Source organism: Microbacterium sp. gxy059 (assembly GCF_050958665.1).
Lineage (GTDB): Bacteria > Actinomycetota > Actinomycetes > Actinomycetales > Microbacteriaceae > Microbacterium.
In genome coordinates this window covers 1-41,311 of the sequence record NZ_JAMXWT010000029.1, presented here as the reverse complement: position 1 = coordinate 41,311, position 41,311 = coordinate 1, and the positions used below count along the sequence as shown (strand labels likewise).

General features: G+C 71.3%; 37 protein-coding genes. 18 read left to right on the top strand and 19 right to left on the bottom strand.

Features of this window, described 5'->3' with window-relative positions:
- Window positions 1-31 precede the first annotated feature (31 nt).
- From purH to NHL53_RS13600, 6 genes are all read right to left on the bottom strand, one after another.
- The gene (purH, locus tag NHL53_RS13625; protein WP_433777428.1) at window positions 32-1,639 is read right to left on the bottom strand and encodes a bifunctional phosphoribosylaminoimidazolecarboxamide formyltransferase/IMP cyclohydrolase; all 1,608 of its coding nucleotides are present in this window, start codon (window positions 1,637-1,639) and stop codon (window positions 32-34) included.
- 43 nt (window positions 1,640-1,682) lie between these two features.
- Window positions 1,683-2,267 carry a phosphoribosylglycinamide formyltransferase gene (gene purN, locus NHL53_RS13620; protein ID WP_433777427.1) on the bottom strand — a complete coding sequence of 195 codons (585 nt, stop codon included), beginning with the start codon at window positions 2,265-2,267 and terminating at the stop codon, window positions 1,683-1,685.
- A 4-nt stretch (window positions 2,268-2,271) separates the two neighbouring features.
- Window positions 2,272-3,537, bottom strand: coding sequence for a cell division protein PerM (locus NHL53_RS13615; protein ID WP_433777426.1), 1,266 nt, complete (start codon window positions 3,535-3,537; stop codon window positions 2,272-2,274).
- Window positions 3,538-3,647: 110 nt separating this feature from the next.
- On the bottom strand, window positions 3,648-4,550 hold the full coding sequence (gene sucD, locus NHL53_RS13610; RefSeq protein ID WP_433777425.1) for a succinate--CoA ligase subunit alpha: 903 nt from the start codon (window positions 4,548-4,550) through the stop codon (window positions 3,648-3,650).
- A 28-nt stretch (window positions 4,551-4,578) separates the two neighbouring features.
- Complete coding sequence (gene sucC, locus NHL53_RS13605; protein WP_433777424.1) at window positions 4,579-5,745, bottom strand: ADP-forming succinate--CoA ligase subunit beta; 1,167 nt, start codon at window positions 5,743-5,745, stop codon at window positions 4,579-4,581.
- A 180-nt stretch (window positions 5,746-5,925) separates the two neighbouring features.
- A complete protein-coding gene (locus NHL53_RS13600) occupies window positions 5,926-6,090 on the bottom strand; it encodes a hypothetical protein (RefSeq protein WP_433777423.1) in 165 nt (54 codons plus the stop codon).
- Between the two features lie 107 nt (window positions 6,091-6,197).
- Between NHL53_RS13600 and NHL53_RS13595 the strand changes: the two genes are divergently transcribed.
- A complete protein-coding gene (locus tag NHL53_RS13595; RefSeq protein ID WP_433777422.1) occupies window positions 6,198-7,430 on the top strand; it encodes an acyl-CoA dehydrogenase family protein in 1,233 nt (410 codons plus the stop codon).
- A 63-nt stretch (window positions 7,431-7,493) separates the two neighbouring features.
- Here NHL53_RS13595 and NHL53_RS13590 read toward each other — a convergent pair whose 3' ends face one another.
- A complete protein-coding gene (locus NHL53_RS13590; protein WP_433777421.1) occupies window positions 7,494-8,696 on the bottom strand; it encodes an SseB family protein in 1,203 nt (400 codons plus the stop codon).
- Window positions 8,697-8,780: 84 nt separating this feature from the next.
- On the opposite strand from NHL53_RS13590, the gene NHL53_RS13585 reads away from it, so the two are divergent.
- The gene (locus NHL53_RS13585; protein WP_433777420.1) at window positions 8,781-9,950 is read left to right on the top strand and encodes a CynX/NimT family MFS transporter; all 1,170 of its coding nucleotides are present in this window, start codon (window positions 8,781-8,783) and stop codon (window positions 9,948-9,950) included.
- 6 nt (window positions 9,951-9,956) lie between these two features.
- On the opposite strand, the gene NHL53_RS13580 is transcribed toward NHL53_RS13585, so the two are convergent.
- Window positions 9,957-12,344 (bottom strand): ATP-dependent helicase, encoded by a 2,388-nt coding sequence (locus NHL53_RS13580; protein ID WP_433777419.1) that lies wholly within the window; start codon window positions 12,342-12,344, stop codon window positions 9,957-9,959.
- 205 nt (window positions 12,345-12,549) lie between these two features.
- Here NHL53_RS13580 and NHL53_RS13575 point away from each other — a divergent pair, with 205 nt between their 5' ends.
- Complete coding sequence (locus tag NHL53_RS13575) at window positions 12,550-13,275, top strand: GntR family transcriptional regulator (protein ID WP_433777418.1); 726 nt, start codon at window positions 12,550-12,552, stop codon at window positions 13,273-13,275.
- Here the strand turns inward: NHL53_RS13575 and NHL53_RS13570 are convergent.
- On the bottom strand, window positions 13,221-14,222 hold the full coding sequence (locus tag NHL53_RS13570; protein ID WP_433777417.1) for a glycerophosphodiester phosphodiesterase family protein: 1,002 nt from the start codon (window positions 14,220-14,222) through the stop codon (window positions 13,221-13,223). The two genes, NHL53_RS13575 and NHL53_RS13570, sit on opposite strands and share 55 nt — an antisense overlap.
- 135 nt (window positions 14,223-14,357) lie before the next feature.
- Here NHL53_RS13570 and NHL53_RS13565 point away from each other — a divergent pair, with 135 nt between their 5' ends.
- The gene (locus NHL53_RS13565; RefSeq protein WP_433777431.1) at window positions 14,358-15,263 is read left to right on the top strand and encodes a Bax inhibitor-1/YccA family protein; all 906 of its coding nucleotides are present in this window, start codon (window positions 14,358-14,360) and stop codon (window positions 15,261-15,263) included.
- A 66-nt stretch (window positions 15,264-15,329) separates the two neighbouring features.
- On the opposite strand, the gene NHL53_RS13560 is transcribed toward NHL53_RS13565, so the two are convergent.
- On the bottom strand, window positions 15,330-16,628 hold the full coding sequence (locus NHL53_RS13560; protein WP_433777416.1) for an alpha/beta fold hydrolase: 1,299 nt from the start codon (window positions 16,626-16,628) through the stop codon (window positions 15,330-15,332).
- Window positions 16,629-16,720: 92 nt separating this feature from the next.
- On the opposite strand from NHL53_RS13560, the gene NHL53_RS13555 reads away from it, so the two are divergent.
- From NHL53_RS13555 to NHL53_RS13545, 3 genes are all read left to right on the top strand, one after another.
- Complete coding sequence (locus NHL53_RS13555) at window positions 16,721-18,091, top strand: uracil-xanthine permease family protein (RefSeq protein ID WP_433777414.1); 1,371 nt, start codon at window positions 16,721-16,723, stop codon at window positions 18,089-18,091.
- The gene (locus tag NHL53_RS13550; RefSeq protein WP_433777413.1) at window positions 18,088-18,669 is read left to right on the top strand and encodes a phosphoribosyltransferase family protein; all 582 of its coding nucleotides are present in this window, start codon (window positions 18,088-18,090) and stop codon (window positions 18,667-18,669) included. The genes NHL53_RS13555 and NHL53_RS13550 overlap by 4 nt, the downstream gene beginning before the upstream one ends.
- A gap of 66 nt (window positions 18,670-18,735) precedes the next feature.
- The gene (locus NHL53_RS13545) at window positions 18,736-19,065 is read left to right on the top strand and encodes a helix-turn-helix domain-containing protein (RefSeq protein WP_433777412.1); all 330 of its coding nucleotides are present in this window, start codon (window positions 18,736-18,738) and stop codon (window positions 19,063-19,065) included.
- Here NHL53_RS13545 and NHL53_RS13540 read toward each other — a convergent pair.
- Together NHL53_RS13540 and NHL53_RS13535 are read right to left on the bottom strand one after the other, a co-directional pair.
- Complete coding sequence (locus NHL53_RS13540; protein ID WP_433777410.1) at window positions 19,049-19,657, bottom strand: ClpP family protease; 609 nt, start codon at window positions 19,655-19,657, stop codon at window positions 19,049-19,051. The two genes, NHL53_RS13545 and NHL53_RS13540, sit on opposite strands and share 17 nt — an antisense overlap.
- Window positions 19,654-20,277 (bottom strand): ClpP family protease, encoded by a 624-nt coding sequence (locus NHL53_RS13535; RefSeq protein ID WP_433777409.1) that lies wholly within the window; start codon window positions 20,275-20,277, stop codon window positions 19,654-19,656. The genes NHL53_RS13540 and NHL53_RS13535 overlap by 4 nt, the downstream gene beginning before the upstream one ends.
- 143 nt (window positions 20,278-20,420) lie before the next feature.
- Here NHL53_RS13535 and NHL53_RS13530 point away from each other — a divergent pair, with 143 nt between their 5' ends.
- Both NHL53_RS13530 and NHL53_RS13525 read left to right on the top strand, forming a co-directional pair.
- A complete protein-coding gene (locus tag NHL53_RS13530) occupies window positions 20,421-20,576 on the top strand; it encodes a hypothetical protein (protein WP_433777408.1) in 156 nt (51 codons plus the stop codon).
- 33 nt (window positions 20,577-20,609) lie between these two features.
- A complete protein-coding gene (locus tag NHL53_RS13525) occupies window positions 20,610-21,341 on the top strand; it encodes a phosphotransferase (RefSeq protein ID WP_433777407.1) in 732 nt (243 codons plus the stop codon).
- A gap of 122 nt (window positions 21,342-21,463) precedes the next feature.
- Here NHL53_RS13525 and NHL53_RS13520 read toward each other — a convergent pair whose 3' ends face one another.
- Window positions 21,464-24,586 (bottom strand): glucodextranase DOMON-like domain-containing protein, encoded by a 3,123-nt coding sequence (locus NHL53_RS13520; RefSeq protein ID WP_433777405.1) that lies wholly within the window; start codon window positions 24,584-24,586, stop codon window positions 21,464-21,466.
- Between the two features lie 163 nt (window positions 24,587-24,749).
- Between NHL53_RS13520 and NHL53_RS13515 the strand changes: the two genes are divergently transcribed.
- Window positions 24,750-25,913: an ROK family transcriptional regulator gene (locus NHL53_RS13515; protein ID WP_433777404.1), complete on the top strand. Its 1,164-nt coding sequence runs from the start codon at window positions 24,750-24,752 to the stop codon at window positions 25,911-25,913.
- A 205-nt stretch (window positions 25,914-26,118) separates the two neighbouring features.
- On the opposite strand, the gene guaA is transcribed toward NHL53_RS13515, so the two are convergent.
- Genes guaA through guaB form a run of 5 tightly spaced genes read right to left on the bottom strand, consistent with a single transcriptional unit; the run spans window position 26,119 to window position 31,762 of the window.
- Window positions 26,119-27,696: a glutamine-hydrolyzing GMP synthase gene (gene guaA, locus NHL53_RS13510; protein ID WP_433777402.1), complete on the bottom strand. Its 1,578-nt coding sequence runs from the start codon at window positions 27,694-27,696 to the stop codon at window positions 26,119-26,121.
- Window positions 27,693-28,208 (bottom strand): DUF3817 domain-containing protein, encoded by a 516-nt coding sequence (locus NHL53_RS13505; protein ID WP_433777401.1) that lies wholly within the window; start codon window positions 28,206-28,208, stop codon window positions 27,693-27,695. Before NHL53_RS13505 ends, guaA begins: the two co-directional genes overlap by 4 nt.
- Before the next feature lie 52 nt (window positions 28,209-28,260).
- On the bottom strand, window positions 28,261-29,106 hold the full coding sequence (locus NHL53_RS13500) for an SURF1 family protein (protein ID WP_433777400.1): 846 nt from the start codon (window positions 29,104-29,106) through the stop codon (window positions 28,261-28,263).
- The gene (locus tag NHL53_RS13495; RefSeq protein ID WP_433777430.1) at window positions 29,103-30,215 is read right to left on the bottom strand and encodes a GuaB3 family IMP dehydrogenase-related protein; all 1,113 of its coding nucleotides are present in this window, start codon (window positions 30,213-30,215) and stop codon (window positions 29,103-29,105) included. The genes NHL53_RS13500 and NHL53_RS13495 overlap by 4 nt, the downstream gene beginning before the upstream one ends.
- 44 nt (window positions 30,216-30,259) lie before the next feature.
- Window positions 30,260-31,762, bottom strand: coding sequence for an IMP dehydrogenase (guaB, locus tag NHL53_RS13490; protein WP_433777398.1), 1,503 nt, complete (start codon window positions 31,760-31,762; stop codon window positions 30,260-30,262).
- Window positions 31,763-31,978: 216 nt separating this feature from the next.
- Here guaB and NHL53_RS13485 point away from each other — a divergent pair, with 216 nt between their 5' ends.
- From NHL53_RS13485 to NHL53_RS13470, 4 genes are read left to right on the top strand one after another with little or no spacing between them, the layout of a single operon-like run.
- On the top strand, window positions 31,979-33,310 hold the full coding sequence (locus NHL53_RS13485; protein ID WP_433777397.1) for an ABC transporter permease subunit: 1,332 nt from the start codon (window positions 31,979-31,981) through the stop codon (window positions 33,308-33,310).
- Between the two features lie 9 nt (window positions 33,311-33,319).
- Window positions 33,320-34,300: a branched-chain amino acid ABC transporter permease gene (locus NHL53_RS13480; protein ID WP_433777396.1), complete on the top strand. Its 981-nt coding sequence runs from the start codon at window positions 33,320-33,322 to the stop codon at window positions 34,298-34,300.
- Window positions 34,301-34,349: 49 nt separating this feature from the next.
- A complete protein-coding gene (locus NHL53_RS13475) occupies window positions 34,350-35,270 on the top strand; it encodes an ABC transporter ATP-binding protein (protein WP_433777429.1) in 921 nt (306 codons plus the stop codon).
- Entirely contained in the window at window positions 35,267-36,019 is a 753-nt protein-coding gene (locus tag NHL53_RS13470) for an ABC transporter ATP-binding protein (RefSeq protein WP_433777395.1), read from the top strand. Before NHL53_RS13475 ends, NHL53_RS13470 begins: the two co-directional genes overlap by 4 nt.
- A gap of 10 nt (window positions 36,020-36,029) precedes the next feature.
- On the opposite strand, the gene NHL53_RS13465 is transcribed toward NHL53_RS13470, so the two are convergent.
- On the bottom strand, window positions 36,030-37,229 hold the full coding sequence (locus NHL53_RS13465; RefSeq protein WP_433777394.1) for a class I SAM-dependent methyltransferase: 1,200 nt from the start codon (window positions 37,227-37,229) through the stop codon (window positions 36,030-36,032).
- Between the two features lie 142 nt (window positions 37,230-37,371).
- Here NHL53_RS13465 and groES point away from each other — a divergent pair, with 142 nt between their 5' ends.
- From groES to NHL53_RS13445, 4 genes are all read left to right on the top strand, one after another.
- The gene (groES, locus tag NHL53_RS13460; RefSeq protein WP_433777393.1) at window positions 37,372-37,668 is read left to right on the top strand and encodes a co-chaperone GroES; all 297 of its coding nucleotides are present in this window, start codon (window positions 37,372-37,374) and stop codon (window positions 37,666-37,668) included.
- Window positions 37,669-37,784: 116 nt separating this feature from the next.
- Window positions 37,785-38,882 carry a mechanosensitive ion channel family protein gene (locus NHL53_RS13455; RefSeq protein ID WP_433777392.1) on the top strand — a complete coding sequence of 366 codons (1,098 nt, stop codon included), beginning with the start codon at window positions 37,785-37,787 and terminating at the stop codon, window positions 38,880-38,882.
- A gap of 41 nt (window positions 38,883-38,923) precedes the next feature.
- On the top strand, window positions 38,924-39,877 hold the full coding sequence (rarD, locus tag NHL53_RS13450) for an EamA family transporter RarD (protein WP_433777391.1): 954 nt from the start codon (window positions 38,924-38,926) through the stop codon (window positions 39,875-39,877).
- 128 nt (window positions 39,878-40,005) lie between these two features.
- Window positions 40,006-41,280, top strand: coding sequence for an ABC transporter substrate-binding protein (locus NHL53_RS13445; RefSeq protein ID WP_433777390.1), 1,275 nt, complete (start codon window positions 40,006-40,008; stop codon window positions 41,278-41,280).
- Window positions 41,281-41,311 lie beyond the last annotated feature (31 nt).

The window sequence follows — 41,311 nt, the reverse complement described above, 5'->3', positions numbered from 1 at the left end:
CCGTCCCGCCGCGGCGCTTCGCCGTCGCGTCTCAGTGGAAGAAGTGGCGCTCTCCGGTGAGGTACATCGTGATGCCGTGCTCCTTCGCGAGCGCGATCGTCTCGTCGTCGCGCACGGATCCGCCCGGCTGGATGATGACCTTCACCCCGGCGTTCGCGAGGACCTCGGGACCGTCGGAGAACGGGAAGAACGCGTCGGACGCGGCGATCGCCCCGACGGCGCGGTCGCCGGCGCGCTCGACCGCGAGCCGGCACGAGTCGACGCGGTTGACCTGGCCCATGCCGATGCCGACCGTCGCGGAGTGCTTCGCGAGGACGATCGCGTTCGACTTCACGGCGCGGCAGGCCTTCCACGCGAAGACGAGGTCGGCGAGGGGCAGGTCGGAGGGCTCGCCGGCGACGAGCTCCCAGTTGCTCGCGACCGACTCGAAGTCGTCGGACGGGAAGCGGTCGGCGTCCTGCAGCAGCAGTCCGCCCGACACGAGGCGCACGTCCATGTTCTCCTGCTCCCAGTCGGCGGGCAGCCGCAGCAGGCGCAGGTTCTTCTTCTGGCTGAGCACCTCGAGCGCGGCGGGCTCGAAGTCGGGGGCGACGATGACCTCGGTGAAGATGTCGCGGAGGTTCTCCGCCATCTTGAGGGTCACGGGCCGGTTCGCCGCGATGACCCCGCCGAACGCCGACAGCGGATCGCACTCGTGCGCGCGGATGTGGGCGCTCGCGATGGGGTCGAGGGCCTTCGGGTCCGCCACCGCGATGCCGCACGGGTTGGCGTGCTTCATGATCGCGACCGCGGGCAGGACGAGGTCGTAGGCCGCGCGGAGGGCGGCGTCGGCGTCGACGTAGTTGTTGTACGACATCGGCTTGCCCTGCAGCAGCTCGGCCTGGGCGATGCCGTGACCGCCGATGCGCGAGTAGATCGCGGCGCGCTGGTGGGAGTTCTCGCCGTAGCGCAGATCGGTGATCTTCTCGGCCTGCACGGTGAGGTGGCCGGGCAGGTCGACCTCGCGCGAGATGGTCTCGCCCGCGAACCACTGGGCCACCGCCGTGTCGTAGGACGACGTGTGCGCGAACGCGCGCGCGGCGAGCTCGCGGCGCTCGGCGAGGGAGGTGCCGCCGCGGCCGAGCGCGTCGACCACGCTCGGGTAGGAGGCGGGGTTGACGACGATCGCGACGTTCGCGAAGTTCTTCGCGGAGGCGCGCACCATGGCGGGGCCCCCGATGTCGATCTGCTCGACGACCCGGTCGCCCTCCGCCCCCGCGGCGACGGTCTCGACGAACGGATAGAGGTTCACGACGACGAGCTCGAACGGCGAGATGCCGTACTCGCCGAGCTGCGCCTCGTGGTGCGCGAGGCGCAGGTCGGCGAGGAGGCCGCCGTGCACGTTCGGGTGCAGGGTCTTCACGCGCCCGTCGAGCATCTCGGGGAACCCCGTCACGTCGGCGACGTCGGTCACGTCGAACCCGGCGTCGCGGATCACCTGCGCCGTGGATCCCGTGGAGACGATCTCGACGCCGTTCTCGGCCAGCGCCTGCGCGAGCGGCACGAGGTCGGTCTTGTCGCTGACCGAGACGAGCGCGCGGCGGATCGGCACGACGTCGCGGTGACGGTAGAGCGAGGGGTCGTGACTCGGACCGGCCATGTGGGAACTCCTTGTGATGCGGTGGACGGGAGGATCGGGCGGCTCAGGGCGCGTCGAGATCGATGTCGCCGACGGCGATGCGCCGGACGACGTCGATGAGGAGACGGCGCTCGACGGGCTTGATGCGCGCGTGCAGGGTCTCCTCGGTGTCGCCCGGCTCGATCGGCACGCGCTCCTGCGCGAGGATCGGGCCCGTGTCGACGCCCTCGTCGACCTGGATGACGCTGGCGCCCGTCTGAGCGGCGCCGGCGGCGAGCGCGTCGCGCACGCCGTGCGCGCCGGGGAACTCCGGCAGGTACGCCGGATGGGTGTTGACGATGCGGGGGGCGAACTCGGCCACCACCGCGGCGGGGAGGAGCCGCATGAGGCCGCTCAGCACGATCAGATCGGGCTGCCAGGCCCGCAGCTGCCCGGCGAGCTCCTCGCCCCACTGCTCGCGCGAGTCGTAGGCGCGGAACGGCACCGCGAAGCTCGCCACGCCGAAGTCGGCGGCGTGCGCGAGGCCGGGTGCGTCGCGGTCGGCGCCGACGGAGACCACGCGGGCCGGATAGGTCGGATCGCTCGCGGCCTCGAGCAGCGCGCGGAGATTGGATCCGGTGCCCGAGATCAGGACGGCGACGTTCAGCACCGTCTCAGTCTAGGGGCTCGTCGTCGCCGTCCGCGGCGACCGGCGCCTGCGCCCGGCGGCCGAGCGGCGAGAGGAGCGCGATCGCGGCTCCCGCGAGCGCCTCCAGGCCCAGGGACAGCGCGACGGCGCCCGGATCGGGTCCGACGACCGCCATGCGCCCGGGGCCGAACGCGCCGGATGCGCACGCCGCGATGAGCGCGCCCGCTGCGCCCGCGGCCACGGCGATGCCGCCCGCCGCCGCGACGCGCGGCAGCATCGGCTCGGCCGCCTCCCCCGCGGCGACCGCGGGCTCGATCATCGCTCGCCGCGCGCACCATCCGCCGACCGCGCCGAGCGCGATCGGGACGAGTACGACGGCGAGCATCCACGTCGACGAGCCCTCGGGGACGAGGCCGAGGAGCGGGACGCCGGGCACGACGCCGAGCGTGGTGCCGGCGGCGGAGACGGTCGTGCCCTCCCCCAGCGCGAAGCCCGGGCCGGCGATCCAGGCGACGCCCCAGCCGAGCACGGTCGGCAGGTAGGCGAGGTGCGCGAGGGTGAGGGCGGTCGCGCCCGCCACGTCGACCCGGGCGCGCTCGAAGAGGACGATCATCTCGCCCCCGCGCAGCACGACGAGCAGGGCGAAGAGGAGCCCCGCGACGCCGACGACGCCCACGACGACGATCGAGGCGCCGCGGATCGCCGCCGCCGGCGCCTCCCGCCACGCGGCGGGCAGCCGGTCGACGAGGTCGTGGAACGCGTCGACCGCGCCGCCGTCGCCGTCCTCCCATGCCCCCGCGATGCCGCCCGCGACGAGACCCGCCGCGTAGACGGCGGTGGGGAGGAGGATCGCCTGCCACGCGGCGACCTCCACGAGCGGCGCGGCGCTCGTCGCCTGGACGATCGCCGCGACGGCCGCCGTCGTCGCGGCTCCCGACGCCCACCCGATGAGCGTCGCCCCGCTCCGGGCCGCGCGACGGCCGGAGCGGGCCGCGAACAGCATGCTGAAGGCCGCGAAGGCGAGCGGCGCGAGCCCCACCCAGAACGAGGCGGCGTCAGCGGGGAGCCCGGTCGCGAGGAGCGCGTCGGCGTCGAGGTCGACGTGCAGGGGCACGAGCTGGCCGAGCTGCCAGATGCGCGCCGTCGCGGGCCACAGCGCCCCCCACGACGGGTCGCCGGCGAGCGCCGCCAGCCACACGAGGGTGAGCGGGGCGAGGATCGCGGCGAGCCCGGCGGCCGCGGCGACGAGAGCATCCACGGCGGCGAGCGCCGCGACCAGTACCCGTTGCATAGCGGATGTCACCCTACCCGCGCCGTCTGCGGATCCCCCGGCTCCCACCCCGTGACGCGCGAAGCGCCCCGCCGGACGGATCCGGCGGGGCGCGTGCGAGGTCGCGAGGCTCAGAGACTCTCGATGATCTCCCGCATGAGCTGGGCGGTCTCGGACGGCGTCTTGCCGACCTTCACGCCCGCGGCCTCGAGGGCCTCCTTCTTCGCGGCTGCCGTGCCGGCCGAGCCGGAGACGATGGCGCCGGCGTGGCCCATCGTCTTGCCCTCGGGCGCGGTGAAGCCGGCGACGTAGCCGACGACCGGCTTCGTGACGTTCGCCTTGATGTACTCGGCCGCGCGCTCCTCGGCGTCGCCGCCGATCTCGCCGATCATGACGATCGCCTTCGTGTCGGGGTCGTTCTCGAACGCCTCGAGCGCGTCGATGTGCGTCGTGCCGATGACGGGGTCGCCGCCGATGCCGATGGCGGTCGAGAAGCCGTAGTCGCGCAGCTCGAACATCATCTGGTAGGTGAGCGTGCCCGACTTCGAGACGAGGCCGATCGGGCCCGATCCCGTGATGTTCGCGGGCGTGATGCCGGCGAGCGCCTCGCCCGGCGTGATGATGCCGGGGCAGTTCGGCCCGATGATGCGGGTCTTGGAGCCCTTCTCGATGGCGTACGCCCACGCCTCGGCGGTGTCGCCGACGGGCACGCCCTCGGTGATGACGACGAGCAGCGGGATCTCGGCGTCGATGGCCTCGATCATCGCGTCCTTCGTGAACTTCGGCGGCACGAAGGCCACCGACACGTCGGCTCCGGTCTTCTCGATGGCCTCGGCGACGGAGCCGAAGACGGGCAGCTCGACCTCGCCCTCGTGCGGCTTCTCGTGTGTGACGGTGGTGCCGGCCTTGCGCGCGTTGACGCCGCCGACGATGTTGGTGCCGGCCTTCAGCATCAGCGCGGTGTGCTTGGTGCCCTCGCCGCCCGTGATGCCCTGGACGATGACCTTCGAGTCCTTGTTGAGGTAGATCGACATCTCTTCTGTCCTATCCGATCTGTTCGTCTCAGGCGTTCGCCAGCTCGGCGGCCTTGTCGGCGCCCTCGTCCATGCCTGCGGCGAGGGTGACGAGGGGGTGGTTCGCCTCGGCGAGGATCGCGCGACCCTCCTCGACCTGGTTGCCGTCGAGGCGCACGACGAGCGGCTTGGTCGCCGCGTCGCCGAGGATCTCGAGGGCCTTCACGATGCCCTCGGCCACGGCCACGCAGCTCGTGATGCCGCCGAAGACGTTGACGAAGACGCTCTTGACCTGCGGGTCGCCGAGGATCACGTCGAGGCCGCTGGCCATGACCTGGGCGTTGGCGCCGCCGCCGATGTCGAGGAAGTTGGCGGGCTTCACGCCGCCGTGGTTCTCGCCCGCGTAGGCGGTGACGTCGAGCGTCGACATGACGAGGCCCGCGCCGTTGCCGATGATGCCGACCTCTCCGTCGAGCTTGACGTAGTTGAGGCCGGCGGCCTTGGCCTTCGCCTCGAGCGGGTCGGCGGCGTCCTTGTCCTCGAGCTCCTCGTGCTCGGGGTGGCGCACCTCGGTGCCGTTGTCGTCGAGCGACACCTTGCCGTCGAGCGCGATGACGTCGCCCTCGGCGGTGAGGACGAGCGGGTTGACCTCGACGAGCGTCGCGTCCTCGCCCTTGTAGACCTGGAACAGCTTCACGAAGACGTCGGCGACCTTCTCGACGAGCTCGTCGGGGAAGTTCGCGGCCTTCGCGATCTCGAGGGCCTTGGCCTGGTCGATGCCGGCGAGCGGGTTCACCTCGATGCGGGCGAGCGCCTCGGGCTTCTCGACCGCGAGCTGCTCGATCTCCATGCCGCCCTCGACGCTGCAGAGCGACAGGTAGGAGCGGTTGGCGCGGTCGAGCAGCACCGAGAAGTAGAACTCCTGGGCGATGTTCGCGCCGGCGGCGACCATGACGCGCTTGACGACGTGGCCCTTGATGTCGAGGCCGAGGATCGCCTTCGCCGCCTCGTACGCCTCGTCGGGGCTCTTGGCGACCTTCACGCCGCCCGCCTTTCCGCGACCGCCGGTCTTGACCTGAGCCTTGACCACGACCACGCCGCCGAGCTTCTCCGCCGCTGCCTTCACCTCCTCGGGGGTGTCGGCCACGATGCCGGCGAGCACCGGCACATCGTACTTCTCGAACAGGTCTCGAGCCTGGTACTCGTAGAGATCCACGTTGCTTTTCCTTAGGTGGGCGAACGGGTGCAGAGGCGTGGAAGAACGTCTCGATGTCGAGAGACCTCGACCGCCATCCACCCTACTACCCGCAGGGAAGCGGAACGGATCCGCACACGACGACGCCGCCCGAAGGATCCGAGGATCTTTCGGGCGGCGTCGAGAAGCCGGGATCGCTCCCTAGCGGGGGCTCTTGCGCGTCGCGAACATCGGCAGCGCCATCGCGAGGCAGATGGCGATGATGCCGCCCGCGAAGACGACGCCCTGGAAGGACGTGACCATGAAGGCGACGGCGAACAGCGCCATGCCGCCGAGGAACAGGATCAGCGAGAGGAGGAACATCATGGGATCGGGCCTTCCAGCACAGGGAGAAGTCTGCCGCTCAGCCTACCCGGTGTCGGATGACGATAAGAAACTGGCCACGCGCGCCACGACCTCCTAGCGTTCGGAGCATGGCAGCGGAGCATCTTCCCGGCGAGCGCGTGCGCTCGTACGACATCACCGGTCCCCTCGACACCGACTACTACGGCGTGTTCTCCGATGTGACGGGAGCCGACCGCGACGCGTGGAGCCGCGCGCGGGAGGCCGTCGACGAGGTCGTCGACGATCTCGTCGCCGCGTGGGACACCTCGGACTACCCGACAGACCTGGCGCTGCGGGCGCTCGGCAGCCGCGACCTCATGGCCGACGGCATCGTCCACGACGGCCTCCCCCGCCTGAGCCCGCTCGCGGCCGGCCTCGTGAACATGGAGCTCTCGCGCGGAGACGGCTCCTTCGGCACGGTCCTCGCGGTGCAGGGCGGCCTCGCGCTGCGCACGCTCGCGCTCTACGGCAGCGACGCGCAGAAGGAGAGGTGGCTGCAGTCGCTGAACCGCGGCGAGGTGCCGGGGTCGTTCGCCCTCACCGAGCCCGATCACGGCAGCGACTCGACGGGCCTGGAGACGCGCGCCCGCCGCGAGGGAGACGCGTGGATCCTCACGGGCGCGAAGAAGTGGATCGGCAACGGCGCCTCGGGCGGCATCACGTTCGTGTGGGCGCGCATCGACGACGAGACGGACGCCGACCACGGACGGGTCGGCTGCTTCCTCGTGCCGCAGGACTCCCCCGGCTACCGGGGCGAGGTCATCCAGGGCAAGATCTCGCTGCGCGCGATCCACCAGGCCCGCATCGCGCTCGACGACGTGCGCCTGCCGCTCGACGCCCGGCTCCCGGGAGCGCACTCGTTCGCCGACACCTCGCGCGTGCTGTATGCGACGCGCTCCGGGGTGGCCTGGTCGGCGCTCGGGCACGCGACCGCCTGCTACGAGGCGGCGCTGCAGTACGCGCAGCAGCGCGTGCAGTTCGGCAAGCCCCTCGCCGCGTTCCAGCTCGTGCAGGAGAAGCTCACCCGCATGCTGTCGCAGCTGACCGGGATGCAGCTGTTCTGCCGTCGCCTCGCCGACCTCGAGCGGGCGGGCGAGCTGCGACCGACGCAGGCGTCGCTCGCGAAGTACTCGAACACGCGCACGGCGCGCGACATCGCCCGCGACGCCCGCGACCTGCTCGGCGGCAACGGCATCCTCCTCGAGAACCGCGTCATGCAGCACCTCGCCGACATCGAGGCGATCCACACCTACGAGGGCACGGAGAGCGTGCAGGCGCTGCTCATCGGCCGCGACATCACGGGCATGGGCGCGTTCGTCTGAGCTCCTGAGCGCGACGACGCGGGCCCCGGATCCTCGAGGATCCGGGGCCCGCGTCGTCCTGCGTCAGGCGGTCGGCTCGGTTCCTGCCGCGTCGTCGCCGTCGGCGAGGGCGATGACGGGCTCGAGCTCCTCGCGCGTGAGCGTCATGAGGGGGCCTGCGGGGTCGATGAGCAGGCCGCCGATGGCGGGGTGGTCGACGAGGACCTTCGCGATCTTCTCGACGCCGAACGGCAGGGCGCGCTCCTCGCGGCCGGTCGCGACGACCTCGAGGGGGTGCGAGAACACCTGGAGGAGACGCGTGCCGTTGGCGAGGCGCGCCTCGGCGATGCCCATCTTCTGGTCGTCGGACGACGAGGTGCCGACCGCGACCCAGAGCGGGGGGCGCTCCGCGAGCAGCGCGGCGACCTTCCCCGGCGTCTCGGTGTCGCGCGGCTGCGCGATGAGGGTCTTCAGGCGCAGCCCCGGATCCGCCTGCGACATCGCCTTCTCGAGCATCTCGCGGGGCAGGACGATGCGCTTCGGGGCGGACGCGTTGTCGACGATGATGCCGTCGAAGCCGTTGTCGACCATGTGCTGCACGATCGTCGCGACGGGCTGCGCCACGGCGGAGGTCTTCTCGTCGCCGTCGGCCTTGACCGCCTCACGCAGCGCGCGACCCGAGCTGAACACCATCATGTAGCTCTTGTCGCCCGTCTTCGCGACACCGAACGTGAGCGTCGCCCTGCCGTCCACGACCTGCTCGCGCACGTCTCCCGCGACGCGGAGGTACACGTGGCCCTGCAGCATCTGGCGGGCCACGCCGAGCAGCTGCTGCGGGGTGGGGGTCTCGGGCAGCGCCTGGAGCGCGTCGCGAAGCAGGGCGTTGTCGCGCAGCCCCTTCACGGTCTCGAGATCCTGGGGCGGGGCGGCCGGGGCGAGGGGCAGCTCGCGCGGCGCGGGCGCCGGGGCGTCCTCCGGGGGCGTCGGGGCGGGGGCGGGCGCGCCGTCGGGGCGACGCGTCGTGCTGTGGGGGCCCGCCGCCGGGTCGGCCTTCTGCGGCGTCGCGGGCCGCTCGCCCGGGGCGTCGACCTCGGGCCCCGACTGCGCTCCGACGCCGCGGAAGGCGGAGAACGAGATGTTCACCTCGGGGGCGTCGTCAGCGGCCGGCTGCGCGGGCGCCTCGGGCGTCGCCTCCGGATCCCCCGTCTCCGCGGCGTCGTCGACGGGCGGCTCCGCCGCTCGCGCCTCATCGCGATCGGACTTCTTCTTCCGAGAGAACAGACCCATGGGGCCAGCCTACGTGCGCGGCGCGCCCTGGCGGACCGGCGCAGACGATCCGACGGGGCTGGGCTAGCCTCGGGGCAGAACGCCATGAACCGATCCGCCGCCCGCGGCTGGCCGCTCGTCGCCGCCAGCCTCGTCTTCCTCGTCGCCCTCAACCTGCGCCCTGCGCTGACGTCCGTGGGGCCGCTGCTGCCCGACATCGCGTCGGCGTTCGCGCTCGACGAGGCGCGGCAGGGCGTGCTGGGGGCGCTCCCCCTCATCGCCTTCGCCGCCGTCTCACCCCTCGTGCCGGGCATCGCGTCGCGGCTCGGCGCCGAGCGCACGATCCTCGCCGCCCTCGGGCTGCTCGCGGCGGGGGTCGTCATCCGCTCGACCCTCGGAGCGGGCGGGCTGTGGGCGGGGACGGCGGTCGTCGGCGGCGCGATCGCGATCGGCAACGTGCTCGTCCCCGTCATCGTGAAGCGCGACTTCCCCCGGCGCATGTCCCTCGCGACGGGCGTCTACTCGGCGTGCATCACGCTGGGCGCGAGCATCGCGTCGGCGGTGGCCGTCCCCCTGGCGGGCCCCTGGACCTGGCGGGGCTCGCTCGCGTTCTGGGCGCTGCCGCCGCTCGTCGCCGCCCTGCTCTGGGCCCTGCGCCTGCGGGTGCCCGCTCCCGAGCCGGACCTCCCCCTCGCTCCGGGAGACGCCCCCGTGTCGGTGTGGAGGCAGCCGACGGCGTGGCTCGTGACGGCGTTCATGGCGCTGCAGTCGACGGCGTACTACATCATGATCACCTGGCTGCCGACGATCGAGGCGGCGCAGGGCGTCTCGCCGGAGCGCGCCGGCGTGCACCTGTTCGTCTACCAGCTCGTCGGCGTGGCCGCCGGCCTCGCGATCCCTCGCCTGCTGCGGCGCCCCGAGGGCCAGGTCGCCGCGACGGTCACCGTGAGCGCGCCCATCCTGATCGGCGCGCTCGGCCTCGCGCTCGCGCCCGACGGCGGACTGGCCTGGATCATCATGATCGGCCTCGGCACCGGGTCGTCGCTCGTCGTGGCGCTGGCTCTCATCGGGATCCGCGGCCGCACGCCCGACGAGACGATGAGCCTGTCTGGCATGGCGCAGTCGATCGGCTACCTGCTCGCCGCCGTCGGCCCCGTGCTGTTCGGCGCGATCGGGCAGGCGACGGGCTCATGGCGCCCATCGCTCTTCGCGCTGGCCGCGATCGCCGCCCTGCAGCTGGCGGTCGCGGTGCCCGCCGGCCGCGTGCGCCGCTGACGGCCGTCAGATCTTCGCGAGGGGCGCGACCTTGATGAGCAGCTTCTTCACGCCGAGGTCGTCGAAGCGGATGTGCGCGATGCGCTTCGCGCCCTGCCCCGTCACGGCGTCGACCGTGCCCTCGCCGAAGTCGTCGTGCCGCACGCGGTCGCCCGGCGCGAGCTCGAGGTCGCCGTTGTCGCGCACCTTGCCCGTGACCCGGTTGGTGAACTCGGCGAGCGACGACGTCTTCGCCTTCGGCTCGAGGGGCGTCACGCCCCAGCGGCTCTCGCGGGGGCGCACGGCGTTGAGGGCTCGTGACTGCGTGCCGCCGCGCCCGTTGACGTCTCCGGGCGACTGACGCCATTCGATGAGGTCGGCGGGGATCTCCTGGAGGAAGCGGCTGGGCATCGCGACCGACACCTCGCCGAACTGGGCGCGCGTCATGGCGAGCGACAGGTACAGCCGCTTGCGGGCGCGCGTGATGCCCACGTAGAACAGGCGCCGCTCCTCCTGCGGGCCGCCAGGCTCTCCCGCCGAGATGCGGTGCGGGATGAGATCCTCCTCGACGCCCGTGAGGAACACGGTGTCGAACTCGAGCCCCTTGGCGGTGTGCAGCGTCATGAGCGAGACGCTGCCCGAGGCGTCGTCGAGGTCATCGCTGTCGGCGACGAGCGCCACCTCGGTCAGGAAGTCGACGATCGTGCCCTCGGGGTTGTTGCGCGCGAACTCGCGTGTCACGGCGATGAGCTCGTCGAGGTTCTCGACGCGCGCCTCGTCCTGCGGATCCTTCGACTGGCGCAGCACGTCGAGGTAGCCCGACTTGTTCAGCAGCACCTGCAGCCCCTCGGTGACGGTGCGCGGCGAGACGGGCTCGTCGCCCTCGGGGATCATGATCCCGGTCGCCTCGCGCAGCACCTCGTCGAGGTGGCCGACGGCCTTCTGCAGCTTCGGCCCCAGGCCGATCTCGGGCGCGTGGGCGAGCGCCTCGCGGAACGTCAGGCCGTTGTCGGCGGCGAACTGCGCGATGTTCGTCTCGGTGACGGCTCCGATGCCGCGCTTCGGCTTGTTGAGGATGCGCCGCACAGCCAGCTCGTCGGCGGGGTTGGCGACCGCGACGAGGTACGCCAGGGCGTCCTTGATCTCGGCGCGGTCGTAGAACTTCGTGCCGCCCATGATGCGGTACGGGACGGCAGCGCGGATGAAGATCTCCTCCAGCGCGCGCGACTGCGAGTTGGTGCGGTAGAAGACGGCCATCTCGCTGTAGTCGACGCCCTGGGCGCGCAGGCGGTCGATCTCGTCGGCGACGAACTGCGCTTCGTCGTGCTGCGAGTAGCCGGTGAAGCCGACGACGCTCTCGCCCTCGCCCTGGTCGGTCCACAGCTTCTTCTCCTTGCGGTCGAAGTTGTTGCGGATGACGGCGTTGGCGGCGTCGAGGATGTTCTGGCTGGAGCGGTAGTTCTGCTCGAGCATCACGACCTTCGCCCCCGCGAAGTCGCGCTCGAACTCGGTGATGTTGCGGATGTCGGCGCCGCGGAAGGCGTAGATGGACTGGTCGGAGTCGCCGACGACGGTGAGCGAGGCCTGCTCGCTCTTCTCCTCCGGCATGAGGGCGATCATGCCGCCGCCGACGTCGAGCCCGTCGTCGCCCTGCACGGGCTTCGTGAGCTCGCGGATCAGCTGGTACTGCGCGTGGTTGGTGTCCTGGTACTCGTCGACGAGGATGTGCCGGAAGCGGCGCCGGTACACGTCGGCGACGTGCGGGAACGCCCGGAACAGGAACACGGTCTGCGCGAGCAGGTCGTCGAAGTCGAACGCGTTGGAGGCGCGCAGGCGGCGCGTGTAATCCTGGAAGATCTCGACGAAGATGCGCTCCGCCGGATCGGACATGTTGGCCTGGCGGGAGTGGGAGTCGGCGTCATGCAGCTCGTTCTTGAGCTTCGAGATGCGGCTCTGCACGGCGGCGGGCGTGAGGCCGTAGGCATCGGCCTCGTGCTCCTTGACGAGGCGCTTCATGAGGGCGCGCACGTCGCCGGAGTCGTAGATGGTGAACGAGCGGGTGAAGCCGAACTGCTCGGCCTCGCGGCGCAGGATGCGCACGCACGCGGAGTGGAACGTCGAGATCCACATGCCCTTCGCCTGCTCGCCGACGAGCTGCTCGACGCGCTCGCGCATCTCGCCCGCGGCCTTGTTGGTGAAGGTGATCGCGAGGATCTGGCTCGGCCACGCCTCGCGGGCGCGCAGCAGCGAGGCGATGCGGTGCGTGAGCACGCGCGTCTTCCCGGATCCCGCCCCCGCGACGATGAGCAGGGCGGGGCCGCGGTATTCGACCGCCTCGCGCTGCTGCGGGTTGAGCCCGTCGAGAAGGGGATCGGCGTCGGTCGGGAGAAGGGGAGCCTCAGGTGCGTCAGACATGTCGCCGTCGAGTCTAGGGAACCCGTCCGACAATCGTCCCCGCCGCTCGCTCGGAGCGTATAGCATTGCGAATCGCGCCATGGCGCCCTTCGTTACCCGACTTGGGCGCTTCGTCCGGATCCCTCAGCGGGAGCACGCATTTCGCACAGCTCCCCCCGAGGTAAGGCGCGCAGAATCACGGTTTCCATAACCGAAAGGAGTCGCCGTGCGCGGACACGACCGAGCAGACCAGGTCGAGGCGCAGCCTCCCCGCCTCGCCGACACCGTGTACGAGCGCCTCGCGGAGGCCATCGTCGACGGCACCCTCGCCCCGGGGCAGCGCGTGCGCGACTCGGAGCTCGCCGCCGACCTCGGGGTCTCGCGCATGCCCGTCCGCGAGGCGCTGCAGCGCCTCGAGCAGCGGGGGCTCATCGAGATGGTCGCCAGCCGGTTCACGCGCGTGACGGAGATCCCCGAGGGAGCCGCCGAGGAGTCGCTCGAGTTCATCGGCTATCAGATCCTCGCCGCCATGCGGCTCGGCTTCCCGCGCCTGACGCCGGCGGACCGGGCCCGCGCCGCGGAGCTCACCCGCGCGATCGGCGAGACGGCGGCCGACGACCCGAGAGCGGGGTACGACCTCTCCCGCGATCTGCTCTACCTGTTCGCGGACGCGAGCGGGAACTCCCTCTTCCAGAATCTGATCCGCGACACCTGGCTCATCCTCCGGCGCAACCTCCACGGGGAGTTCCCGCTGTTCGCGCCCTGGGAGGATCTGACGCGCTTCTTCGAGAAGTTCGCGCGCAACATCGAGACGAACGACCTGGCGGCCGCCGACCGCGAGATCCGCGACTTCTTCCAGCTGCACATCGGGCAGGCGGGTCCCGCCGCCCTGGTCGCTCAGGCGCGCGTCGAGGCGGAGGAGCGGAAGGCGGCGACGCCGAGATCCGCGTGATCGACGAACACGCCGTCCGGCTCGGCGCGCGCGATCTCCCGCCACTCGGCCCGCCAGTCGCCGTGGGCCGCCCGTCCCCCCGATGAGCGGTGCCGGGGCAGGAGGAACGCGTTCTCGGGACGGCAGGTCCAGGTGAACAGCGACAGACCCCGCGCCCGGGCGTCCTCGACGAAGCCCGACGCCGCGCCGAGTCCCTCCGCGTCGAGCAGCAGCCGCTTGTGCACGCTGATGCCGTCGACGCCGTCGGCGAGCGCCGCGAGTCCCTCCGGGGCGAGCTGATCGCGATAGCTCGGCGCGTCGTCGCCCTCTGCGAGGAGCCGGTCGGGCGCCGTCCCCGAGGCCTCGACGAGGTACACGAGCGGGGCGCCCAGCCCCTCGTCGCGGATCCGCGTGAGCGCCGCCTGCTCGAACGACTCGATCACGAGCGGACCGTCGTCCTCGCCCCAGCCGGACGACCGGATCTCGTCGGCGGTCATCGCCGCGAGGTCGAAGCCGAGCGAGGAGAAGAGCGCGTCGTGCTTGATCTCGACGACGACCCCCGCACCGCCCGCGCGCGCGATCGCGAGCACGTCGCGCAGCCGCAGGGGCGGCTCGGCTCCGTCGTGCCTGGCGCTCTCCGGGCGCAGACCGGGGATGCGCTCGCGGCAGCGCAGGGTGCTCAGCTCGTCCCAGGTGAAGTCCTCCGCGAACCAGCCGGTCATCCGGACGCCCGCGAACGACTTCGTCGTGCGCCGGTCGGCGAACTCGGGCCGGGAGGCGACGTCTGTCGTCTCGGAGATCTCGTTCTCGTGCCGCACGACGAGCACGCCGTCCTTCGTCGGGACGACGTCGGGCTCGACGGCGTCGGCGCCCTGCGCGATCGCGAGCTCGTAGGACGCCCGGGTGTGCTCCGGCAGGTACCCGGGGGCGCCGCGGTGGCCGATGACGAGGGGAGCGGATCCGTCCATCGCCCCAGGCTAGGACGCCCGATTCCTCCCTCGGCGAAATCCCGGTGAACACAGCCCAGGCATAGGGGTCGCCGATATCGTAGAGGCACGGCGCCCGCAGGGGCGCACCCAGACCTCAGGAGTGTGACCACAGCTATGGCCAGCCCCGGTTTCAACAATCCGTACTTCACGCAGGAGACGCCGCGCGGCCAGCAGGGCTACGCGACGCCCCTCGACCCGAACCAGGCCGCCCAGGCCCGCCAGGCGGCGCAGGTGCCGCACGTCGCGCAGCAGGCGCAGATGGAGGGCATGTACGCCGCGCCGTCGGCGGGCACCCCCCAGACCGGCCGCATGACCTATGAAGACACGATCGTCAAGACGGCCGTGCTCTTCGGCGTCATGCTCGTCGTGGCCGTGGTCAGCTGGTTCGTCACGCTCGGCGGCACGCTGTCGCCGACGATGGCGACCACGATCAACATGGCGCCCGCGATCATCGGCGCGATCGGCACGCTCGTCATCAGCCTCATCATCGCCTTCTCCCGCAAGGCGGCGACGGGCCTCGTGATCGCGTACGCGGTCGTCGAGGGCCTGTTCGTCGGCGGCATCTCGGCGTTCTTCGAGGTCATGTGGCCCGCCGTCGTCATGCAGGCCGCGCTCGGCACGATCGCGGTGATCGGCGTGACCCTCGCCCTCTTCTCGAGCGGCAAGATCCGCGCCTCGGCGAAGATGACGAAGATCGTGCTCATCGGCATGGTCGGCTACCTCGTCTTCTCGCTGCTCAACGTGGGCCTCATGCTCTTCGGCGTCCTGCCGGAGGGCGCGGCCTTCGGACTGCGCTCGATGACGATCGCCGGCATCCCGATCGGCCTCATCATCGGCATCTTCGCGGTGTTCATGGGCGCCTACATGCTCGTCATGGACTTCGACGCGATCCAGCGCGGCGTGCGCAACGGCGCCCCGGCGAAGCTCGCCTGGCAGGCCGCCTACGGCATCCTCGCCACGGTCGTCTTCATCTACATCGAGATCCTGCGTCTGCTCGCCATCCTGCGCGGCAACGACTGATCTCCGCACCTCACGACGACGCCCCCGCCGGAGAACCGGCGGGGGCGTCGTCGTTCCGCGAGCGGATCAGCGGCGCGGGCCGCCCTCCTCCACCACGCGGTCGATGAGGCGGCGCACGATCCGCGGATCCTGCCGCAGGCCGTCGTGCTCGTACTCGTTCGTGATCCACAGGTGCATATTCGGCACGCGGTCGGCCGTCTCGATCGCGATGTCGACCGGCACGAACATGTCGTCGTGGTACATCGCGGCCGCCACGGGCACCTCGTTGCGGGCGAGGCGGTCGCGGTCGTACAGATCCGGGTGGTCCTCGCGCTCGTGCAGCGCCATCGCGGCGTCGCGGAACGGGCGCAGCGACGCGATCTCGTCGAACTGCCAGGGGAAGAACATCTCGCCCGTGAACGGGAAGGGGCGTCCGGCCGCGACCTCCTCGGCCGCGTCGAAGCCGCCGAGCTCCTCGCGCATGCGGTGCGCCGCCCAGCGGGTCGCTCCCCTCCCGTCGGCGTAGATCTCCTCCTGCAGCACGGCGTAGAGGGGGCCGCCGTAGTACTGGGTGCGCTGGTCGACGGCGTCGAGGAACGCCTCGCTCAGCCGGCCCGAGGGCAGCAGCGCCTCGTCGAGCAGCCAGTGCACGCGCTCCATGCCCGGCCCCATCCCGAAGTCGATGCCGAGGGTCTGCAGGCGACGGGACGTGAGCCGGTCCCCGCTCGGCAGCCGCACGTCCTCGTTCTCGACGAGGTCGACGATCGTCGCGAGCGTCTCGGTGTCCTGCGGGTAGCGGCGGTGGAACTCCGCCGTCTTCCTCCTCACGCGCGCGAGCGTGTTGCGATAGAGGCCGTCGACGTCGGGATCCACGGAGGTGACGCCGCCCGTCACGTAGCTCGCCTCGAGGGCGTCGGGCGCGAAGGAGAGGTAGGTGAGGGTGAGGAACCCGCCGTAGCTCTGGCCGAGCGTCTGCCAGCGCACCCCGCCGAACACCTCGCGGCGGATGTGCTCGGCGTCGGCGACGATCTGCTCGGCGCGGAAGCAGCGGATGTGCTCGGCCGCCTCCTCGGCGCCGAGGCCCGCGATCGTCGACGCCTCGATGCGGGTCGATCGCCCGGTGCCGCGCTGGTCGAGCAGCAGCACGCGGTGCGTCTCGAGCGCCTCGCCGATCCAGCCGCCCGCGGGCTCGGGCCGCGGCCCCTTTCCGCCCGGGCCGCCCTGCAGGAACAGCAGGATCGGCGCGTCCTCGTTACCCGGCCTCGCCACCTCGCGCGCGAAGACCTCGATCGTGCGGCCGCCCTGCGGATCCGCCCAGTCGAGCGGGACGGTGACGGTGTGGTCGCGGAGGCGCAGACCCCGGAAGCTGTACTCGTGCGTCGTCATGGATCCATCCTCTCGCCTCCGGCGCATTTCCCCGGCGCGCCCGACGGGCGTAACGTGAGGATGTTCCCCGACGCTCCGAGAGAGGCTCCGGCGTGCCCGCTGCACCCCCCACCCGAACGACCTTCGCGATCGGGTTCGACGACCCGGTCGCCCCGCATCGCAGCGCCGTCTACGGGCTGCAGCACCTGCTCGCCCTCACCGGGCTCTGGGTGTTCCCCACGAGCCTCGGCGCCGCCGTGGGCCTCGCGACGGAGGACGTCGCGAAGATCATCCAGGGCTGCTTCCTGCTGACCGGGCTCGTCACGATCCTCTCGTCGTCGCGCATCCTGCGTCTGCCGATCGTGCAGGGGCCGACGGCGGCGCTGCTCGTCGCTCTCATCACGACGGGCGGCGCGTACGGCATCGACGTGGCGTTCGGATCCATGGTCGTCGCCGGCGCCCTGTCGCTCATCCTCGCCTTCCCGCTGTTCAAGCTCGGCGTCTACGGCCACGTCGCGAAGTTCATCGCGAACCCGCTCGTGTTCGGGACGATGTTCCTCGTCCTCGGCGCGCAGCTCGCCTCGGTGGGCGTCTCCGGCTGGTTCCAGGCCATGGGCGACCACGGCGTCTGGGCGAGCGTCGTCGTCGCGGTGGTGGCCGCGACGGCCGTGGCGGCCTGCATGATCTTCGGCGGCCGCACGATCGTCAAGCGCATGGCGATCCTCATCGGCGTCGTCGCCGGCACCCTCACCGCCGCCGCTCTCGGGGCGTGGACGCTGCCCGACCTGTCGGCGTTCTCGTTCGTCGGCCTGCCCGAGTTCGCGCCGTTCGGCCTGGGCTTCGCCTGGGGCGCCGTGCCGATCATGATGGTCGGGTTCCTGCAGGCCGCGGGCGAGTCGATGGGCGTGTACGCGCTGCTCGGGAAGTGGTCGGGCCAGCGGATCGACGTGAACCGCGCGAACCGCGGCCTGTTCGTCGAGTTCCTCGGATCCGCGGTGGGCGGCCTGTTCGGCGGCATCGGCTCCACCTCCTATCCGGAGAACTCGGGGATCCTGCGCGTCAGCGGCGTCGCCTCGCGGCGCGTGACGATCGCGGCCGGGATCTTCGCCGTCGTGCTCGCGTTCCTGCCGCAGTTCGCGCTGTTCATCGCGAGCCTGCCCGGTCCGGCGCTCTCCGCCGCCGCGACCATCCTGTTCGGCGTCATCACGTTCGCGGGCGTGCAGCAGCTCGGCAACGTGCGGTGGGACGACCTGAACCTCGTGGTCGCCGCCGTGTGCTTCATCGTGCCGGTGGGTCTGCAGGCCATGCCCGCCGAGATCGTCGCGCAGATGTCGCCGACGATCTCCGGCATCATCACGAGCCCCATGATGATGAGCACGGTGATGCTCATCGTGCTGCACCCGCTCGTCAACCTCGTCATCCGCCCGCTGCTCGGACGCCGTCAGCCCGACGCCGAGCTCGACCTGGAGGAGCCCGCCGCATGACCTTCCCCGCCTCGTACGACGCGCAGATCGGATCGCAGACCGTCGCGCTGCCCGTCATCCCGCTCGGCGATCCGCCCGAGAAGGCCATCTGCCTGCTCATGACGATCGACCACGGCGTCGCGTTCATCGAGACGGCCGGTCGCGAGCTCGCCGACCTGTTCCGCGACGAAGGGATCGAGGCGGTCGCGACGGCGGCGACCCTCGGCATCCCCGTCGCGATCGAGGTGGCCCGCGCGCTCGGCATCGACGACTACCTCGTGCTCCAGAAGTCGAACAAGGTGCATCTCGGCGACGCGCTCGCGGCCGACCTGTCGTCGATCACCAGCCACGGCAGCCAGCGTCTGCTGCTCGATCGCCGCCGGCTCGGCGCCGTCGCGGGCAGGCGCACGCTGTTCATCGACGACGTCATCTCGACGGGCGGATCCGCGCTCGCCTCCCTCCGGCTGCTGCGCGAGGCGGGCGCCGAGATCGTCGGGGCGGGCTTCCTGCTCGAGGAGGAGGGGCCCGGTCGCGCCGCGATCGAGGCGGAGGGCGTCGCCGTGCGCACTCTGGGCAGGATCCCGATCCTCACGGCGTGAGGCACGGGGCTTCTGCCCTCAGCGGAACGGCCTGCGCTCGCGCCGCCCGGCGCATAGCGTGAGGCCATGGCCGAGCTCCTCCCCCTGCCCGCGCGCCCGACGGATCCGCTGTGGCGGCACCTCGTGGGGGTCCGCCTGCGCCGCATGAGGTTCCGCCGCGGCGAGCGCCTCTCGGACGTCGCCCGGCGCGCGGGGATCTCGGTGCAGTACCTGTCCGAGGTCGAGCGGGGCCTCAAGGAGCCGTCGAGCGAGATCCTCGCCGCGGTGCTCGGGGCTCTCGGATCGTCGCTGCTCGAGCTCTCCTCCGGCGTCGCCGACGACCTGCGCGAGGCGGCGCCCGCGGAGGGAGGAGCGCCGGCCTCTCCTCCCCCGGGCGCGCTCATGCTCGCGGCGTGACGCCCTCGCGACCCGCCAGCACCCGATCCGCCAGCCCGAAGGCGACGGCATCGGCCGCGGGCAGCACGCGATCGCGGTCGGTCTCGCGTCTGAGCGTCTCGACGGTCTGCGTCGTGTGCTCCGCGAGCACCCGCTCGAGCTCGCCCCGCACGCGCACGAGCTCGTCGGCCGTCACGATGAGGTCGGGGATCGGGCCCCTGCTCTGCGCGGCGGGCTGATGCAGCACGATCCGCGCGTGCGGCAGCACGCCGCGCTTTCCGCGGGCTCCCGCGGCGAGCAGCATCGCCCCGACGCCGACCGCCTGTCCCACGCACGTCGTCGCGACGTCGGCCCGCACGAAGCGCATCGTGTCGTACACCGCGAGCGCGGCGGCCGGGTCGCCGCCCTCGCAGTTCACGTAGAGCTGGATGTCGCGCTCGGGGCTCTCCGCGTCGAGGTGCAGCAGCTGGCCGATGAGCGCGTTCGCGACGCCCGCGTCGATCGCGGTGCCGACGTACACGACGCGTTCGCTGAGGAGGTGCGAGAAGACGTCGAGGATCCGTTCGCCTCGCGCGTCGCGGGCGATGACGTTCGGGATCGGGTAGCCGCTCATCGCGCCGCCTCCCCGGCGAGGCCCGTGCGGCGCCTGTGCCGCGGCAGGAGCTCGTCGAGGTCTGTGGCGATCGCGTCGATGAAGCCGTAGTCGAGCGCCTCCTCCGCCGTGAACCAGTGGTCGCGCAGCGAGTCCTCGAAGACGCGTTCACGCGGCTGGCCGGTGTCGTCGGCGATGATCCCGAGCACGGTGTCGCGCATGCGACGCAGGTCGTCGGCCTGCATCTCGACGTCGACCGCGGTGCCGCCGATGCCCGACGACCCCTGGTGCAGCAGCACCTTCGCGTGCGGAAGCGCCCGGCGCTTGCCCGCCGCGCCGGCGGAGAGCAGGAACTGCCCGGCGCTGCACGCCATCCCGAGGTCGAGGGTCGCCACGTCGCAGGGGACGAGCCGCATGAGGTCGCGGATCGCGAGCATCGCGGGAACGGATCCGCCCGGCGAGTGGATCCAGAGGGCGATGTCGTCGCGGGGATCGTCCGCGGCGAGCTGGATGAGCTGGGTCATGAGGAGGGCGCCGTTGTCGTCGTCGAGCACGCCGTCGAGCACGAGCGCCCTCTGGTGCAGCAGCTCGCGGCGCGCGCGATCGTCGAAGCGCGGAGGGAGGGCCTGTTCGTCTGTCATGCTCCCAGCGTGCGCCGCGGCCGCGTCGCGGAGGCCGGGATCCGCCCGGGGCGGATCCGCCCAGAACGGAACCGGGGCAGGAAGCAGGAGCGCGAGACGATCGCGAACCGCGGGCCGGGCCACCCGCAGCTGCGCTCGGCGACATGGATCTCTTGCAGCAGAATCTCGCGGTCAGCATCATCGTCACGCTCGCGCTGATCGGCGTGAATCTCCTCATCCTCTGGTTCATCATCTACACCGCGGTGCGCTCCGCGGTGAGAGACGACCGGCTCAAGGCCGCGCGGGAGCGGCACCGCTGATCCTGCAGGCGTCCCGCCGTTAGGCTCGACCGCATGCCCGCCGGCCTCCCCTCCCCCGACACCCCCGTTCCCGCGGCGATGCGGGAGTTCGCGGGCGGGCCCGTGACGCTCGTCTGGCAGAACGAGGTCGGCGGCCTCACGGGGCGCACGGGCGGCCCCGATCCGATGCACGTCAAGTGGGACCCCGCCGGCTCTCCCGAGTCGCTCGCCGACGAATGCGAGCGACTCACCTGGCTCTCCGCCCGCCACCCGGCCCCCGAGGTCGTCGCCCTCCGCAGGGCCGCGGACGGCGATCTGCTCGCGACCCGGTCCCTCCCCGCGCGCTCTGCGGTGGATCCCGTCTGGCGCGCCCGCCCCGCCGAGGCGCTGCGGGCCCTCGGGGCCGGGCTGCGCGCGCTGCACGACCTGCCTGTCCGCGACTGCCCCTGGCGGTGGGACGTGCCGACCCGCGTGGAGGCCGCCGCCCGGGAGGGCATCCGCGTGCCGGACCCGCTGCGGGACGCGCCGGAGATCGACCGCCTCGTCGTCTGCCACGGCGACGCCTGCGCGCCGAACACGCTGATCGACGACGACGGCCGCTTCGCGGGGCACGTCGACGTCGCGCGCCTCGGCGTCGCCGACCGGTGGGCCGATCTCGCGGTCGTGACGCTGTCGCTGGGCTGGAACTACGACGCGTACGACGAGGGCGTCTTCTGGGAGGCCTACGGCGTCGCGCCCGACGCCGAGCGCATCGCCTTCTACCGGGCGCTCTGGGACGCGACCTGACGGATCCGTGCGGCCGCCCCCGCGGGAGCGCACCCGTTCCGATGCCGGCGTCGGAACGGGGCGCTCCCGCGGAGGCAGGGAGCCACGCGGCGTTGATCGCCCCGCGCGGCGCCGGCTGCGCCTCAGGCTCTCCGACGAGCGGCGAGAAGGATCGCCGCTCCGGCAGCCATCAGCAGCACGACCGCGAATCCGAGCATCGGCGTGCCGGCCGTCGGAGCGAGATCTCCGCCCTCGTCATCCGCTGCCTCGCCACCCTGCTCCGCCGCTTCGGCGTCCCCGCTGTCGTCGGGCGCCGGGGGTGGCACGTCCTCTGCGCCGCTCCCGTCCGCGCCGTCCTCTTCCGCCTCCTCTTCTTCCGTCTCCTCGACGGGCACGAGGGAGAGATAGGGAAGGACCACGGGGCCGCGCGTCCAGTCCATCAGCACCCCCTGATCGTACGGTCCGCTGATGATATCGATCGCGTTCGAGTCGGCCGTGTCGGTGTCGACCGCCTCGACGGCGTCCGTCCAGTCCCCTGCTCCGCCCCCGAACCGATAGGCTCCCACGAACTCCGGGCACCCGACGCCGGCCGCGCACTCGGCGCTGTAGACGGGACGGACCCCTCCGACGCCCTCCGACTCCTCCGCTGCGCTGAACATCGACACCTGATAGCCCGCCTCTGCGAGATCGACGCCCGCGAAGACCTCTGCGGACACCGAGGCGACGACGCGCCCCGCCGGTGAGACCTCCAGGTCGACGTCCCCGACGCGCTCGTGATCGGCGTCATACACGCCCGCGCCGAAACGGCCGTCCTGCTGACGCCCGTCCGCGACAACCGCGTGGGTCCACGCGCCGTCCGCGAACGTGTTGGTTCCGGGGAGCAGGGAGACCGGTCCCGAGCTCTCTCCGCCGCCCACGTGGACGCTGACGCGCTGGGTGCTCATCCCGTCGCCTCCCCAGGGGTTGCGGATCTCCCCGTCCGTCGACACGACGAACCTCACGACATCGCCGTCTTCGAAGACCTCGAACCGGGTGAGGTCGAAGCTTCCCGGGTTGAAGGCGCCGTCCGACGGATAGGTGTAGCTCCCCGGGCCGTCGTCGTCGCCGACCGGATCGTCGAGAGAGCCGACGAGCGTACCAAGCGCCGTCAGGCGGAGCCGCTCGACGGTCTTCACCCCGTTCTCTCCGGTGGCCGTGACGACCACGCGGTTCTCGATATCCGGGAGCCTCAGGTCCGCTGCGAAGGATCCGTCGGCAGCGAGCCGGGTCTCGACGCTCTCGCCGCCGACGCGCACCGAGATCGATTCCCCGTCGGTCGTCCCCCGCACCGTGAGATCCCGCGACGGGACGATCCCGCCATCCTCGATCCCGTCGAGCGTCAGCAGCGGGAGCGCGCCGGTCGGCTGTCCCGTGGCGGTGGCGTTCCAGCTCTCCCAAGCCACGGCGTCGAAGCCCAGTCGCCCCGGCTCGTCGTCTGCCCACTGGTCTCCTGCTTTGATGATCGGAACGCCCGACACGGAGTAGTCGTGCAGCAGGATCCCGTCGCCGTCGCTCATCTCGTCTCCGAGCCGGACGCGCTCCCCGTTTCCGTCCTCATGAGCTGTGAGCAGGCTCACCTGCGACGACGGATCGAGGTCGTTCCACTCCTCGATCTCGAACCCGTCGATCTCGATGTTCTCGGTCGCCGAGAGCGCGAAGATCCGCAGCGCGCAGTTGACGGCTCCCTCGACGCGAGTGTCGCGGAAGGTCATGTTCTTCACCGTCATCGACGGATCCGCGCGGTCGACGGCGTCGGGATCCTCCCAGTGCGTCGACGAGTTGAACACGCAGGTGTTCTTCTTGACGTCCTTCCAAGCCATCCGGTTGTGGATGACGTCGGTGTCGCTCACACGCACCCCGTCCACCTCGCGGGGAGTCCACCCCCACTGGAACACGGGGCCGTTCTCGTTCTTCCAGATGACGGTGCCGTCGATCTCGACGTCGCTGTGGTACATCTTCAGGACGTCATCGTTCGCGTGGAAGAACGTGTCGCTCATTCGACCGCCCGGATAGAGCTCGATGCCGTCAGTCTGCCAGTACCAGCTTCCGACCTGCTTGTAGTTCGAGACATCCATGCGGAAGTCCTGCACCGGGATCTCGACATCGTCTTCGTGCGCGTAGACGACGAACGAGTGATAGGGCGGATCGCTGATCGTGATCCCCTCGATGCCGAGGGTCTGCGGCTGGTCCGAGGACTCGAACTGCAGCATCTTCACGCACGTGGTGTGGCAGTTGTCCGTGACGCTGCGCTGGTAGCCGTTGGCCGTGTCGGCCTCGTAGACGTACTGCTCGCCAGAGAGCACGCCGCGTCCCGTCACACGGAAGTCCTCCTGGGTCTCGTGCACGAATCGGAAGGCGCCCTTCACATGCGCGCCCGGGGCGAGATAGACCCAGCGCACGTTCTCGGGGAGCAGCGCGTGATGATCCGATCCCATGTAGTACGCCCCCGGCTCGAAGACGATGATCTCCTCGGACACCTCGTCGAGGTCATCCACCAGCCCCGGCTCCGGACGGTGGATCGACCCGTCGTCCTCCGTCGGGATCAGCTGCGTCGCGGCGTCGCCCTCCAGCGCGGGATTCGCGAAGACCAGCATCGCGTTCTGGGGCTCGGTGTGCACCGCCCGGCCGGCGTCGGGATCGGTCGTGAGCGCCCCGCTCGCGCCGCTCATGTCGTTGTAGGCGGTGATCAGCTGGGGATCGAACTCGACCGAGAACCGGAGCCCCTCCTCGGTGTGCGGAACGCGGATCCGCACGGTCTGCTCGTCGACGAGCTCCTTCTCCAGCGCGAGGTCGGTCGGCCGGATCGTGACGTCGTCGGCGGAGCCGAGGGGCTGATCCGCCAGCAGGGAGACCTCGACCCAGACGTCCTCGGAGTACTCGAAGCTCGACCAGCTCATCGTCAGCTCGGCGTCCGCCGCGTACTCCGCGCCGTCCTCGTCGTCGTATCCGGCCTTGTCCTTCCCCGACCGGGGTGTGCTCATGTAGACGAACGAGCTCTGCGGCTCGCCTCCGTCCGGGCGGACCGACATCTCGTAGAAAGGCGACCGGCGCACCTCATCGTCGGCGACCGCGCCCGTCGTCGCCACGGCGTTCTCGTGATCCCAGGTCGTCGCCGCCTCGGATCCCGGCGCCTCGGATGCCGCGGCTCCCGCACCTCCCGCGAGCAGAGAGCAGGCGAGCGCGAACATGACGGCGAGGCTGCCGCCTCTCCGGGCTGTTCGGTTCATGTCGTGGTTCCTTTCAGGACGTCGTCGTCTCCAGGTGCTCATCCGGCCGCCCCAGCGGGGCCGAACGCAATTATGTTTACATCACACATAATTGAGAGTCAACGCCCCGTTGCTACGCTCCAGATGTCGGAGCGCCGCCGGATCCGTCGTGGAAGGAGCCGAGATGCCCCCTGCTTCCCCTCCCCCCTGGGGGGACGAGACCGGAGCGACGCTTCCGGTCGCCCTCGAGGTCCTCCGCCACGGACCGCTCTCCCGCGCAGACGTCGGTCGAGCCCTCGGTCTCTCGCACGCCTCGCTCAGCAGACTCAGCGCCGCGCTGATCGAACGCGGCATCCTCATCGACGCGGGCGAGCGCAGCGACAAGCGAGTCGGACGACCCACCCGCCTGCTCGACGTCGACGCCTCCGCGCACCGATTCATCGGCATCAAGCTGAGCGAGAGCCGCCTCATCGCGGCGCTCACCGACCTGCGCGGCGACGTCGTCGACGTGCGCGCACGCGCCCTCGACAGCCCCTCGCCCGACGCCGTCGTGCGTCTCATCGCGATGCTCACTGCCGACCTCGCGTCCGACCGGGAGATCACCGCGATCGGCGTGGGCCTGGGCGGAGCCGTCCGCGAACGTCGCCTCGTCTCCTCGGCGAGCTTCCTCGGCTGGCGGGACGTGCCTCTCGCCCGCCTCGTCGAACACGCGACCCAGACCGCCACGCTGGTCGAGAACGACGTCATCGCACTCTGTCGCTACGAGGACTGGTTCGGGTCCGGACGCGACGACGACCGATTCGCCGTCGTCACCCTCGGGGTCGGCACGGGCTTCGGCCTGGTCGTCGACGGCACCCCGATCGTGAGCGAGGAGCACGGGATCGGACTCGTCGGGCACTGGCCGATGGACCCCGCCGGCCCGCTCTGCGATCGAGGTCACCGCGGATGCGCGGCCGCGCTGCTCAACGCCGAGGCCATCTCCCGCCGGCTCGGCGATGCCGCCGGGTCGCCCGTGCCGTTCGAGGAGGCGCTCGATCTCGCCGCCGCCGGCGACCCCCCAGCGCGGGCGATCATCGACGAGGCAGCGCGCGGACTCGGCGTGCTCCTCGCCGCGATCTGCAACCTCACCCTCCCCCGCCGGATCGTCATCGCGGGCGAGGGAGCCCGGATCGCGGAGATCGGCGAGGAGACGATGCGACGCTCCCTGGCCTCCCTGCGCGCGGCCGAGGCGACCACCCCTCCGATCGTGCTCGCCGAAGAGGGCGGCGTCGAGTGGGCGCGCGGCGCCGCCGCCCTCGCGATCCAGGCGTTCGTCCTCGGCGAGATCAAGGCGCCCGTCACGACCTGACGGATCCGCGCGGAAGCGAGCGAGGGCCCGGCCGCGCGATGCGACCGGGCCCTCGTCAGGCGATGCGAGTCACTCCCCCGCGCCCGCTGGCGCGGTCACGGGCCACACAGCACCCTTCGCGAGAGGGAGCTCCTTCGTCACTCCGCCGCGCCCGCTGGCGCGGTCACGGGCCACACAGCACCCTTCGCGAGAGGGAGCTCCTTCGTCACTCCCACTCGATGGTGGCGGGGGGCTTCGAGGTGACGTCGAGAACGACCCTGTTGACCTCCTGCACCTCGTTGGTGATGCGGTTCGAGATGCGGGCGAGCACCTCGTAGGGCAGGCGGGTCCAGTCGGCCGTCATCGCGTCCTCGCTCGAGACGGGTCGCAGCACGATCGGGTGTCCGTAGGTGCGGCCGTCGCCCTGCACGCCCACGCTGCGCACGTCGGCGAGGAGCACGACGGGGCACTGCCAGATCTGCGCGTCGAGCCCCGCGGCGCTGAGCTCCTCGCGGGCGATCGCGTCGGCCTCGCGCAGCACGTCGAGGCGATCGCGCGTCACCTCGCCGATGATGCGGATCCCGAGACCGGGGCCGGGGAACGGCTGGCGGCCGACGATCGCCTCGGGAATGCCGAGCTCGCGGCCGATCTCGCGCACCTCGTCCTTGAACAGGGCGCGCAGCGGCTCGATGAGCTCGAAGTCGAGGTCGTCGGGCAGGCCGCCGACGTTGTGGTGGCTCTTGATGTTCGCGGTGCCGGAGCCGCCGCCCGACTCGACGACGTCGGGGTACAGCGTTCCCTGCACGAGAAAGCGCACCTTCTCGCCCTCGGCCTTCGCCTCCTCGACGAGGTCGCGCTGGACCTTCTCGAACGCGCGGATGAACTCGCGTCCGATGATCTTGCGCTTCTCCTCCGGGTCGGTGACGCCCGCCAGGTGCCCGAGGAACGTGTCGGCCGCGTCGACCGTGATGAGGTTCACGCCCGTCGACTCGACGTAGTCCTTCTCGACCTGCTCGCGCTCGCCCTTGCGGAGCAGCCCGTGATCGACGAACACGGCCGTGAGCTGGTCGCCGATGGCGCGGTGCACCAGGGCCGTCGAGACGGCCGAGTCGACGCCGCCGGACAGCGCCGAGATGACGCGGGCCGAGCCGACCTGCTCGCGGATGCGCGCGACCTGCTCCTCGATGACGGATCCGCTGTTCCAGTCGGCGGGGAGCCCCGCCGCGCGGTGCAGGAAGTTCTCGATGATGCGCTGGCCGTGAGCCGAGTGCTTGACCTCGGGGTGCCACTGCACGCCGTAGAGTCCCGCGTCGGGGTTCGCGAACGCGGCGACGGGCGTCGACGCGGTCGTCGCGAGCACCTCGAAGCCCTCGGGGGCGCGGGAGACCGAGTCTCCGTGGCTCATCCACACGCTCTGCGCGGCGGGCGTGCCCTCGAGCAGCACGTGGTCGGGGCGCGACAGCGTCGTGTCGGTGGCGCCGTACTCGCGCAGCCCGGTGTTGGCGACCTCGCCGCCGAGCGCCTGAGCCATCACCTGGAAGCCGTAGCAGATGCCGAGCGTCGGGACGCCGAGCCGGAAGATCTCGGGGTCGAACGTCGGGGCGCCCTCGGCGTACACCGACGACGGGCCGCCCGACATGATGATCCCGACCGGGTTCTTCTCCTCGATCTCGGCGGCCGTGATGCTGTGCGGCACGAGCTCGCTGTACACGCCGGCCTCGCGCACGCGTCGTGCGATCAGCTGGGCGTACTGCGCGCCGAAGTCGACGACCAGAACCGGTCGCTGGGCGGTGTCGGAGCTCATCGAGCGGCCTCCTGAGTGGGATCGGCGGAAGGGATCTCTGCTGCCTCGGCGGCGGCCTTCGCGGCCCGCTTCTCTGCGGCCCGCCTCTCCCGCTCGGCGAGGTATCGCTTGACGTCGCGCGCCACGAAGTACTCCATGAAGAACGACAGGAACGGGATGACGCCGCCGCCCGCGAGCAGCAGGAAGCGCCAGAACGGCCAGCGCATGAGGCTCCACACGCGGAAGCACGCGAACAGGTACACCACGTAGAACCAGCCGTGCGCGATGAGCACGAACAGCGACAGGTTGAGGCCGTCTCCCGTCGATTCGAGGTGCTCGCCCTGCATCACCACGTCGCGCCACGCGAGGAAGCCCTGCGAGTCGTTCATGAACAGCTCGAGATGGAAGCCGTACTTCAGGATCATCTCGGCGACGAGCAGCAGCAGTCCGACGCCGGTCACGACGCTCGTGACCTGGTACAGACGCAGCGCCCGACGGATCTGGGGGAACGTCGCGATCCGGGGCTGTGGCATGGATCCAGTCTACGGGGCGGATTCTGGGGGATCCGTGCGTCGCGAGCGCGGCTCAGAGCTCGTCGTCGAGGTCGTCCTCGTCCGCGGCGACGCCGTGGAAGGCGTCGACCTCCTTCTCCCACGCGTCGCGCGCGAGGCGGTACCAGAGGTAGAAGGAGAAGCCCGCGAAGATCGCCCACTCGACCGCGTAGAAGAGGTTCAGCCAGTTGATCGTGCCCTCCGACGGCGGAGCCGGCGAGGCGATCGCGTCGAGCCCGGCGTCGGCGATGCCGCCCGTCGGGTCGTCTGAGGTGACGAACTGCCGGTAGACCGGGCCGTCGACGCCCGTCCAGTGGCTGAGGAGCGCCGCCGGGGACATCCGCTCGACGGCGAAGACGTCGTCGCCCTCGGGCGGGCGCGGCCCCTCGTCGGAGATGAGGCGGCCCGTCAGCGGGGTCTCGTCGCCATCCGCGGCCGCGGCGAGATCCGCCATCGCGCGCTCGGCGTCGTCGCGGTCGGCCGTCCAGCCGAGGGCGACCGCGAGCGATGCGCCATCGCCCGTGACGAAGCGCCCCGTCACCCAGAAGCCCTCCGCGCCGTCGTTGTAGCGATCCGTCACGAGCACGAAGTCGTCGGGATCCCAGGATCCCGCCGTCGTGACGCGCTGGCCGACGTACGGACCGTCGAGATAGTCACCCGGCTCGACGACCTCGTCGAGCGGACGCACCTCCTCGGTGACGCCCTCCGGCACCCCGTCGGTGTCGAACGACCGCGACAGCTGCCACTGCAGCAGCACCGAGAAGACGCCGGCGACGACGAGGCAGAGCGCGAGCAGGGCGATCCAGCGCGGTCGCAGCATCACCTCGCGCAGCGTCGGCGGGAACCCCTGCTGCGGCAGGTCGACGTCGGGAGAGGTCATTCGTACGGGGTCACGACCACGTCGACGCGCTGGAACTCCTTGAGGTCGGAGTAGCCGGTGGTCGCCATCGACTTGCGAAGGGCGCCGATGAGGTTGGTCGTGCCGTCGGTCGTCGAGGCGGGGCCGGAGAGGATCTCCTGCATCGTCGCGACCTGGTCGACGTTCACGCGGCGTCCGCGGGGAAGCGTCGGGTGGTGCGCCTCGGCGCCCCAGTGGCAGCCTCGGCCCGGCGCGTCGGTGGCGCGGGCGAGGGAGACGCCGAGCATGACGGCGTCGGCGCCCATGGCGATCGCCTTGACGAGGTCGCCCGAGGTGCCGATGCCCCCGTCGGCGATGACGTGCACGTAGCGGCCGTCCGACTCCTCGAGGTAGGCGCGGCGCGCGCCCGCGACGTCGGCCACGGCGGTCGCCATCGGGGTGTGCACGCCGAGCGCGGCGCGGGTCGTCGAGGCCGCTCCGCCGCCGAAGCCGACGAGCACGCCCGCCGCCCCCGTGCGCATGAGGTGCAGGGCCGCGCGATGCGTGCCGGCGCCGCCCACGATGACGGGCACGTCGAGGTCGTAGATGAACTGCTTGAGGTTGAGCGGCTCGGCCTGGCTCGACACGTGCTCGGCCGAGACGGTGTTGCCGCGGATCACGAAGAGGTCGACGCCCGCGTTCACGACCGTCTCGTAGAACTCCTGGGTGCGCTGCGGAGAGAGCGCGCCGGCCGTGACGACGCCCGCATCGCGGATCTCCGCGATGCGCTGCGTGATGAGCTCCGCCTTGATCGGCTCGGCGTAGAGCGCCTGCATGCGCTGGGTCGCCGACTCGGCGGGCAGCGAGGCGATCTCCTCGAGGATCGGCTCCGGATCCTCGTAGCGGGTCCACAGGCCCTCGAGGTCGAGCACGCCGAGCGCGCCCATCCGCCCGAGGGAGATCGCGGTCGCCGGACTGACGACGGAGTCCATCGGCGCCCCGATCACGGGGGTGTCGAAGGTGAACGCGTCGATCGACCAGGTCGTCGAGACGTCCTCGGCGCTGCGGGTGCGCCGCGTGGGCACCACCGCGATGTCGTCGAACGTGTACGCACGCCGGCCGCGCTTGCCGCTGCCGAGCTCGATCTCCATGCTCACTGCTTCTTCTTCCTCGTCGTCTGGCGGTCGGGCGCGCGTCAGCGCGTGTAGTTCGGCGCCTCGACGACGATCTGCACGTCGTGCGGGTGCGATTCCTTGAGACCCGCGGGCGTGATCCGCACGAACCTGCCGCGCGACTTCAGCTCGTCGATCGTGCGCGCGCCGACGTAGAACATCGACTGGCGCAGGCCGCCCGTCAGCTGGTAGGCGACGGCCGAGACGGGGCCGCGGTAGGGCACCTGGCCCTCGATGCCCTCGGGGATCAGCTTGTCGTCGCTCGGCACGTCGGCCTGGAAGTAGCGGTCCTTCGAGTACGACGTCTGCTTGCCGCGCGTCTGCATCGCGCCGAGCGAGCCCATGCCGCGGTACTGCTTGAACTGCTTGCCGTTCTGGAAGACGAGCTCTCCGGGCGACTCGTCGGTGCCCGCGAGCAGCGAGCCGAGCATCACGGTGTCGGCACCCGCCACGAGCGCCTTCGCGATGTCGCCCGAGTACTGCAGGCCGCCGTCGGCGATGAGGGGGACGCCCGCCGCGCGGCAGACGAGGGAGGCCTCGTAGATCGCCGTGACCTGGGGCACCCCGACGCCCGCCACCACGCGCGTGGTGCAGATGGATCCCGGCCCCACGCCGACCTTGACGGCGTCGACGCCCGCGTCGACGAGCGCCTGCGCGCCCTCGCGGGTCGCGATGTTTCCGCCGACGATGTCGATGTGGTCGAACGACGCGTCGCCCTTGAGGCGGCTCACGATGTCGACGACGCCCTGCGACTGGCCGTTGGCGGTGTCGACGACGATGAGGTCGACGCCCGCGTCGCGCAGCGCCTCCGCGCGCTCCCACGCGTCGCCGAAGAAGCCGATCGCGGCGCCCACGCGCAGCCGACCCTGGTCGTCCTTCGTGGCGAGCGGGTACTGCTCGCTCTTGTCGAAGTCCTTGATGGTGATGAGCCCCTCGAGGCGGCCGTCGTCGCCCACGAGCGGCAGCTTCTCGACGCGGTGCTCCGCGAACAGCTCGATGACCTCGGCGGCGGGGATCCCCGGGTAGCCGGTGACGAGGCCGTCCTTCGTCATCGCGTCGCGCACGAGGGTCGCGGCCTTGTCCTTCTCGGAGATGAAGCGCATGTCGCGGTTCGTGATGATGCCGACGAGGCGCCCGTCCTCGTCGACGACCGGCAGACCGGAGATGCGGTACTCGGCGCACGTCGCGTCGACCTCGGCGAGGGTCGCGTCGGGCGTCGTCGTGATCGGGTCGGTGACCATGCCCGACTCGCTGCGCTTGACGCGGTTGACCGCGGCGGCCTGGTCGGCGATCGGCATGTTGCGGTGCAGGATGCCGACGCCGCCCTGGCGGGCGATCGCGATCGCCATGCGGCTCTCGGTGACCGTGTCCATCGCGGCCGACAGCAGCGGGATGGCGACCCGGATCCGACGGGTCAGCTGAGACGACGTGTCGGCCTCGCTGGGGATGACGTCGGTGTGCCCCGGGAGGAGCAGCACGTCGTCGTAGGTCAGTCCGACGAAGCCGAAGGGGTCGTTCTCGGTCATGAAGGGATCTCCTGCGGGCGCGAGTGGGCGGGGTGGGTGGCCTCCAGTCTATGGCGCGCGCCTGGGTGGGGCGCCCGGGATCGGGCTCCGCGACGCGAGGCGCTCCGTAGCACGACGGGACCCCTCCGGAAACGCCCCCGTCACATCGGCCCCCTACCTTCCTGGGCATGCCCGGTGCCGCCGCGAGCGCCGGCGCCTGACGCCAGATGGAGGATCATGTCCGACCCTGCCGCACTCCCTCGCGGGCTGAGGGGAAGAGGGATCCTCCTCGCCCTCGTCGCGACGTGCCTCGTCGCCCTCGCGGTGCTCTCCGCTCCCCCGGACGCCCGCGCCGCCGAGGGCGACCCCTACACCGTCTCCGGCAACGTGCAGCTCGACGGCGAGCCCCTCGAGGGCGTCGAGCTGTCGATCGACGGGCCGGGCGGCGAGCAGACCGTGGTCACCGACGAGAACGGCCAGTGGCGCGTCTGGGTGCCCGAGCGCGGAGAGACCTACTCCGTCGTCCTCGACGAGGAGACCCTGCCCGAGGGCATCGCGGTCATCGACGACACCGGCGAGGACGAGACGCCCAACGAGGTCGAGGCCGAACTGGGGGCGGGTGGCCGGGTCGCCGTGAACTTCTTCATCGGCGAGGGCGAGCGCAGCACCGTCTCGATGGTCGACCAGATCGTGCAGCGGGTCATCCAGGGCGTCAACTTCGGGCTCATGCTCGGGCTCGCCGCCGTGGGGCTCTCGCTCGTGTACGGCACGACCCGCCTCTCGAACTTCTCGCACGCCGAGATGGTGACCTTCGGCGCGGTCGCGGCCTCCGGCCTCGTCGGGGCGGGCGCCCTCGCCCTCCCGCTGTGGATCGGGATCCCGCTCGCCGTCGCGATCTCCGGGGCGCTGGGCCTGGCCCTCGACGTCGCCCTCTGGCGGCCCCTGCGGCGGCGAGGGGTCGGCGTCGTGCAGCTGATGATCGTCTCGATCGGCCTCTCGCTCGCGATGCGCTACGCGTTCCAGTTCTTCATCGGCGGCGCGACCCTGCAGCTTCCGCCGATGCTGCCGACGACGCGCATCCCTCTGTTCGGCGCCGTGTCGCTCAGCCCGCTCGAGATGGTGTCGATGGCGATCGCCGTGGTCGTCATCGTCGCCTTCGCGCTGTGGCTGAGCTTCAGCCGGCTCGGCAAGGCCACCCGCGCGATCAGCGACAACCCGGCGCTCGCGAGCGCGACGGGCATCGACGTCGACCGCGTCGTGCGGGTCGTGTGGGTCGTCGCCTCGGCGCTCGCGGGCCTCGCGGGCGTGCTGTACGCCTACTACCGCCCGGGCGTGCGGTTCGACATGGGGATGCACATCCTCCTGCTCGTCTTCGCCGCGGTCACGCTCGGCGGACTGGGCACCGCGTACGGCGCCCTCGTCGGGTCGCTGATCGTCGGCGTGCTCGTCGAGGCGTCGAGCCTCTGGATCCCCTCGGATCTGCGCTACGTGCCCGCGCTCGTGCTCCTCATCCTCATCCTCCTGGTCCGGCCGCAGGGCATCCTCGGCCGCCGCGAGCGGATTGGCTAGGTCCTGAACATGAACTGGGGACAGATCGTCGAGCAGTCGCTCGCCTCCCTCCTCTCGCCCGCGACCCTCGCCTACGCGCTCGCCGCGCTCGGCCTGGCGATGCACTTCGGGTTCGCCGGCCTCCTGAACATGGGCGTCGCCGGCTTCATGGCGCTCGGCGCCTACGGATACGCCATCTCGGTGCTCACCTTCGGCCTCCCCTGGTGGACCGGGGCGCTCGTCGGGCTCATCGCGGCGGCGCTGTACGCGCTGCTCCTGGGTGTGCCGACGCTCCGGCTGCGTGGCGACTACCTGGCGATCGCGACGATCGCGGCGGCCGAGATCGTGCGTCTGCTCTTCCTCACGACGGCGTTCGACGACGTGACGGGATCGGCCGACGGCCTGAGCGGGTTCCACTCGTCGTTCCGCGCGGCGAACCCGATCCCGCCTGGCACCTACGGGCTCGGTCCGTGGACGTACAACGAGAACGGCTGGTGGGTGCGGATCGTCGGGATCCTGACCATCGCCGTGGCCGCGATCCTCGTGCTGCTGCTCACGCGCAGCCCGTGGGGTCGCGTGCTCAAGGGGATCCGCGAGGACGAGGACGCGGTGCGCGCGCTCGGCAAGAACGTGTTCGCGTACAAGATGCAGGCACTCGTCGTCGGCGGCGTGATCACCGCGGCCGGAGGCATCCTCTGGGTCATGCCGAGCGCCGTGAACCCGAACTCGTTCATGACCTCGACGACCTTCTTCATCTGGACGGCGCTGCTGCTCGGCGGGGCCGCCACCGTGTTCGGCCCGCTTCTCGGCGCGCTGATCTTCTGGTTCGTCCGCGCGTTCCTCGGCGTCTTCCTCACCGAGCTCGGCCGCGCGGGGGTCCTCCCCTTCCTCAGCAACGCGGAAGCCGCCGCGCTGCGGGACGTGCTCATCGGCGTCGCCCTGGTGCTGATCGTCGTGTTCCGTCCGCAGGGGATCCTCGGCGACAAGAAGGAGCTGACCTTTGCCCAGTGACCGCAGCGCGCCCGCGACCTCGCCGGTCTCGCGCCCGAAGACCACGGGCCTGCACATCGGCGACGCCGCCCCCGGCGCGAAGAAGAAGGATCCGATCCTCGTCGCCCACGGCGTCACCCGCTCGTTCGGCGGCATGACCGCCGTCGACGTCGACCACCTCGAGATCCCGCGCGGCGCCATCACCGCGCTCATCGGGCCGAACGGCGCCGGCAAGACGACGCTGTTCAACCTGCTGACGGGGTTCGACCGGCCCGACAGCGGGACGTGGTCATTCGAGGGCCGCTCCCTTGCGCGGGTGCCGGCGCACAAGGTCGCCCGCCGCGGTCTCGTGCGCACGTTCCAGCTGACGAAGGCCCTCGGCCTCCTCACCGTCATGGACAACATGAAGCTGGGACAGACGGGGCAGAAGGGCGAGCGGTTCTGGGCGAGCCTCGTCCGGCCGCTCTGGCGCGCGCAGGACGCGGACATCGAGGAGCGGGCCGGAGAGATCCTCGCCCGCTTCCGCCTCGACGCGAAGAGGGACGACTTCGCCGCCTCGCTGTCGGGCGGTCAGCGCAAGCTGCTCGAGATGGCGCGTGCGCTCATGACGGATCCGGCCCTCGTGATGCTCGACGAGCCGATGGCGGGCGTCAACCCCGCGCTCACCCAGAGCCTCCTGGAGCACATCCTCGATCTGAAGGACGAGGGCATGACGGTGCTCTTCGTCGAGCACGACATGCACATGGTGCGGCACATCGCCGACTGGGTCGTCGTGATGGCCGAGGGGCGCATCGTCGCGGAGGGACCTCCGGACGACGTCATGAAGGAGAAGGCCGTCGTCGACGCGTATCTGGGCGCGCACCAGGACGTCGACCTGGGATCGGTGACGGGGCGGATCCGCGTCGTCGAGCCGACGGACGCGCCCGAGGCGACGGCCGATGAGCTGGTGGCGGAGGGCCTCGCGGAGGCCGACGAGGAGGATCCCCGATGAGCGCGGACGAGACCAGGCGCACGGTGGTGCGCGTCGACGACATCACGGCGGGCTACCTGCCCGGCGTGAACATCCTCTCCGGCTGCAGCCTCACGGCCGACGAGGGCGAGCTGATCGGCATCATCGGGCCGAACGGCGCGGGCAAGTCGACGCTGCTCAAGGCGATCTTCGGACAGGTGCGGGTGCGTGCCGGGTCGATCTCGCTCGACGGCGAGGACATCACGAACCTCCAGGCCGACCGGCTCGTGGCGCGCGGCGTGGGATTCGTCCCGCAGACGAACAACGTGTTCCCGTCGCTGACGATCGAGGAGAACCTGCAGATGGGCGTCTTCCAGAGGCCGAGGATGTTCGCGGAGCGGGTCGAGTTCGTCACCGGAGTGTTCCCCGATCTCGCCCCGCGCCTGAAGCAGCGGGCAGGCGGGCTGTCGGGCGGCGAGCGCCAGATGGTCGCGATGGGGCGCGCCCTCATGATCGACCCGAAGGTCCTGCTGCTCGACGAGCCCTCCGCCGGCCTCTCCCCCGTGCGTCAGGACGAGGCCTTCATCCGGGTGAGCGAGATCAACCGGGCAGGGGTGACGTGCATCATGGTCGAGCAGAACGCCCGCCGCTGCCTGCAGATCTGCGATCGCGGCTACGTCCTCGACCAGGGGCGCGACGCGTACACGGGGACGGGCAGGGAGCTGCTGCACGACCCGAAGGTGACGGCGCTGTACCTCGGCACGCTCGGGGCGGAGCAGAGCACGAGCTGAGCGACCCGCGTCAGTCGATCCGGTCGGCGAGGATCGCCGCACGGCGCCCCTCGATGCGGGTGACGAACAGCACGGCCGAGTCGGGCCCCTGCAGCTTCAGCTTCCGGCGCAGCGCGGCGGGGTCGATGTCGACGCCCCGCTTCTTGATCTCGAGCGCGCCGATGCCGCGCTCCCGCAGCGCCTTCGCGAGGGGCTTCGGATCCGCGGGGAGGACCTCGCGCACCCGGAAGGACCGCGCGAACGGGCTCGTCGTCTCGGCGTCTCCCGCGAGGTAGGCGATGCCGGGCGCGACCGGCCCCGCGCCGAGGGAGCGCGCGACGTCTCCGACGAGGCGGGCGCGGATCACGGCGCCCTCCGGCTCGTGGAGGAACGCGCCGAGCGCGCGCACGGGCTCGTCCTCGGCGTCGGCCGGGGCCGTGAGCTCGTGCGCCCGGTCGCCGCGGATCACGAGCGCGGAGCGGCGCACCCCCTCCCGTGCGAGCGGCCCGCTCCAGAGCACGAGCTCGACGGTGGATCCGTCGACGCTGATCCACTGCGCCTCCGCGTCGCCGGGGAGCGCATCGCGGTCGTGGGCCGGGCCCAGCTTGATCCCGGTCGGCATCCGCGCGGCGAGCGCGAAGGCCCAGTCGAGGGGCGGCGCGTAGTCGGAGGCGGAGACGCGGCGGGTCTCGCCGTGCCCGCCCGTGCGCCGCGCGGGGTCGAGCCACACCCCGTCGACGCCCGAGAGGTCCGTCTGCTCGGCCCGGCCGTGCCGCACCTCGACGCCGGGCCCCTCGCCGCGGAACGGCGAGAGGTTGTAGGCGACGAGCGCCGCCGTGACCTCGTCGGCGTCGACGGCGAGCACCCCGAGGCCGAGCGAGGCGAAGGCGAGGGCGTCGCCTCCGATGCCGCAGCCGAGGTCGGCGACGCGGCCGATGCCGGCCCGGGCGAACCGCCCCGCGTGATGGGCCGACACGCTCATGCGCGTGGCCTGCTCGAGGCCCGCTCGCGTGAACAGCATGCGCTGCGCGAAGCGACCGAACTTCGCCTCGGCGCGCTGCCGCAGCCTCACCTGGCCGACGACCGCGGAGACGAGGTCGGGGCCGTGCCCCGCCGCCCGCAGGCGGGAGACGGAGCGGGCGACGTCTGCGGCGGTCTCGACGGGGTCGAGCTCGTCGAGCAGCCGCATGGCCTCGGGCGTCAGCAGGGCGTCGAGCTCGGCGTTCTCCATCGTCCCAGCGTAGGCACCGCGCCGGAATTGGCACTCACGTTGCACGAGTGCCAGCTCGGCGCTTAGACTTCCGATTAGCACTCTCACCCCGAGAGTGCGAGAACCTACGTCTTCTGTCAGTCCAGGAAAGCAGAGGTACACCGTGTCGGTTTCCATCAAGCCGCTCGAGGACCGCATCGTCATCAAGCAGGTCGAGGCTGAGCAGACCACTGCCAGCGGTCTCGTCATCCCCGACACCGCCAAGGAGAAGCCCCAGGAGGGCGAGGTCGTGGCCGTGGGCCCCGGCCGCATCGACGACAACGGCAACCGCGTTCCGCTGGACGTCGCGACCGGCGACCGCGTGCTGTACAGCAAGTACGGCGGCACCGAGGTGAAGTTCGGGGCCGACGAGTTCCTCGTGCTCTCGGCCCGCGACGTGCTCGCGGTCGTCGAGCGCTGATCGCTCGTCCCGCTCGCGGAGCCCCCGGTCGCCTCTCGGCGGCCGGGGGTTCCGCATTTCCTCTGAGTGATCGATGACGCAGAGGATTGTCGGGCGCCTTCCCTAGGGTGGGTGCCATGCAGGGACAGATTGACGACGACATCGCCGACATCGCCGACGCCGTCTCCGGCAACGTGTGGACCGCCTGGATCGCGGTGGCGGTCGCCCTCGCGGCGACGCTGCTGCTCGCCCTCGTCGTGTCCTGGGTGTTCAGCCGGGTCATGCGCTCCCTCGGGCGCAGGCACCGCGCGTTCGAGGCGATCTCGCGACGGTTCACGAGGCCGCTGTTCTGGCTCCTCACGGTCATCGGCTGGAAGGCGACGTTCGCGCCGTTCATGCCCGAGGGCTTCGAGGATCTGACCACCTCGGTCGACTACGGCCTCACGCTCGCGCTCATCGCCGTCTTCGGCTGGGTCATCGCGAAGGTGCTGATCTTCTTCGTCGACGCCGCCATGGTGAAGCCCCCGTCTGCGGGAGCCGACGAGTTCGCGCTGCGGCGTCGGCGCACGCAGATCCGCATGATCCGGCGCCTCGTCATCGCGCTCGTCACGGTGCTGACGATCGCCGCGATGCTGCTGACGATCCCCGGCGCCCGCACGTTCGGCGCGTCGCTGCTCGCCTCGGCGGGTGTCGCCTCGATCGTCGCCGGCCTCGCGGCGCAGTCGACCCTCGGCAACCTCATCGCGGGCCTGCAGCTCGCCTTCTCGAACGCGCTCAAGGTCGGCGACACCGTCGAGGTCTCCGATCAGTTCGGCACCGTCGAGGAGATCACCCTCACCTACGTCGTCGTGCAGATCTGGGACGATCGCCGGCTCGTGCTGCCGTCCACGTACTTCACGACCACGCCCTACATCAACTGGACCCGCAATCAGACCCAGCTCACCGGCACGGTCTATCTCGAGGCCGACTTCACGATCGACGTCGAGGCCGTGCGCCGCGAGCTCGAGACGATCGTCGACGGCTCGCCCGACTGGGATCGCCGCAGCTGGGGCCTCGTCGTGACCGACGCGGTCGGCGGCGTCGCCCAGCTGCGCGCGTCGATGACCGCCGCCGACGGCGACGCGCTCTGGAACCTGCGCTGCGAGGTCCGCGAGAAGCTCATGGCGTTCGTCGCCTCGCAGCGGCCGCACGAGCTCGCACGCCAGCGGGTCGCGGTGGAGCGCCCCGCGGAGTGACGGCGCGCACCGGCGCCCTCCGCCGGTCCTAGGCTGGTGCGGTGAGCACCGCCCCCGCGCCGATCCCCGACGGCGTCGCCCCGCGCACCAGCCCCTCCGGCCTCGCCTTCGGCTTCGGCGCGTATCTGCTGTGGGGATTCCTGCCCCTGTTCTTCGTGGCGCTCGCGCCGAGCGGTCCCTGGGAGACGCTCGCCTGGCGCGTGCTGTTCTCGCTCGCGGTGAGCGCCGTCCTGATCACGGCCATGCGGCTGTGGGGGCGCCTGCGCCAGGTGCTGCGCTCCCGGCGCCTCCTGCTCGGCACCGTGCTCGCGGGGGTGCTCATCTACGTCAACTGGCAGACGTTCCTCGTCGCATCGCAGACGGGCCACGTGCTCGAGGCGAGTCTCGGATACTTCATCAACCCGATCGCGACCGTGCTGCTCGCGGTGCTCGTGCTGCACGAGAAGGTGCGCCCGCTGCAGTGGGCCGCGGTGGGGGTCGCCGGCGCGGCGGTCGTCGTGATCGTCGTGTTCTACGGACGGGTTCCGTGGCTGTCTCTGATCCTCGCCGCGTCGTTCGCCCTGTACGGGCTCGTGAAGAAGCGGATGGGCGGAGACGTCGACGCGGTCAGCGGCCTCGCCCTGGAGACGGTGTGGCTCACGCCCGTCGCGATCGCGCAGCTCGCGATCGTCGCGGCGACGACCGGCCTCACGATGGGACAGCACGGCGGGATCCACGCGATGCTGCTCGTGCTGTCGGGCGTCGCGACGGCGGTGCCGCTGCTGCTGTTCGCCGCCGCGACCCACCGCGTGTCGCTGACGACGGTCGGGCTCATGCAGTTCGTCGCCCCGATCCTGCAGTTCCTCGTCGGCGTCTTCCTGCTGGGCGAGGAGATGCCTCCCGAGCGCTGGGCGGGCTTCTGCATGATCTGGGTCGCCTGCCTGCTGCTCGTGCTCGACATGTCCCTCGGCGCGCGTCGGCGGAGGCGGAGGCGGACGGGCGTCACGCGGTCTTAACGCAGACGTCACCTCCTGTCGCACCGGGCGCCGCGACGGGAACATCCTCGAAACACGGCGGCCGTAGCTTCTCCTCAACCGCGGACCCCACAGCACATCGACCGGCCGCGGCAGGACAGGAGAACATCATGGTTCGGCCCCGCACGCTCCTCGGAACCGCGGCGATCACGAGCGTCGCCCTGCTGGTCCTCTCCGGCTGCTCGAGCGACGGAGGCGGCGAGACGTCGGGCGGAGACGGGGCCTCGGATCCCGTCGACGCCGGCGAACTCGCGCTGACCGTCGGCACCGCGCTGCCGCAGACCGGAGACCTCGCGTTCCTCGGCCCGCCGGAGGAGGCGGGCGTCGCCTATGCACAGGCGCTCATCAACGAGTACGCCGACGAGACGGGGCTCACGCTCGACGTCGAGTGGGGCGATTCGGGTGACCTCACCAACCGCGCGTTCGAGACCGAGATCCCGCGCCTGCTGGGTCTGAACCCGTCCGCGATCATCGGCGCGGCGTCATCCGGCGTCTCGCTGCAGTTCATCGACGAGGTGATCGGGTCCGACACGATCCTGTTCTCCCCCGCCAACACGTCCGACGAGTTCACCACGTACGACGACAACGGGCTCTACTTCCGCACCGCTCCCTCCGACGTGCTGCAGGGCGACGTGCACGGCAACTTCGTCGCCGAGGAGGGGCATCAGACGCTGGGCCTCATCGTGCTGAACGACGCCTACGGCACGGGGCTCGCCAAGTACATCACCGAGGCGTTCGAGGCGGCGGGCGGCGAGGTCGTCGCGGCGCCGACGTTCAATCCCGGAGACACGACGTTCGACGCGCAGATCTCGGAGGTCCTCGCTCAGGACCCGGACGCCATCTCGATCATCGCGTTCGATCAGACGATCACGATCGTCCCGAACCTGCTCGCGGAGGGGTTCCCGGCGGAGAGCCTCTACTTCGTCGACGGCAACCTCGCCGACTACTCGGGCGACCTCGACGCGGGCGCGCTCGAGGGGGCGAAGGGCACCTACCCTGGCCCCACCCCCGACCAGGTGCAGGAGTGGGTCGACGCCCTCGACGAGTTCGTCGCCGAGGAGGGCGACGACCCGCTGCGCGACTACACGTACGGCCCCGAGTCGTTCGACGCCGTCAATCTCGTCGCGCTGGCCGCCCTCCAGACCCAGTCGACCGACGCCCACGACATCGCGGGAGCCCTGCAGGAGGTGTCCGGCGGATCCGGCGAGGGCGAGAAGTGCACGACGTTCGCGGACTGCGCCGACATCATCCTGGCGGGCGGGACGGCCGACTACGACGGCGTGTCCAGCCCGGTCACGTTCGATGAGGTGGGCGATCCGACAGAAGGCATGATCAACATCTACGAGTACGCGGACGACAACACATACCACCCCTACGAGGGCTGACCGCCCCGACTCTGAGGGTGGGCCGCGCCGC

What these genes read in the sequence shown, in the direction of transcription:
- purH (WP_433777428.1), bottom strand. Translation starts at nt 1,639, where the DNA reads ATGGCCGGTCCGAGTCACGACCCCTCGCTCTACCGTCACCGCGACGTC.
- NHL53_RS13615 (WP_433777426.1), bottom strand. Translation starts at nt 3,537, where the DNA reads ATGCAACGGGTACTGGTCGCGGCGCTCGCCGCCGTGGATGCTCTCGTC.
- sucD (WP_433777425.1), bottom strand. Translation starts at nt 4,550, where the DNA reads ATGTCGATCTACCTCAACAAGGACTCGAAGGTCATCGTCCAGGGCATC.
- NHL53_RS13600 (WP_433777423.1), bottom strand. Translation starts at nt 6,090, where the DNA reads ATGATGTTCCTCCTCTCGCTGATCCTGTTCCTCGGCGGCATGGCGCTG.
- NHL53_RS13595 (WP_433777422.1), top strand. Translation starts at nt 6,198, where the DNA reads ATGGCAGCGGAGCATCTTCCCGGCGAGCGCGTGCGCTCGTACGACATC.
- NHL53_RS13590 (WP_433777421.1), bottom strand. Translation starts at nt 8,696, where the DNA reads ATGGGTCTGTTCTCTCGGAAGAAGAAGTCCGATCGCGATGAGGCGCGA.
- NHL53_RS13585 (WP_433777420.1), top strand. Translation starts at nt 8,781, where the DNA reads ATGAACCGATCCGCCGCCCGCGGCTGGCCGCTCGTCGCCGCCAGCCTC.
- NHL53_RS13580 (WP_433777419.1), bottom strand. Translation starts at nt 12,344, where the DNA reads ATGTCTGACGCACCTGAGGCTCCCCTTCTCCCGACCGACGCCGATCCC.
- NHL53_RS13570 (WP_433777417.1), bottom strand. Translation starts at nt 14,222, where the DNA reads ATGGACGGATCCGCTCCCCTCGTCATCGGCCACCGCGGCGCCCCCGGG.
- NHL53_RS13565 (WP_433777431.1), top strand. Translation starts at nt 14,358, where the DNA reads ATGGCCAGCCCCGGTTTCAACAATCCGTACTTCACGCAGGAGACGCCG.
- NHL53_RS13560 (WP_433777416.1), bottom strand. Translation starts at nt 16,628, where the DNA reads ATGACGACGCACGAGTACAGCTTCCGGGGTCTGCGCCTCCGCGACCAC.
- NHL53_RS13550 (WP_433777413.1), top strand. Translation starts at nt 18,088, where the DNA reads ATGACCTTCCCCGCCTCGTACGACGCGCAGATCGGATCGCAGACCGTC.
- NHL53_RS13545 (WP_433777412.1), top strand. Translation starts at nt 18,736, where the DNA reads ATGGCCGAGCTCCTCCCCCTGCCCGCGCGCCCGACGGATCCGCTGTGG.
- NHL53_RS13540 (WP_433777410.1), bottom strand. Translation starts at nt 19,657, where the DNA reads ATGAGCGGCTACCCGATCCCGAACGTCATCGCCCGCGACGCGCGAGGC.
- NHL53_RS13535 (WP_433777409.1), bottom strand. Translation starts at nt 20,277, where the DNA reads ATGACAGACGAACAGGCCCTCCCTCCGCGCTTCGACGATCGCGCGCGC.
- NHL53_RS13530 (WP_433777408.1), top strand. Translation starts at nt 20,421, where the DNA reads ATGGATCTCTTGCAGCAGAATCTCGCGGTCAGCATCATCGTCACGCTC.
- NHL53_RS13525 (WP_433777407.1), top strand. Translation starts at nt 20,610, where the DNA reads ATGCCCGCCGGCCTCCCCTCCCCCGACACCCCCGTTCCCGCGGCGATG.
- NHL53_RS13520 (WP_433777405.1), bottom strand. Translation starts at nt 24,586, where the DNA reads ATGAACCGAACAGCCCGGAGAGGCGGCAGCCTCGCCGTCATGTTCGCG.
- NHL53_RS13515 (WP_433777404.1), top strand. Translation starts at nt 24,750, where the DNA reads ATGCCCCCTGCTTCCCCTCCCCCCTGGGGGGACGAGACCGGAGCGACG.
- guaA (WP_433777402.1), bottom strand. Translation starts at nt 27,696, where the DNA reads ATGAGCTCCGACACCGCCCAGCGACCGGTTCTGGTCGTCGACTTCGGC.
- NHL53_RS13505 (WP_433777401.1), bottom strand. Translation starts at nt 28,208, where the DNA reads ATGCCACAGCCCCGGATCGCGACGTTCCCCCAGATCCGTCGGGCGCTG.
- NHL53_RS13500 (WP_433777400.1), bottom strand. Translation starts at nt 29,106, where the DNA reads ATGACCTCTCCCGACGTCGACCTGCCGCAGCAGGGGTTCCCGCCGACG.
- NHL53_RS13495 (WP_433777430.1), bottom strand. Translation starts at nt 30,215, where the DNA reads ATGGAGATCGAGCTCGGCAGCGGCAAGCGCGGCCGGCGTGCGTACACG.
- guaB (WP_433777398.1), bottom strand. Translation starts at nt 31,762, where the DNA reads ATGACCGAGAACGACCCCTTCGGCTTCGTCGGACTGACCTACGACGAC.
- NHL53_RS13485 (WP_433777397.1), top strand. Translation starts at nt 31,979, where the DNA reads ATGTCCGACCCTGCCGCACTCCCTCGCGGGCTGAGGGGAAGAGGGATC.
- NHL53_RS13480 (WP_433777396.1), top strand. Translation starts at nt 33,320, where the DNA reads ATGAACTGGGGACAGATCGTCGAGCAGTCGCTCGCCTCCCTCCTCTCG.
- NHL53_RS13470 (WP_433777395.1), top strand. Translation starts at nt 35,267, where the DNA reads ATGAGCGCGGACGAGACCAGGCGCACGGTGGTGCGCGTCGACGACATC.
- NHL53_RS13465 (WP_433777394.1), bottom strand. Translation starts at nt 37,229, where the DNA reads ATGGAGAACGCCGAGCTCGACGCCCTGCTGACGCCCGAGGCCATGCGG.
- NHL53_RS13455 (WP_433777392.1), top strand. Translation starts at nt 37,785, where the DNA reads ATGCAGGGACAGATTGACGACGACATCGCCGACATCGCCGACGCCGTC.
- NHL53_RS13445 (WP_433777390.1), top strand. Translation starts at nt 40,006, where the DNA reads ATGGTTCGGCCCCGCACGCTCCTCGGAACCGCGGCGATCACGAGCGTC.